The sequence below is a fragment of the Enterobacter sp. CGMCC 5087 genome (genome assembly GCF_003144775.1).
GTDB lineage: Bacteria > Pseudomonadota > Gammaproteobacteria > Enterobacterales > Enterobacteriaceae > Enterobacter > Enterobacter cloacae_M.
In genome coordinates this window covers 1-56,254 of record NZ_QFXN01000206.1, presented here as the reverse complement: position 1 = coordinate 56,254, position 56,254 = coordinate 1, and the positions used below count along the sequence as shown (strand labels likewise).

Annotated in this window: 53 protein-coding genes, 1 tRNA gene, 1 pseudogene and 1 riboswitch (1 of these 56 cut by a window edge); of the genes and pseudogenes, 25 read left to right on the top strand and 30 right to left on the bottom strand. The window is 57.9% G+C overall.

The features are described from left to right. Together DEO48_RS16920 and DEO48_RS16915 are read right to left on the bottom strand one after the other, a co-directional pair. On the bottom strand, positions 1-1,147 hold the 5' portion of the coding sequence (locus DEO48_RS16920) for a DNA repair protein (protein ID WP_109845793.1). It extends 23 nt beyond the left edge of the window; only the first 1,147 of its 1,170 coding nucleotides appear in the window; its start codon is at positions 1,145-1,147; the stop codon falls past the left edge of the window. A 322-nt stretch (positions 1,148-1,469) separates the two neighbouring features. Beyond that, positions 1,470-1,545, bottom strand: a tRNA-Ile gene (locus DEO48_RS16915). Positions 1,546-1,670: 125 nt separating this feature from the next. Between DEO48_RS16915 and mug the strand changes: the two genes are divergently transcribed. Continuing rightward, positions 1,671-2,177, top strand: a complete 507-nt coding sequence (gene mug / locus DEO48_RS16910) for a G/U mismatch-specific DNA glycosylase (protein WP_023333460.1) — start codon at positions 1,671-1,673, stop codon at positions 2,175-2,177. Positions 2,178-2,273: 96 nt separating this feature from the next. On the opposite strand, the gene rpoD is transcribed toward mug, so the two are convergent. From rpoD to rpsU, 3 genes are all read right to left on the bottom strand, one after another. Further along, positions 2,274-4,121 carry an RNA polymerase sigma factor RpoD gene (rpoD, locus tag DEO48_RS16905; RefSeq protein ID WP_023309228.1) on the bottom strand — a complete coding sequence of 616 codons (1,848 nt, stop codon included), beginning with the start codon at positions 4,119-4,121 and terminating at the stop codon, positions 2,274-2,276. A 153-nt stretch (positions 4,122-4,274) separates the two neighbouring features. Then, positions 4,275-6,020: a DNA primase gene (dnaG, locus tag DEO48_RS16895; RefSeq protein WP_109845792.1), complete on the bottom strand. Its 1,746-nt coding sequence runs from the start codon at positions 6,018-6,020 to the stop codon at positions 4,275-4,277. Between the two features lie 115 nt (positions 6,021-6,135). Beyond that, positions 6,136-6,351 (bottom strand): 30S ribosomal protein S21, encoded by a 216-nt coding sequence (gene rpsU, locus DEO48_RS16890; protein ID WP_001144069.1) that lies wholly within the window; start codon positions 6,349-6,351, stop codon positions 6,136-6,138. 236 nt (positions 6,352-6,587) lie between these two features. Between rpsU and tsaD the strand changes: the two genes are divergently transcribed. After that, positions 6,588-7,601: a tRNA (adenosine(37)-N6)-threonylcarbamoyltransferase complex transferase subunit TsaD gene (gene tsaD, locus DEO48_RS16885; protein WP_032650276.1), complete on the top strand. Its 1,014-nt coding sequence runs from the start codon at positions 6,588-6,590 to the stop codon at positions 7,599-7,601. Positions 7,602-7,645: 44 nt separating this feature from the next. Here tsaD and ureG read toward each other — a convergent pair whose 3' ends face one another. The 9 genes from ureG to DEO48_RS16840 form a co-directional block, all read right to left on the bottom strand. Continuing rightward, positions 7,646-8,263: an urease accessory protein UreG gene (ureG, locus tag DEO48_RS16880; RefSeq protein WP_014071813.1), complete on the bottom strand. Its 618-nt coding sequence runs from the start codon at positions 8,261-8,263 to the stop codon at positions 7,646-7,648. Positions 8,264-8,272: 9 nt separating this feature from the next. Then, positions 8,273-8,947, bottom strand: a complete 675-nt coding sequence (locus tag DEO48_RS16875) for an urease accessory protein UreF (RefSeq protein WP_109845791.1) — start codon at positions 8,945-8,947, stop codon at positions 8,273-8,275. Further along, positions 8,947-9,486, bottom strand: a complete 540-nt coding sequence (locus DEO48_RS16870; protein ID WP_109845790.1) for a HupE/UreJ family protein — start codon at positions 9,484-9,486, stop codon at positions 8,947-8,949. The genes DEO48_RS16875 and DEO48_RS16870 overlap by 1 nt, the downstream gene beginning before the upstream one ends. Positions 9,487-9,495: 9 nt before the next feature. Beyond that, positions 9,496-9,960 (bottom strand): urease accessory protein UreE, encoded by a 465-nt coding sequence (ureE, locus tag DEO48_RS16865; RefSeq protein ID WP_039263017.1) that lies wholly within the window; start codon positions 9,958-9,960, stop codon positions 9,496-9,498. A 9-nt stretch (positions 9,961-9,969) separates the two neighbouring features. After that, positions 9,970-11,673 carry an urease subunit alpha gene (gene ureC / locus DEO48_RS16860; RefSeq protein WP_059446130.1) on the bottom strand — a complete coding sequence of 568 codons (1,704 nt, stop codon included), beginning with the start codon at positions 11,671-11,673 and terminating at the stop codon, positions 9,970-9,972. Further along, positions 11,666-11,980 (bottom strand): urease subunit beta, encoded by a 315-nt coding sequence (locus tag DEO48_RS16855; protein WP_045404057.1) that lies wholly within the window; start codon positions 11,978-11,980, stop codon positions 11,666-11,668. Before DEO48_RS16855 ends, ureC begins: the two co-directional genes overlap by 8 nt. 10 nt (positions 11,981-11,990) lie before the next feature. Then, positions 11,991-12,293: an urease subunit gamma gene (locus DEO48_RS16850; protein WP_006811999.1), complete on the bottom strand. Its 303-nt coding sequence runs from the start codon at positions 12,291-12,293 to the stop codon at positions 11,991-11,993. 10 nt (positions 12,294-12,303) lie between these two features. Next, complete coding sequence (locus DEO48_RS16845) at positions 12,304-13,131, bottom strand: urease accessory protein UreD (RefSeq protein WP_109845789.1); 828 nt, start codon at positions 13,129-13,131, stop codon at positions 12,304-12,306. 145 nt (positions 13,132-13,276) lie between these two features. Next, complete coding sequence (locus DEO48_RS16840) at positions 13,277-14,290, bottom strand: alpha/beta hydrolase (protein ID WP_033146672.1); 1,014 nt, start codon at positions 14,288-14,290, stop codon at positions 13,277-13,279. A 147-nt stretch (positions 14,291-14,437) separates the two neighbouring features. Here DEO48_RS16840 and DEO48_RS16835 point away from each other — a divergent pair, with 147 nt between their 5' ends. After that, on the top strand, positions 14,438-14,860 hold the full coding sequence (locus DEO48_RS16835) for a MarR family winged helix-turn-helix transcriptional regulator (RefSeq protein WP_045356087.1): 423 nt from the start codon (positions 14,438-14,440) through the stop codon (positions 14,858-14,860). A 40-nt stretch (positions 14,861-14,900) separates the two neighbouring features. On the opposite strand, the gene DEO48_RS16830 is transcribed toward DEO48_RS16835, so the two are convergent. Together DEO48_RS16830 and plsY are read right to left on the bottom strand one after the other, a co-directional pair. Beyond that, positions 14,901-16,367 carry an MFS transporter gene (locus DEO48_RS16830; protein ID WP_109845788.1) on the bottom strand — a complete coding sequence of 489 codons (1,467 nt, stop codon included), beginning with the start codon at positions 16,365-16,367 and terminating at the stop codon, positions 14,901-14,903. An 84-nt stretch (positions 16,368-16,451) separates the two neighbouring features. Continuing rightward, positions 16,452-17,072: a glycerol-3-phosphate 1-O-acyltransferase PlsY gene (gene plsY / locus DEO48_RS16825; protein WP_023309216.1), complete on the bottom strand. Its 621-nt coding sequence runs from the start codon at positions 17,070-17,072 to the stop codon at positions 16,452-16,454. Positions 17,073-17,179: 107 nt separating this feature from the next. On the opposite strand from plsY, the gene folB reads away from it, so the two are divergent. Further along, complete coding sequence (folB, locus tag DEO48_RS16820; RefSeq protein WP_023309215.1) at positions 17,180-17,548, top strand: bifunctional dihydroneopterin aldolase/7,8-dihydroneopterin epimerase; 369 nt, start codon at positions 17,180-17,182, stop codon at positions 17,546-17,548. 105 nt (positions 17,549-17,653) lie between these two features. Next, a complete protein-coding gene (gene bacA / locus DEO48_RS16815) occupies positions 17,654-18,475 on the top strand; it encodes an undecaprenyl-diphosphate phosphatase (protein ID WP_059446126.1) in 822 nt (273 codons plus the stop codon). Positions 18,476-18,485: 10 nt separating this feature from the next. Here the strand turns inward: bacA and DEO48_RS16810 are convergent, their stop codons facing one another. Both DEO48_RS16810 and DEO48_RS16805 read right to left on the bottom strand, forming a co-directional pair. Then, positions 18,486-19,727 (bottom strand): multifunctional CCA addition/repair protein, encoded by a 1,242-nt coding sequence (locus DEO48_RS16810; protein ID WP_023309213.1) that lies wholly within the window; start codon positions 19,725-19,727, stop codon positions 18,486-18,488. A gap of 60 nt (positions 19,728-19,787) precedes the next feature. Further along, positions 19,788-20,408 (bottom strand): TIGR04211 family SH3 domain-containing protein, encoded by a 621-nt coding sequence (locus tag DEO48_RS16805; RefSeq protein WP_024906484.1) that lies wholly within the window; start codon positions 20,406-20,408, stop codon positions 19,788-19,790. Positions 20,409-20,637: 229 nt separating this feature from the next. On the opposite strand from DEO48_RS16805, the gene DEO48_RS16800 reads away from it, so the two are divergent. From DEO48_RS16800 to hldE, 3 genes are read left to right on the top strand one after another with little or no spacing between them, the layout of a single operon-like run. After that, entirely contained in the window at positions 20,638-21,939 is a 1,302-nt protein-coding gene (locus tag DEO48_RS16800; protein WP_109845787.1) for an inorganic triphosphatase, read from the top strand. Between the two features lie 18 nt (positions 21,940-21,957). Next, positions 21,958-24,816, top strand: a complete 2,859-nt coding sequence (glnE, locus tag DEO48_RS16795; RefSeq protein WP_109845786.1) for a bifunctional [glutamate--ammonia ligase]-adenylyl-L-tyrosine phosphorylase/[glutamate--ammonia-ligase] adenylyltransferase — start codon at positions 21,958-21,960, stop codon at positions 24,814-24,816. A 40-nt stretch (positions 24,817-24,856) separates the two neighbouring features. After that, the gene (hldE, locus tag DEO48_RS16790) at positions 24,857-26,287 is read left to right on the top strand and encodes a bifunctional D-glycero-beta-D-manno-heptose-7-phosphate kinase/D-glycero-beta-D-manno-heptose 1-phosphate adenylyltransferase HldE (RefSeq protein ID WP_109845785.1); all 1,431 of its coding nucleotides are present in this window, start codon (positions 24,857-24,859) and stop codon (positions 26,285-26,287) included. Between the two features lie 116 nt (positions 26,288-26,403). On the opposite strand, the gene ubiK is transcribed toward hldE, so the two are convergent. After that, positions 26,404-26,700: a ubiquinone biosynthesis accessory factor UbiK gene (ubiK, locus tag DEO48_RS16785; RefSeq protein WP_014071796.1), complete on the bottom strand. Its 297-nt coding sequence runs from the start codon at positions 26,698-26,700 to the stop codon at positions 26,404-26,406. Positions 26,701-26,819: 119 nt separating this feature from the next. Next, a riboswitch (FMN riboswitch) is annotated at positions 26,820-26,970 on the top strand. Between the two features lie 106 nt (positions 26,971-27,076). On the opposite strand from ubiK, the gene ribB reads away from it, so the two are divergent. After that, complete coding sequence (ribB, locus tag DEO48_RS16780; protein WP_023309208.1) at positions 27,077-27,730, top strand: 3,4-dihydroxy-2-butanone-4-phosphate synthase; 654 nt, start codon at positions 27,077-27,079, stop codon at positions 27,728-27,730. 32 nt (positions 27,731-27,762) lie between these two features. On the opposite strand, the gene zupT is transcribed toward ribB, so the two are convergent. Then, on the bottom strand, positions 27,763-28,536 hold the full coding sequence (gene zupT / locus DEO48_RS16775) for a zinc transporter ZupT (protein ID WP_033146665.1): 774 nt from the start codon (positions 28,534-28,536) through the stop codon (positions 27,763-27,765). Between the two features lie 196 nt (positions 28,537-28,732). On the opposite strand from zupT, the gene ygiD reads away from it, so the two are divergent. Continuing rightward, the gene (ygiD, locus tag DEO48_RS16770) at positions 28,733-29,521 is read left to right on the top strand and encodes a 4,5-DOPA dioxygenase extradiol (protein WP_109845784.1); all 789 of its coding nucleotides are present in this window, start codon (positions 28,733-28,735) and stop codon (positions 29,519-29,521) included. A 92-nt stretch (positions 29,522-29,613) separates the two neighbouring features. On the opposite strand, the gene DEO48_RS16760 is transcribed toward ygiD, so the two are convergent. The 3 genes from DEO48_RS16760 to tolC all read right to left on the bottom strand — a co-directional run bounded on the left by DEO48_RS16760 (position 29,614) and on the right by tolC (position 33,114). Beyond that, positions 29,614-30,774: a glutathionylspermidine synthase family protein gene (locus tag DEO48_RS16760; protein WP_032659903.1), complete on the bottom strand. Its 1,161-nt coding sequence runs from the start codon at positions 30,772-30,774 to the stop codon at positions 29,614-29,616. Between the two features lie 2 nt (positions 30,775-30,776). Continuing rightward, on the bottom strand, positions 30,777-31,445 hold the full coding sequence (locus DEO48_RS16755) for a DUF1190 family protein (protein WP_109845782.1): 669 nt from the start codon (positions 31,443-31,445) through the stop codon (positions 30,777-30,779). A 190-nt stretch (positions 31,446-31,635) separates the two neighbouring features. Next, positions 31,636-33,114, bottom strand: coding sequence for an outer membrane channel protein TolC (gene tolC / locus DEO48_RS16750; protein WP_032659905.1), 1,479 nt, complete (start codon positions 33,112-33,114; stop codon positions 31,636-31,638). Positions 33,115-33,318: 204 nt separating this feature from the next. Between tolC and nudF the strand changes: the two genes are divergently transcribed. The 5 genes from nudF to parE are packed head-to-tail and all read left to right on the top strand — an operon-like array spanning position 33,319 to position 37,727. Next, positions 33,319-33,951: an ADP-ribose diphosphatase gene (gene nudF, locus DEO48_RS16745; protein WP_109845781.1), complete on the top strand. Its 633-nt coding sequence runs from the start codon at positions 33,319-33,321 to the stop codon at positions 33,949-33,951. Then, positions 33,948-34,370, top strand: a complete 423-nt coding sequence (locus tag DEO48_RS16740) for a DUF1249 family protein (RefSeq protein ID WP_003862516.1) — start codon at positions 33,948-33,950, stop codon at positions 34,368-34,370. The genes nudF and DEO48_RS16740 overlap by 4 nt, the downstream gene beginning before the upstream one ends. 27 nt (positions 34,371-34,397) lie before the next feature. Continuing rightward, complete coding sequence (gene cpdA, locus DEO48_RS16735) at positions 34,398-35,225, top strand: 3',5'-cyclic-AMP phosphodiesterase (protein WP_024906493.1); 828 nt, start codon at positions 34,398-34,400, stop codon at positions 35,223-35,225. Beyond that, positions 35,225-35,806, top strand: coding sequence for an esterase YqiA (gene yqiA / locus DEO48_RS16730; RefSeq protein WP_008502976.1), 582 nt, complete (start codon positions 35,225-35,227; stop codon positions 35,804-35,806). Before cpdA ends, yqiA begins: the two co-directional genes overlap by 1 nt. Before the next feature lie 28 nt (positions 35,807-35,834). After that, complete coding sequence (parE, locus tag DEO48_RS16725) at positions 35,835-37,727, top strand: DNA topoisomerase IV subunit B (RefSeq protein ID WP_029740698.1); 1,893 nt, start codon at positions 35,835-35,837, stop codon at positions 37,725-37,727. A gap of 83 nt (positions 37,728-37,810) precedes the next feature. Here parE and DEO48_RS16720 read toward each other — a convergent pair whose 3' ends face one another. Next, positions 37,811-39,952, bottom strand: coding sequence for a TonB-dependent siderophore receptor (locus tag DEO48_RS16720; RefSeq protein ID WP_109845780.1), 2,142 nt, complete (start codon positions 39,950-39,952; stop codon positions 37,811-37,813). A 386-nt stretch (positions 39,953-40,338) separates the two neighbouring features. Between DEO48_RS16720 and DEO48_RS16715 the strand changes: the two genes are divergently transcribed. The 5 genes from DEO48_RS16715 to DEO48_RS16695 are packed head-to-tail and all read left to right on the top strand — an operon-like array spanning position 40,339 to position 45,012. Continuing rightward, the gene (locus DEO48_RS16715) at positions 40,339-41,151 is read left to right on the top strand and encodes an ABC transporter ATP-binding protein (RefSeq protein WP_109845779.1); all 813 of its coding nucleotides are present in this window, start codon (positions 40,339-40,341) and stop codon (positions 41,149-41,151) included. Continuing rightward, the gene (locus DEO48_RS16710) at positions 41,148-42,131 is read left to right on the top strand and encodes an iron ABC transporter permease (protein ID WP_109845778.1); all 984 of its coding nucleotides are present in this window, start codon (positions 41,148-41,150) and stop codon (positions 42,129-42,131) included. The genes DEO48_RS16715 and DEO48_RS16710 overlap by 4 nt, the downstream gene beginning before the upstream one ends. Beyond that, positions 42,128-43,168, top strand: a complete 1,041-nt coding sequence (locus DEO48_RS16705; protein WP_109845777.1) for an iron ABC transporter permease — start codon at positions 42,128-42,130, stop codon at positions 43,166-43,168. Before DEO48_RS16710 ends, DEO48_RS16705 begins: the two co-directional genes overlap by 4 nt. A 9-nt stretch (positions 43,169-43,177) precedes the next feature. After that, entirely contained in the window at positions 43,178-44,128 is a 951-nt protein-coding gene (locus DEO48_RS16700) for an iron-siderophore ABC transporter substrate-binding protein (RefSeq protein WP_109845776.1), read from the top strand. Next, positions 44,125-45,012, top strand: a complete 888-nt coding sequence (locus tag DEO48_RS16695; protein ID WP_023309195.1) for a MurR/RpiR family transcriptional regulator — start codon at positions 44,125-44,127, stop codon at positions 45,010-45,012. Before DEO48_RS16700 ends, DEO48_RS16695 begins: the two co-directional genes overlap by 4 nt. Before the next feature lie 17 nt (positions 45,013-45,029). Here the strand turns inward: DEO48_RS16695 and lysM are convergent, their stop codons facing one another. From lysM to qseB, 5 genes are all read right to left on the bottom strand, one after another. Beyond that, positions 45,030-45,470 (bottom strand): peptidoglycan-binding protein LysM, encoded by a 441-nt coding sequence (lysM, locus tag DEO48_RS16690; RefSeq protein ID WP_023309194.1) that lies wholly within the window; start codon positions 45,468-45,470, stop codon positions 45,030-45,032. A 141-nt stretch (positions 45,471-45,611) separates the two neighbouring features. After that, positions 45,612-45,926, bottom strand: a complete 315-nt coding sequence (locus tag DEO48_RS16685) for a putative quinol monooxygenase (protein ID WP_023309193.1) — start codon at positions 45,924-45,926, stop codon at positions 45,612-45,614. Positions 45,927-45,957: 31 nt separating this feature from the next. Next, positions 45,958-46,539 carry an NAD(P)H-dependent oxidoreductase gene (locus DEO48_RS16680; RefSeq protein ID WP_109845775.1) on the bottom strand — a complete coding sequence of 194 codons (582 nt, stop codon included), beginning with the start codon at positions 46,537-46,539 and terminating at the stop codon, positions 45,958-45,960. 104 nt (positions 46,540-46,643) lie between these two features. Continuing rightward, a complete protein-coding gene (gene qseC, locus DEO48_RS16675) occupies positions 46,644-47,993 on the bottom strand; it encodes a quorum sensing histidine kinase QseC (protein ID WP_109845774.1) in 1,350 nt (449 codons plus the stop codon). Beyond that, the gene (gene qseB, locus DEO48_RS16670; RefSeq protein WP_109845773.1) at positions 47,990-48,649 is read right to left on the bottom strand and encodes a quorum sensing response regulator transcription factor QseB; all 660 of its coding nucleotides are present in this window, start codon (positions 48,647-48,649) and stop codon (positions 47,990-47,992) included. Before qseB ends, qseC begins: the two co-directional genes overlap by 4 nt. A gap of 139 nt (positions 48,650-48,788) precedes the next feature. On the opposite strand from qseB, the gene DEO48_RS16665 reads away from it, so the two are divergent. The 4 genes from DEO48_RS16665 to ftsP all read left to right on the top strand — a co-directional run bounded on the left by DEO48_RS16665 (position 48,789) and on the right by ftsP (position 53,939). Continuing rightward, positions 48,789-49,190, top strand: a complete 402-nt coding sequence (locus DEO48_RS16665) for a YgiW/YdeI family stress tolerance OB fold protein (RefSeq protein WP_023309189.1) — start codon at positions 48,789-48,791, stop codon at positions 49,188-49,190. Between the two features lie 118 nt (positions 49,191-49,308). Then, on the top strand, positions 49,309-51,567 hold the full coding sequence (gene parC / locus DEO48_RS16660) for a DNA topoisomerase IV subunit A (RefSeq protein ID WP_109845772.1): 2,259 nt from the start codon (positions 49,309-49,311) through the stop codon (positions 51,565-51,567). Positions 51,568-51,730: 163 nt separating this feature from the next. After that, a complete protein-coding gene (plsC, locus tag DEO48_RS16655; protein WP_023309187.1) occupies positions 51,731-52,468 on the top strand; it encodes a 1-acylglycerol-3-phosphate O-acyltransferase in 738 nt (245 codons plus the stop codon). A gap of 58 nt (positions 52,469-52,526) precedes the next feature. Beyond that, positions 52,527-53,939, top strand: a complete 1,413-nt coding sequence (gene ftsP / locus DEO48_RS16650; protein WP_023309186.1) for a cell division protein FtsP — start codon at positions 52,527-52,529, stop codon at positions 53,937-53,939. 30 nt (positions 53,940-53,969) lie between these two features. Here ftsP and DEO48_RS16645 read toward each other — a convergent pair whose 3' ends face one another. Continuing rightward, positions 53,970-55,445, bottom strand: a complete 1,476-nt coding sequence (locus tag DEO48_RS16645; RefSeq protein WP_109845771.1) for a TrkH family potassium uptake protein — start codon at positions 55,443-55,445, stop codon at positions 53,970-53,972. Positions 55,446-55,644: 199 nt separating this feature from the next. Between DEO48_RS16645 and DEO48_RS16640 the strand changes: the two are divergent. Beyond that, positions 55,645-56,254: pseudogene (locus DEO48_RS16640) on the top strand (YgiQ family radical SAM protein); the annotation flags it as partial.

The window sequence follows — 56,254 nt, the reverse complement described above, 5'->3', positions numbered from 1 at the left end:
CTTCGCTCACCTGATGTTCGAGCGAGGCGCGGACCTCATGCAGGGCTTTCTCCTGCTGAGCGAAGTACGCTTCCATATTGTTCAGCGACGAGACCAGAAGCCAGGACTCCTCTTTCTCAAGCTCCGCCAGCTCGTTCACTAAAATGTCTATCTGCTCGCGAACCTGCGCCATTTTTTTGCGGATACGTTCCAGATCGTTCAGCCTGTCGCTTGCCATCAATGGCTCAAAGCCCTGCTGCAGGCGGGCCACCAGTGAGCGAATGGTTTTAACGTCGCCACGCTGCTTCGCCTGGTTGAGCTGAACCATCATCGCGTTAGCTTCCTCTTTCAGATCGTCCGCCACCAGATCCGGATGGCAGAGCTTGCTCGCCTGCCGCCAGAGGCGCTTCAGCTCGTTCCGATCCTCTTCCGAAAGATCCTTACCCTTGCGCAGCCGCACTTCGGCATCGTGATGCTGCTCGCGATATTTTTCGTACTCTTCGTTAGCGTCGTCGCGCGCCTGACGCGCAGGCTCCTCTTCGCGCGTTAAGCCGCTCTCCAGCTCCAGCGCTTCGGCCAGCAGGTTGGCAATCAGATTGCTTTGTTGCTCCAGTTGTTTACGCGCTTCAGCGGCCTGCACGGAGTCGGCCGGGAGATCGCGCCAGCGCTGGGTGAGCGTCGCCAGCACCTCTACCGCCTGCGCCATATAGCGCTGGCAGCGACGGTAATCTTCCTCACGGCGACGCGCTTCCGCCTGCTGACGGCGCAGGTTCAGCTCGGCCAGCGTTTTACGCAGGGCGAGGATCTGCTGCATCAGCGGTCCGAGGCGAGAAAAATAGAGATCGTTGAACTCATCAAGCTGTTGCACCCGAGCGTTGCGGCGGTCAATCAGATCGCGCAGACGTTCTTCCAGCGCCTTCAGCTCCAGCTTGCTGGCGGCCACCTGCGGATCGCGCCACTGGGTCACGGCGCGCTGGCCCTGAAGCCAGGCGGTAATTGCCGCCATCGCAGCGGTGTAGTTCTTCTTTTCAAGCGCCACGACGATTGCCTGTAGCTCATCGTCAAACGCTTCATTTTTCAGCCGTGTCAGCTGGCTCTGGATGATGTCGTCATCTTCCAGTTCAATGGCATTTTTAATGATTTCTAGCCGTTTGATCGGTGTGCTCATGATGCCTTTCGCTTTGGCGCTTAAGTATTTGAGTTAAGGTTAGTTGTTGTAAAAGCTACAGGAAATAATACACACGGATGATGATCGGCGCGATGGGGGATTTCTTTAGTTTTTAGGGTTTGTGAGGGTGAGCGGCAGGCCGGGCTACGTGTGATTGATTCCGAATGTGCTCGCATAGGGTGCAACAAAAATCAGAGGCGGGATACAGCCTGGCGAATGCCTGGGGAAAAGTCAGGGGACAACAAGGGGGCATCCATCATTCGCCCAACAAAAAAAGCCACTCAATCGAGTGGTTTAATCTTATGATTCTAAAACTAAAGTTTGGTGGCCCCTGCTGGACTTGAACCAGCGACCAAGCGATTATGAGTCGCCTGCTCTAACCACTGAGCTAAGGGGCCGTGGCGGTGAATTATAAAGTAACTCCCCGCAGCAATCCAGCCATTCACACCTGCCTGCTGTTTTTATAAACAACGCATAATCAATCCTTTATACTTCCCTGACGATGTATCGAGCGGGAGTAAAGATGATCAACGATATTCTGGCCCCAGGCCTGCGGGTGGTGTTCTGCGGAATCAACCCGGGCAAGTCCTCGGCGCACACCGGCTTTCACTTCGCCCATCCGGGGAATCGCTTCTGGAAGGTGATCTACCAGGCCGGGTTCACTGACAGATTACTCAAGCCGGAAGAGGAGCAGCACCTGCTGGATACGCGCTGCGGGATCACCATGCTGGTCGAGCGGCCAACCGTGCAGGCGAGCGAGGTCAACCTGCATGAACTGCGCAGCGGCGGGCGAGAGCTGGTCAAGAAGATCGAAGACTACCAGCCGGCTGCGCTGGCGATCCTCGGCAAGCAGGCCTACGAGCAGGCGTTCAGCCAGCGCGGGGCTAAGTGGGGTAAGCAGAGCATCACTATCGGCGTGACGCAGGTGTGGGTGCTGCCAAATCCGAGTGGGCTCAACAGAGCAACGCTGGATAAGCTGGTGGAGGCGTATCGGGAGCTGGATGAGGCGCTGATGGTGCGGGGGCTTTAGGGCCTCTGCGGCCTGATGCCCTCACCCTCTCCCACAGGGAGAGAAAATAAACAAAAAAAAGCTCCCGATTGGGAGCTTTTTCACTGTCAGGATCGATTAATCGTCCAGGAAGCTACGCAGTACTTCAGAGCGGCTTGGATGACGCAGCTTGCGCAGCGCCTTCGCTTCGATCTGACGGATACGTTCGCGGGTAACGTCGAACTGTTTACCCACTTCTTCCAGCGTGTGGTCGGTGTTCATATCAATACCGAAACGCATACGCAGGACTTTCGCTTCACGGGCGGTCAGGCCGGCCAGAACGTCGTGCGTCGCAGCGCGCAGGCTCTCGGTGGTGGCAGAGTCCAGCGGCAGCTCGAGGGTGGTATCCTCGATGAAATCACCCAGATGCGAATCTTCATCATCACCGATTGGTGTTTCCATGGAGATTGGCTCTTTGGCGATCTTCAGCACTTTACGGATCTTGTCTTCCGGCATCAGCATGCGCTCGGCAAGCTCTTCCGGTGTCGGCTCGCGGCCCATCTCCTGCAGCATCTGGCGGGAAATACGGTTGAGCTTGTTGATGGTCTCAATCATATGCACCGGAATACGGATGGTGCGCGCCTGATCCGCGATAGAGCGGGTGATAGCCTGACGGATCCACCAGGTTGCGTAGGTGGAGAACTTGTAACCACGACGGTATTCAAACTTATCTACCGCTTTCATCAGACCGATGTTGCCTTCCTGAATCAGATCCAGGAACTGCAGACCACGGTTGGTGTATTTCTTGGCGATAGAGATAACCAGACGCAAGTTCGCTTCAACCATCTCTTTCTTCGCACGGCGGGCTTTCGCTTCACCGATGGACATACGACGGTTGATGTCTTTAACCTGCTCGATGGTCAGGCCGGTCTCTTCTTCAATCTGATGCAGTTTCTGCAGGCCGCGATGCACATCGTCCTTCACGTCGTGCAGTTTTTCAGACCACGGCTTGTTCATCGCGATAGCCGCGTTGAACCAGGTTTCGCTGGTTTCGTTGCCGGTGAAGAGGGTGATGAAGTTCTTCTTCGGCATTTTGCACTGCTCAACGCACAGCTTCATGATGATGCGTTCCTGGGTACGTACGCGATCCATCATCACGCGCATGCTGTTTACCAGGTAGTCGAACTGTTTTGGCACCAGGCGGAACTGTTTGAATACTTCAGACAGCTTGAGAATCTCTTCCTGTGCGGCGGCATGGCTGCGGCCTTTCGCTTTGATGGTGTCACGCGTCACTTCGTACTGGGTACGCAGCTCGGCAAACTTCTCACGCGCCAGCTCCGGATCGATGCTGTTGTCATCGTCCGCGGTGTCGTCGTCGCTCTCTTCCTCATCTTCGTCTTCGTCATCATCCATCTCTTCCTGAGACAGTTCAGAACCGACGTGAGTGGCGGTAGGCGCCATATCTTCTTCAGCGTTCGGGTCGACAAAACCGGTGATCAGGTCAGACAGGCGCGCTTCTTCCGCTTCAACGCGATCGTACTGCTCCAGCAGATAGGTGATCGCTTCCGGGTACTCGGCAACAGAGCACTGAACCTGGTTGATCCCGTCTTCGATGCGTTTTGCGATGTCAATTTCGCCTTCGCGGGTCAACAGTTCAACGGTACCCATTTCGCGCATGTACATGCGGACCGGGTCAGTGGTACGCCCGATTTCAGATTCCACGCTGGACAGTACCTGTGCAGCAGCTTCTTCCGCATCTTCGTCAGTGTTGTTGGAGGTTTCAGCCAGCAACAGATCATCGGCATCCGGTGCTTCTTCCATCACCTGAATGCCCATGTCATTGATCATTTGGATGATATCTTCGATTTGATCTGAATCGACGATATCTTCCGGCAGATGGTCATTGACCTCGGCATAGGTCAGATAGCCTTGCTCCTTACCACGTTGGACAAGAAGTTTCAGCTGTGACTGCGGGTTTTGCTCCATAAGACGGTATCCACACTTAATTCGTTTGATTGGTGTCGGCGATGGGGCTGCCAACCTTTAAAGCGAGGGCGTACTTATATTTTTGCCGCTGCCTCTCAGTGCGGCTGCCGGGGGCTTCCCGATCGATATTCGGCACTTAAGCCGTTAAATTTTTTATTTCTTCGCCAGTTCCTGGTTAATCATCCAGAGCTCCCGGCGTTCTTCGCTGCTTAAACCGTGTGTGCGCTCGCGAGCTATCAACTCTTCCTGGCGCAGCTCAAGCATCGAATCAAACATATGGTTGAGTGAGTCGGTGAACGTTTTTTCTGCAATGTCCTTATCTGCTATATCGTCCCACATCGACAATTTTTCAAGGGTAGCGGCCTCTTTTGTGCCGCGATAATGCTCTAAAAGTTGTCCGGTGGTCAGACCTGGCTGAGACAAACACGTGTTGACCAGTTCTGAAAATAAGCCAAGTCCGGGCAATTTTTCGTGGTTTAAACCCGCCAGCGACGGCACCTGCGGCGCAAGCTCGGGGTTTTGGACCAGCAACCCTATCAGTATACGCATGGTTGTGCGTTTTAGCTGAGGCGCGGGCCGAACCGCACCGTTTTCAGCCTGTTTTGGCATTAAACGTTCAAGCTGGCTGTCATCCAGAATGCCGAGCTTGTTGCCTAACTCCTGACGCAGATAGATGCGCAGCGTTTCGCCGGGCACCTGGCTGATTAACGGCAGCGCCAGCGTGCTGAGCTGCGCGCGCCCGTCAGGGGTACTCAAATCGACCTGCGGCATCAGGCTGTTAAACAAAAACGTAGAGAGCGGCTGAGCCTGCTCCATCCGCGCTTCAAACGCCGCTTTGCCCTCTTTACGCACCAGCGTATCCGGGTCTTCACCGTCGGGCAGGAACATAAAGCGTAGCTGACGCCCGTCGGTCATATAGGGTAGCGCGGTTTCCAGCGCTCGCCAGGCGGCGTCGCGTCCTGCACGGTCACCGTCGTAACAGCAGATGACGTTATTGGTCACCCTGAACAGCAGTTGAATATGATCGGCGGTGGTGGATGTACCTAACGACGCAACCGCGTAGTTGATGTCGTACTGCGCCAGTGCAACGACGTCCATATAGCCTTCGACGACCAGCAGACGCGGAGGTTCCGCGTTATCCTGCTGCGCCTCATAAAGACCGTAAAGCTGGCGGCCCTTATGGAAAATATCGGTTTCCGGGGAGTTAAGGTATTTCGGCAGGGCATCACCCAGCACGCGACCACCAAAACCAATTACCCGGCCACGCTTGTCGCGGATCGGGAACATCACCCGTTCGCGGAAGCGGTCGTAGCTTCGTCCCTGGTCGTTGGTGACCAGCATGCCTGCATCGATAAGAGACTTACGATCTTCGCTATTGCCGCCAAAACGCTTTAACACGTTGTCCCAGCCGGGCGGGGCGTAACCAATAGCGAAACGCGCAATGACATCGTTGCTCAGGCCGCGCTTGTTCAGATACTGACGCGCAGGCTCAGCCGCAGATTGCTTAAGAGACTGTTGGTAAAACGAATTCAGGCCATCCATCAGTTGATACAGCGTTTGCCGTTGATGGCGCTCGATCTGACTTGGCCCACTGCCTGCTTCATACGGCACTTCAAGGTTATGCATCGCCGCCAGCTCTTCGACGGTTTCAACGAACTCGAGCTTGTCGTAATTCATCAAAAAATCGACGGCATTACCGTGTGCGCCACAGCCGAAGCAATGGTAGAACTGCTTTTCACCGTTTACGGTGAAGGAGGGGGTTTTTTCGTTATGGAACGGACAGCACGCATGGTAGTTCTTGCCCTGCTTTTTTAGCTTTACCCGCGCGTCGATGAGATCGACGATGTCGGTTCTGGCAAGCAGGTCATTGATGAAAACGCGTGGGATTCTTCCGGCCATATGCCCCAAAATTTTAAGCGACTTATAAACGAAAACAAGCCGCGCATTCCTTCCGGAAGCACGGCCTTACGACTATTACTCTGTCTGTCAATTGAGGGCTGAGGCCCTCAACCAATTAGTACAGACGAGTACGGCGTGCGTTTTCGCGAGCCAGTTTCTTCGCGTGACGTTTCACAGCGGAAGCTTTAGCGCGCTTACGTTCGGTCGTTGGTTTTTCATAAAACTCACGACGACGAACTTCAGCCAGAACACCTGCTTTCTCGCATGAACGTTTGAAGCGACGCAGTGCTACGTCGAACGGCTCGTTTTCACGTACTTTAATTACCGGCATGTAACTCTCACCTTTAATAAATTCGGTTTGCCGCTGGCATCAACGCCAGCTTATTTCAAAATGGTGCGGAATTTTACTGCAAATGCTGCTGCTTTGTAAAGCACCGATGCGATTTTGAAAGGGACTTTAATAAGGGTGAGGAGTATACACGAGCCTTCTTCCTGGGGCGAACAAAGTTTTACATCAACCCGCCCAGGCTCTACACTGCGCGGTATTGAAACGAGGTAAAACAAGTCATGCGTGTACTGGGTATTGAAACATCCTGCGATGAAACCGGCATCGCCATTTACGACGACGAAAAAGGGCTTCTGGCCAACCAGCTGTATAGTCAGGTGAAATTGCACGCTGACTACGGCGGCGTCGTGCCGGAACTGGCCTCTCGTGACCACGTGCGTAAAACGGTTCCCCTGATTCAGGCGGCGCTGAAAGAAGCGGGATTAACGGCAAAAGAGATTGATGCAGTGGCGTATACCGCAGGCCCGGGGCTGGTCGGCGCGCTGCTGGTTGGCGCGACGGTTGGTCGTTCGCTGGCGTTTGCGTGGGATGTTCCGGCCATTCCGGTTCACCATATGGAAGGGCATCTTCTGGCGCCGATGCTGGAAGAGAATCCGCCTGAATTCCCGTTTGTGGCGCTGCTGGTCTCCGGCGGCCATACGCAGCTGATTAGCGTAACGGGCATTGGCAAGTACGAGCTGCTGGGCGAATCGATCGACGACGCCGCCGGTGAAGCGTTCGATAAAACCGCCAAGCTGCTGGGTCTGGATTATCCGGGCGGCCCGATGCTGTCAAAAATGGCGTCGCAGGGAACGGAAGGGCGCTTTGTCTTCCCGCGTCCGATGACCGACCGTCCAGGGTTGGATTTCAGCTTCTCCGGGCTGAAAACCTTCGCGGCGAATACGATCCGTAATAACGATGACAGCGAGCAGACCCGCGCGGATATTGCGCGCGCATTTGAAGATGCGGTGGTGGACACGCTGATGATCAAGTGTAAGCGCGCGCTGGATCAGACCGGCTTTAAGCGTCTGGTGATGGCGGGTGGCGTCAGCGCTAACCGCACGCTGCGCGCGAAGCTCGCCGAGATGATGCAAAAGCGTCGCGGGGAAGTGTTCTATGCTCGTCCGGAATTCTGCACCGACAACGGCGCGATGATCGCTTACGCGGGAATGGTGCGCCTGAACGCGGGTGCAACGTCCGACCTCAGCGTGTCCGTGCGTCCGCGCTGGCCGCTGGCGGAACTGCCGGAGGCGTAATCCCTCACCCTAACCCTCTCCCACAGGGAGAGGGTATTATGGCCCTACACCCGCAGCATCCCTTTCTCTTCCAGAAACGCAATAATCGTCGCTAACCCGTCACCCGCCTTCAGGTTGGTAAAGGTCCAGGGACGCTCGCCGCGCATGCGGTTAGTGTCGCGCTCCATCACCTCCAGCGACGCGCCGACGTACGGCGCGAGATCGGTTTTGTTGATCACCAGAAAATCGGATTTGGTGATCCCCGGCCCGCCCTTGCGCGGAATTTTTTCCCCTTCGGCCACGTCGATCACGTAGATGGTCAGATCCGCCAGCTCCGGGCTGAACGTCGCGCTCAGGTTGTCCCCGCCGCTTTCCACGAAGATCAGGTCCAGATTGCCGAACTTCTCGCTTAACGCCTCCACCGCCGCCAGGTTCATCGACGCATCTTCACGAATGGCGGTATGCGGGCAGCCGCCCGTCTCCACGCCCACGATGCGCTCCGGCTCCAGCGCGCCTGCCTCGGTAAGGATGCGCTGATCCTCTTTGGTGTAGATATCGTTGGTCACCACCGCAAGATGGTAGGTGTCGCGCATCGCCTTGCAGAGCGCTTCCAGCAGCGCGGTTTTGCCCGACCCTACCGGGCCGCCGACGCCCACGCGCAGGGGATGTTTGTAATCAGCCATGTTGACTCCTCAGGAACGGAATAGTCGTGAATATTGGGTTTCGTGGCGCGCGGAGGCGATGGCGGACAGCGGCGTTGCTGCCCCCAGCGCGCCGTCGCTACGTAAAAATGCCTGTTCAAAACCAGCGGCGTAATGGTCGCCCAGTTCGATAATCAGCTGCTGCGCAGCCTGTTGCCCAAACGGCACCAGCTTGACGCCCGCCATCACCGCGCTCTCCATCCAGCTGTAGCCGAGGCTCAGCGCCAGTTCGCGTGCGCTAATGCCCCAGCGCACGCCGAGCCAGGCCATGCCGCAGAGCTGGCTTTGCATAAACAGCGGCAGCCATTCGGGCGGACAGTCAGGTTCCCAGCTTTTAATCAGCCGCGTAAACGCCGCTCCACGGTTGCGCTCCTCTTCGCGCAGCTCGCGCGTTTCCCGGCAGGCGAGAAGGTATGCCGTCCAGCGTTTGGCATTTGTAAGAGAGCGTTGCTCACAGGCCTGATAAAGACGGATAAACAGCGGCAGATCGACGCAGAAAAAGCTCTGCTCCATCTGCTGAATTTGCCAGCGTTTGAACGCGTCGGCGTCGGTGACCCAGCCTGCCTCAACGGCCCACTCCAGCCCCTGCGACCAGGTAAACGACCCGACCGGCAGGCTGCTGCTGGAGAGCTGCATCAGGCGCAGCCTCTGGCGGGCGTGCTCCATCAGCTCATCAGCGCCAGCAGGGCAGAGACGATCAGCCCGCCGCCCAAGGTTTTACGCAGGCCGTCGTGACGGCGCAGCAGCAGCCCTGCGGCAAAGCTGGCGCACAGCACCGTGGCGCTGGCGAGCATAAAGCCGCTGGTGAAGAGCCAGAAGCTGTGGCCGGACATCTCCACGCCGTGCGCCCAGCCGTGGAACATCGCCAGGGCAGGTACCGCCAGCAGCAGACGGTTTTCAGTTTTAAACATCATCACGCCGGATACCGCCAGCGAGGCGATAATCAGCATCTCCATGCCGCTGAAGCCGCCGAGCAGGCTGCCCGCAATGGCGCCGACAAGCATCATCCCGAGGGTGGCAAACGGCAGCAGGAGTTTGCGACCGCTCAGCGCCGAGAGCACGCCCGCACCGGTGAGCATCAGCAGGTGATCGAGTCCTGTCAGCGGGTGGAGAAAACCGGCCTGAAAGCTGTCGGTGCCGTGGCCGGGATGCGCGAGCGCGGGAACGGAAAAAGCCAGCAGTAACAGCGGTAAATACTTGCGCATGATGGATCCTTAATGTGAATGAGCGTGAGAATGGCTGTGGCTGTGGGCATCGCTGGCGTACGCGCCCGCTTCCGGTTCAAACGGCAGGCTGGCGTAGGTCACGTCCAGCCCGAACTGGCGCAGCATGTCGTCGAGAACGTGGTCGTGGTGATAGCGCAGCTCGCCGGGCATGATCTGCAGCGGCACGTGGCGGTTGCCCAGGTGGTAGCAGGCGCGGGCGAGCAGGAACGGATCGGCGCAGCGCACCACGGAAACTGACTCTGGGGCGGCGATCACTTCGATTACCTCGCTGCCGTCGTCGGTAGTCAGCAGGTCGCCCCCGCGCAGCAGCAGGCCGCGCGGCAGCATCAGCCCGGCTTCGCGGCCGTCGTTCAGCGCTACGCGGGCGCGGCTTTTCACCCGCACGTCAATCGGCAGCGTGACGCTGGCGGTAATCGGATGCGCATGGTCCAGGCGTTGGGTTAAATAGATCATCATCACTCCTCAGAACAGGAAATAGCGTTGCGCCATCGGCAGAACGTCGGCCGGTTCGCTGGTTATCAGTTCGCCGTCGACGCGCACCTCGTAGGTTTGCGAGTCGACGGTGATATTCGGCTGCAGGCCGTTGTGGATCATGTCCGCTTTTTTCACCGTCCGGCAGCCTTTCACCACCGCGGTAGCGCTCTGCAGGTTGAGCTGCTGCGGGATGCCGTTCGCACTGGCGGCCTGCGAGATAAACGTCAGTCGGGTAGCGTGGCGCGCGGCGCCCAGCGCGCCAAACATCGGGCGGTAATGCACCGGCTGCGGCGTAGGGATCGAGGCGTTGATATCGCCCATTGGCGCGCAGGCGATCATCCCGCCCTTGACGATGGTGGCGGGTTTGACGCCGAAGAACGCCGGGGACCAGACCACCAGATCCGCCAGCTTGCCCGCCTCAATCGAACCGACTTCATGGGCGATGCCGTGGGTGAGCGCCGGGTTAATGGTGTATTTGGCGACGTAGCGCTTCACGCGGAAGTTGTCGTTCTCGCCGGTCTCTTCCGGCAGCGCGCCGCGCTGGACCTTCATGCGGTGCGCCACCTGCCAGGTGCGGATAATCACTTCTCCGACGCGGCCCATGGCCTGTGAATCTGACGACGTAAGCGAGAACGCGCCGATGTCGTGCAGCACGTCTTCCGCGGCGATGGTTTCACGACGAATGCGGGATTCGGCAAACGCCACGTCCTCGGCGATATCCGGATCGAGGTGATGGCAGACCATCAGCATGTCGAGATGCTCATCGATGGTGTTCACCGTATAGGGCAGCGTCGGGTTGGTGGAGGAGGGCAGAATATTCGGGTGCGCGCAGGCGGTGATAATATCCGGCGCGTGGCCGCCGCCCGCGCCTTCGGTGTGGAAGGTGTGGATGGTGCGCCCGGCAATGGCCGCCAGCGTGTCTTCGACAAACCCGGACTCGTTCAGCGTGTCGCTGTGCAGCGCCACCTGAATATCCATCTCGTCAGCCACCTCCAGCGAGCAATTGATGGCGGCGGGCGTCGCGCCCCAGTCTTCGTGGATCTTCAGCCCGATGGCGCCTGCGGCAATCTGCTCGCGCAGGGCGTCCGGGTTGGAGCCGTTACCTTTGCCGAGCAGGCCAATATTCACCGGCAGCGTATCGGCAGCCTGCAGCATGCGGGCGATATACCACGGCCCCGGCGTGCAGGTGGTAGCGTTGGTGCCCGCCGCCGGTCCGGTGCCGCCGCCGATCATGGTGGTGACGCCGGAGACCAGCGCCTCTTCCGCCTGCTGCGGGCAGATCCAGTGGATGTGGGTGTCGATCCCGCCGGCGGTGACGATCTTCCCCTCGGCGGCAATCACTTCCGTTGCCGCGCCAATCGGGATCGTCACGCCGGGCTGAATGTCCGGGTTCCCGGCTTTGCCGACGGCGAAGATCCGTCCGTTCTTGACGCCGATATCGGCTTTTACGATCCCCCAGTGATCGACGATCAGCGCGTTGGTAAGAACCAGATCCACGCAGCCATCTGCGGTCATCTGCCCCTGGCCCATACCGTCGCGGATCACCTTTCCGCCGCCGAACTTGACCTCTTCACCGTAGACCGTGAGATCGTCCTCCACTTCGATCCACAGCTCGCTGTCGGCCAGCCGCACTTTATCCCCGGTGGTGGGGCCGAACATATCGGCATACGCCCGGCGTGAAATGTCAGCCATGTTTCACCTCGCCCATTACCTCGCCGCGAAAGCCGAAAATGCGCTGCGCCCCCGTGACCTGAACCAGCGTCACTTCCCGCTTCTGGCCGGGCTCGAAGCGCACGGCGGTGCCCGCCGGGATGTTCAGTCTGAAGCCTTTGGTGGCTTCCCGATCGAACTTCAGCGCCGGGTTGACCTCGTAAAAGTGATAGTGCGATCCAACCTGAATCGGCCTGTCGCCGTGATTTTCGACAACCACGCGTTGGGTTTCACGCCCGACGTTGAGGGCAATCGTTCCGGGCTGGATCTGGTATTCACCTGGGATCATCACGCGCTCCTTAGACGATCGGGTTGTGGACGGTGACGAGCTTCGATCCGTCCGGGAAGGTGGCTTCGACCTGAATATCCGGGATCATTTCCGGGACGCCCTCCATGACCTGGTCTCGCCTCAGGACGTGGCGGCCCGCCTCCATCAGCGAGGCGACGGTTTCGCCATCGCGCGCGCCTTCCATAATGAAGGCGCTGATAAGCGCGACCGATTCCGGGTAATTGAGCTTTACCCCGCGCGCAAGGCGGCGTTCGGCAACCAGCGCGGCGGTGAAAAGCAACAGCTTGTCTTTTTCTCTGGGGGTCAGTTCCATAACGTTTCTCTTATGTCTGCCAGATACGCGGCGAACAGGCGGTTTTGGTGGTGAGAAGCGGGCGAAGCGACTGCCAGATGTCGCGCATCACCCGCTGGCAAATCAGGTTGTCGTCGGAGAGAAAACGCACCGACAGCAGATCGTCAACGAGCGTTGCACCTGCATAATTTTCCAGCGGTGAGAGCCGTTCGCGCACCGCGTCGAGATGTTCTTCTTTGGCCGGATAGAACAGCAGCGTGCCGAGCCACGGATGTCCGGCGACGGGCGTGAGATCGCCGTCGCTAAGATGCTGACGCTCAATCAGGCGCGGCTCGTCTTCAACCCAGATTTCAAGGCGGCTTTCCAGCGTGCCGTGGCTAAAGATCTCACCGATCACCGGACGCCCCAGGCAGTACAGCTCCCACGCCAGCAGCGTGCTGGAGGCCTTCAGATGGAAGACGGAGCGCAGCGCGGCATTCGCGCCGGGGAAGATAATGGTGTCCTGCGGCAGCCACTCCAGCGTGGAATCTTCAGCGAGGTAAAAATGCTGGTTCAGACGGGCCTGCGGGCCGCTGCTGCGATAGAACTTGCTGGCCCCGGGCATGGTGATGAGCGCGTGGCTTTTGGCGTCCAGCCGAACGGAAATGTCCAGCGTATCGCCGCCCACAATCCCGCCGGGCGGGTGCAGCAGGTAAAGGTGGCAGGTTTCGCCTTCGGGGTAAAACGGACGTTGAACGGTGAGCGGCCCGACGTGGTGGGCGGAGTACAGGAGGGTTTTCTCAGGGGTGTGACAAAACTGCAGGGCAAGCGACGCCTGCCAGCCTTTATACGTATTATCAGTGACCTGAGCTGCTAACATGCTGCATCCATTTCCACACCATCGGGATACGTTTCAGTATGCCCTGGCGGAAATGAAGCCTGTCATATGAGTCGCTTATGGATGGGCGGGCAGGAGAAATACAAAAGCACGGCCTGGGCCGTGCTCTGTATAAGCAATGACGAGACTATTTCAGGTGCTCATGCAACGCTGCACCTGCCTGCTCAAGCGCAACTTTCACCGTTGGCTCCTGGCTCAGCGGGTTAAGCAGGCCGTAGTCGTGGATCATGCCGTTATAGCGCGTGACGGTCACCGGGACGCCAGCCGCATCCAGCTTACGTCCGAATGCTTCACCTTCATCCCGCAGAACGTCCAGCTCAGCCGTCTGGATCAGCGTCTCGGGGAAGCCTTTCAACTGCGCGGTGCTGGCGCGAAGCGGAGAAGCAAGGATATTGTTGCGATCGGCAGCGCTGGTGGTGTAGTTATCCCAGAACCATTTCATCATGTTTTTCGACAGGAAATAGCCATTTTCGAACTGGTTATACGAGGCAGTATCAAAGTTCGCATCGGTAACTGGCCAGAGCATGACGTTGTAGCGAATCTTCGGCCCATTGAACTGTTTGGCCTGCAGCGCCACCGAAGCCACCATGTTGCCGCCGACGCTGTTACCCACCAGACCCAGACGGCTACCGTCCACGCCAATTTCCTGACCGTGCCCGGCTACCCATTTTGTCGCTTCATAGGCCTGATTAATTGCTACCGGGAAATGGGCCTCAGGTGACGGGGTGTAATCGACGTAAACCGCAGCGGCACCCGAAGCGCGAACAAGGTCGCGGATTAAGCGTTCGTGGGTAGGGAAGTCACCGAGCACCCAACCGCCGCCGTGAAAGAACATAAAGGCGGGGAGCGTGCCGCTGGCGTTTTCAGGTTTCACTATTTTCAATTTGATCGCCTGGCCATTTACCTGGATCGTTTTTTCAGAAACCTGAGCGGGCGGCAGTTTTGCGCCTTGCTGCGCGCCAATCAGTACCTGGCGGGCCTCCTGCGGGGTCATCTGTTCCATTGGCTTACCCTTGCCGGAATTCAAAACATTAAGAAATGCCTGTACGCCTGCGGTCGGGGTTGGGGTATTGGTGGTTTGAGCGGATGCCGCGGCTGACGCGAAGACGGAAGAAACCAGGATGGCGGTTAGTGTTTTCATGGTAGTGCCTCTTTAAGCGTATTTGATCGGATGAGATAACTAAATAGTGCGCTACTTAGTTGTTGGTGTAATACTTGCGCGCAAGATACTTTTAGTCAAACATTATTTATAATTTTTTTAGGCAACCGATTTGGAGTTGATAGAAAAATGAAAGAAAACAAAACGCTAGACGATTTACTTTGCTTCTCGCTGTACTCGGTCACCAACGCGTTTGTTCGCCAGTATCGCCCCTTACTGCAAGAGATGGACCTGACCTATCCGCAATTCGTTGTTTTGATGGCGCTTTATGAGAAAGACAACATCCCACTTCGCGATCTCAGCGATAAGACGTTTTTTGATTCGGGCACATTGACCCCGCTTGTACAAAAGCTTGAGGCAAAAGGATTCCTCAACCGTATCGCGGTTGTGGGTGATGAAAGGATGAAAAATGTTGTACTGACCGACAAGGCCAAAGACCTGAAGAAACGGGTGATGGCATTGCCGGATCAGATTCGCTGCAGCATGAGGATGAATGACGATGAGCTTGAGACGCTAAAAAAACTCTCCCGAACGCTGCTCGACGATTTGTAATAACCCTTCGGTGGGTTGAACCCACCGAAGTAATGTGTCGTTACCGATAGTCCTCTGCATCCACATCATATCCGGACGGTTCCCAGCGGATCGCCAGCAGCGACGCCAGGCCGATAAACGGCGCCAGCGCAATCACCCAGAACACGGCGGTATCCAGCGAGGCGACCAGCAGCGGGAACAGGAACAGTGAGAGCGTCGAACTGCTGCGCATCAGCGTCTGGTTGAGACCCACGCCCACGCCGCGCAGCGAGGTTGGGTAGCTCAGGGAGGCGAACGTCATGGTATGCGCGCCCGGGCCGAAGCCCTGACCGAACAGGAATAGCGCCAGCATGGCTACGGCAAGCACGCCTTCAGAGGCACCTTCCGGTCGGCCAATCAGCGCCAGGCCAAGCAATGCGACAAGCTGGCAGGCATAACCCGCCAGCGACATCCGCCAGGCGCCGAAGCGCGGCACGTAGCGTACCGCCAGTAGTCCGCCGACGAAGGCAAACAGCAGGTTAAGCGCCAGAGAAATGAGAATGGTGGTGAGCATCGACTGGACGAAGAAGCTGGAGATGATCACCGGCAGGCCAAACGCCACGGCGTTATAGGCAAACGACGAGACCACGGAAAGCAGCGTGGCGAGCGTCGTGCGGCGCAAATAGATGCCGCGAAACAGGTTCAGATAGTTTGACCATTTCGCTTTATTCACGACGGGTGCGGGCTGGCCGAGCGCGTCCTGCGGTACGTGGGCGTTGATGTTGTACGACTGCCGCAAAATGGACGCTGCCTCTTTCAGGTTGCCCTGATTCGCCGCCCAGACCGGAGATTCGCTCATATAGCGGCTGCGGATGGCGATAATCACCAGCGCGGGCACCGCGCCAAAGCCGAGAATCAAACGCCACAGCCAGTCGCTGTGGCTCTCCGGCAGCACGGCGTAGAAGAAAAGCACCAGCAGGTAGGAGATACTGATGGCGGCATACCAGGTGGGGCACCACATCGCGACGCTGGAGGCCTTATTTCCGGGTCCTTTTAGCCTGGCGAACTCGCTTAAAAACGCCATCGCCACGGGAAGGTCGATCCCAACCCCCAGCCCCATCACAAAGCGGGCGCCCGCGAGCGCATATTCGTTCGGGGCCAGCGCACAGGCGATCGCTGCCACCACGAAGAACACCATATCAGCCATAAAAACGCGGTAGCGCCCGATTTTATCCGTGAGATAGCCGCCGAGCAGCGCCCCGACGATAGCGCCAAAGGTAATCGCCGAGGCCACCATGCCGGTACCGGCGGGCGTCAGGCTAAATTCGCGGGTGATGTCTTTAATGCCAAACGCCAGCGCGCCCAGATCGTAGGCATCAAGGAAAATGCCGCCCAAAGCGATACCGACCACGATACGGGCATTTGCCCGGCCCTGAGAACCGTCATTAACGAGGCGTGATACATCCGATGCGCTGCGCACCCACTGGATGTCGCCATCAGGAGGATTACCTGTCGTTGAAAGGGGAGTTGATTCTGTGATTTCAGCCATTTTCTTCTTATGTGGTTGTGTTGTGTCCCTAACAGTTACCACAGGCAGAAGGTGACCAAAATCACATTTGGCTATAAGGCATAACTAACCCTTCGGAGCGTCTTTTTTCTTTCTCTTGAGCTTCGTCCAGATTTTGGTCTCCTGACGACGCCACAGGCGCTGGATATTGTCGTGATGGCGCAGCAGGATAAGACAGGAGAGCATCGACACCGGGAAGGTGAACTGGGGTTTGAACCACCACACGTAGAACGGGGCGATCAGCGCGCTGACGATAGCGCCCAGCGACGAATAGCCGCTCAGAAGAATGGTCAGAAGCCAGGTCCCGGCCATGACGCCGGTTAAGTCCCAGCCGATAGGTGCAATCGCACCGAAGGCCGTCGCAACGCCTTTTCCGCCTTTGAAGCCGAAGAATACGGGCCAGATGTGACCGACGCAGGCGGCAATAGCAATGAGCCCCAGCCAGAACGGCGTGACGCCCAGCGCATAGGCGCCCCAGACGGGCAGCATCCCTTTCAGTACATCAAAAATCAAAACCGCTACGGCTGCTCCCTTGCCGCCAATTCGTAGTACGTTGGTCGCCCCCGGATTCCCGGAACCATTTTCACGCGGGTCAGGTAACCCGGCAATGCGGCAGACCAGAATGGCGCTGGAGATTGAGCCGCAAAGATAGGCGAGGAGGATCATTCCAGGCGCGATTGCACTCATAACGCTGTTCCGTTTTGAAAATGTATCTGTATTCTCAACATCTGTGGATAATACGCATAATTCGCCGGAAGTGGTATCCGGTTTAGCCAAAAAGCAGGCAGGTCGTGATGGATATTGTATTTATAGAGCAACTTTCGGTAATCACCACAATTGGTGTTTACGACTGGGAACAGACCATCGAGCAGAAACTGGTGTTCGATATCGAAATGGGATGGGATAACCGCAAATCGGCAAAAAGCGATGACGTGAACGACTGTCTGAGCTATGCCGATATCAGTGAAACGGTCATCGCCCACGTTGAAGGGCAACGTTTTGCGCTGGTCGAACGGGTGGCGGAAGAAGTCGCAGAATTGCTGTTGAAAAAATTCAACTCACCTTGGGTGCGCATCAAGCTGAGCAAGCCGGGAGCGGTGGCGCGCGCCGCCAACGTTGGCGTCATCATTGAGCGTGGCACAAATCTGAAAGGAAAGATTTAACGTCATAATTGCTAAACCATTTTAGGTTATACCGGTCTCAAGACTGTATCTTATCGGTTGTCCATATGGGACACCGTTTTTTTATATCTTTTTAGGGGTTTATAGATGAGCGATATGCACTCGCTGCTGGTGGCGGCAATACTGGGTGTGGTCGAAGGATTGACGGAGTTTTTGCCGGTCTCCAGTACGGGCCATATGATTATCGTTGGCCATCTGCTGGGCTTTGAAGGCGATACCGCAAAAACGTTTGAAGTGGTGATCCAGCTGGGGTCTATTCTGGCGGTGGTCGTGATGTTCTGGCGTCGCCTGTTTGGCCTGATCGGCATCCATTTTGGCCGTCCGCCTCAGCACGAGGGGGCCGGTAAAGGTCGCCTGTCGCTGATCCATATTCTGCTCGGGATGATCCCTGCGGTGGTGCTGGGCCTGGTGTTCCACGACGCCATCAAATCTCTGTTTAACCCGATTAACGTAATGTACGCGCTGGTGGTAGGGGGCTTACTGCTGATCGCCGCGGAAGTGCTGAAGCCAAAAACGCCGCGCGCGGAAGGTCTGGACGATATGACGTATCGTCAGGCGTTTATCATTGGCTGCTTCCAGTGTCTGGCGCTGTGGCCGGGCTTCTCGCGTTCAGGCGCTACCATCTCCGGCGGGATGCTGATGGGCGTAAGCCGTTACGCCGCGTCAGAGTTCTCGTTCCTGCTGGCGGTGCCGATGATGATGGGCGCCACCGCGCTTGACCTCTATAAAAGCATTGGTTTTCTTACCACGGGCGACATTCCGATGTTCGCCGTTGGCTTCATCACCGCGTTTATCGTGGCGCTGATTGCCATTAAAACCTTCCTGCAGCTGATTAAGCGTATCTCGTTTATTCCGTTCGCGATCTATCGCTTTATCGTGGCGGCTGCGGTGTACGTGGTCTTCTTCTGACCGATGGCCCTCAGTCTTTCGGCTGAGGGCAATGCTTTTCCTTCCAGTCCGACACCGCCTGAATTCGCCGTTTCGTGAGCTCTTCGCGAATTTCCGGTCCTTTGAATCCTGCTTCGACAACGTCCTTCGTGGGCACCGCTTTCGCTACATCCCAGGCTTTACGCAGTAAACGTCCCTGCGGGTAATCGCACGCTTCAAACCCGGTTCGACCGCGCACGTCAGCTTCGCTGGTCAGCGCGATTTGCTCTACGCGCTGGGGTTTGCGCCAGGCGTCGATGTTATCGAAAAGCTTAACGATGGTGGCCGGCTTCAGGATCGGGAAGGTGTGGATCAGATCGTGGAACTCGGCCACCAGTTTCGCCAGATCGCGGATCTCGTTCGGCACGCGCAGACGCTGGCACAGCCCTTCGACCAGCTTCACCCCTGCCGGGCCGTGCCCGTGGTGGCGAGGCCAGAATTCTTTTGGCGTTAGGCCTTTGCCGAGATCGTGGCACAGGGTGGAAAAGCGCACGTCCACGTCAGGGCTGAGCATGGCGGCCATGCTCAGGGTCATCAGCGTGTGTACGCCGGTATCAATTTCCGGGTGCCATTTTGCCGGGGCAGGTACGCCAAACAGCGCGTCTATTTCCGGGAACAGCACCTTCAGCGCGCCGCAGTCGCGCAGAACCTGGAAAAAGACCTGCGGGTTGCGCGTGGTGAGGGCATTTTCCGTCTCTTTCCAGACGCGCTCTGGCGTCAGGTGTTCAAGCTCGCCCGCCTCGGTCATGGCGGTCATCAGCGCCATTGTCTCATCGGCAATACGGAAGCTGAGATGGGCGTAACGCGCGGCAAAGCGCGCTACGCGAAGCACGCGGAGCGGATCTTCAGAAAACGCCGGGGAAACGTGACGTAAAAGGCGGTTGCGCAGATCGTCCTGACCGCCATAGGCGTCAACGATCTGCCCGTCCTCGTCCTGCGCCAGCGCGTTGATGGTGAGATCGCGGCGCAGGAGATCTTGCTCCAGCGTCACGTCCGGCGCGGCATAGCAGGTAAAGCCCGTATAGCCCGAGCCCGATTTCCGCTCAGTACGCGCCAGGGCATACTCTTCACGGCTTTTCGGGTGCAGGAACACGGGAAAATCGCGGCCTACCTGCTGGTAGCCCGCGTCGAGCATCTCTTCAGGGGTGGCGCCAACCACCACCCAGTCTTTATCTTTGACCGGCAGACCTAACAACGCATCACGTACCGCACCACCGACAAGATAACTCTTCACGCCCAACTCTCCCGTTTTCTCTTTTCCAGAATGATACGTAAGTCTGGCAGAGAAGACGAATTAGTTCATCCAGCGGTCTTTACGCTTGCGGCTTGGGATCAGATGCGGCAGCACCAGACCCAGCACCAGACCCACGCCCAGCACGCCGCCGCCATACATAAACCACTGCATGATGATGGTGCGCTGTTTGTCGTCGAGCTGCAGATTGGCGGCATTCACCTTTTTCTGCGCGACAATCAGCTCGTTTTTCAGTTTCTGGTTCTCTTCTTTCAGACCGTTAATCACACCGTCGCTTTGCGCCACTTTCTGCTGCATTTCAGCGGTGCGCTGGTTCCAGGTGCCGTCGATGTTGTTCAGCTTATCGGTCAGGGTCTTCACCTGGTTTTCCAGATCGGGAACGCGCGTGCGCAGGCTTGGCACGGTGCTCAGCTCTTTCAGCGGGATCCAGGACGTACGGCCGGTACTGTCGCGAACCTGACCGTAATTGGTGTCCGCGTTGGTCTGTAACAGGGTGACTTCCTCGCCGGCATTCACCGTGCCCACGAGGCGATAATTATCTCCGGGGCCACTGCGTACCCAGGTGTTCAGTTCGTCAGAAACGTAACGCTTCTCTTCAGCGTGCACTGCGGTTGCGGCGCTAAAAGCGAGTAAAGTAAGTCCAATCAGGCGTAATTTAAGCATCATTAGTCGTTATTTTCATAAATAGTGGAACGATAGTAGTGGCAACAGTGTCTCTACGCAAAGCATTCGTCAGCAATCAGAATCATCTGTGTCACGACTCTATACATTTACGCCCGCCAAATTGCTCATTGCATGGCAATTTGGCGCAAAATACTATGTACTGACAAACAAATGGCGAGGAAGTTCGCCCTCATTGACGCGTCTGTGACGCCCGCAAAAGTACAAGGCTATGGCACAAGAAATCGAATTAAAGTTTATCGTCGAAAAAGACAGCGTTGACGCACTCCGCCAGCATCTGCATACGCTTTCCGGCGAACACCATGCACCGGTACAACTGCTTAATATCTATTATGAAACGCCAGACAGCTGGCTGCGCCGCCATGATATGGGGCTGCGCATCCGCGGCGCGAGCGGGCGCTACGAGATGACGATGAAAATTGCCGGCCGCGTGGTCGGCGGTTTACATCAGCGCCCGGAATACAATATCGACATCAGCAAGCCGGAACTTGAGCTGGAACGTTTCCCGGCGGAAGTCTGGCCGGATGGCGAGCTGCCTTCCACGCTGGCGGAACAGGTGCAGCCGCTGTTCAGCACCGATTTCTGGCGCGAAAAATGGCTGGTGACGGAAGGCAAAAGCCGCATCGAAATCGCCCTCGATCTGGGGGACGTGAAGGCGGGTGAGTTCCAGGAGCCGATTTGCGAACTCGAGCTTGAGCTGCTGGAAGGGGACGCAAATGACGTGCTGAAGCTGGCGCGCAGGCTGGTGAACCAGTCCGGACTGCGTCAGGGAAGCCTGAGTAAAGCCGCGCGGGGTTACCATCTGGCCGCCGGAAATGCGCCGCGCGTGCTGAGAGAGACGACCATCCTGCACGTTGCGCCGAAAGCCAGCGTTGAGCAGGGTCTGGAAGCCGCGCTGGAGCTGGCGCTTTCTCAGTGGCAATACCATGAAGAATTGTGGGTGCGAAATGTGAAAAACGCGAAATCCCACGTGCTGGCGGCGATTGCCCTGGTGCGCCATACCCTGGCGCTGTTCGGCGGTATCGTTCCTCGCAAAGCGAGCGCTCACTTACGCGATCTGCTGACGCAAACCGAAACGCTAATGCTCTCGGACGTCTCGGCGCAAACGGCGATTTACAGCCCGCAGGCCGCTTCGGCAAAACTGGCGCTGACCGAGTTTCTGGTGACGCGCGGCTGGCGCGCCTTCCTGGATGCGAAAGCCGAGGCCAAAATCGCGGAAAACTTTAAGCGTTTCGCAGATATTCATCTTTCCCGTCATGCGGCCGAACTGAAGAGCACCTTTGCGTATCCGCTCGGCGATAAGTATGGCGATCAGCTTCCCCGTCTTTCGCGCAACATCGACAGCATGCTGCTCCTTTCCGGTGCCTACGATGGTCCAAAGGCGCAGGCGTGGCTGGAAAACTGGCAGGGGCTGAAGCATGCCATTGAAACCCGTCAGCATATCGAGATAGAGCATTTCCGTAACGAGGCCATTTCGCAGGAGCCGTTCTGGCTGCACAGCGGAAAACGTTAACTCTGGCAAGGAACCCCTATAATGCCGCTTTCTTCACCGTTACAGCAGCAGTGGCAGACCGTTTGCGAACGTCTGCCTGAGTCATTACCGGCGTCATCGTTAAGCGAGCAGGCGAAGAGCGTGCTCGCCTTCAGTGATTTTGTGCAGGAAAGCATCACCGCCAACCCGGGCTGGCTGGCGGAGCTTGAGAACGCACCGCCGCAGGCGGACGAGTGGCGGCAGTATGCCGGCTGGCTGCAAACCGCACTCGAAGACGTTGCGGATGAAGCCACGCTGATGCGCGTCCTGCGCCAGTTCCGCCGTCGGGTGATGGTGCGCATTGCCTGGGCTCAGGCGCTGGAGCAGGTGAGTGAAGAGAGCACGCTGCAGCAGTTAAGCGAGCTGGCGCAAACGCTGATTGTCGCCGCGCGCGACTGGCTCTACGCCGCCTGCTGTAAAGAGTGGGGCACGCCGTGCAGCGAGGAAGGGGCTCCTCAGCCGCTGCTGATTCTGGGGATGGGCAAGCTGGGCGGCTGCGAGCTGAACTTCTCCTCCGACATCGACCTGATTTTTGCCTGGCCCGAGAACGGCTCCACGCGCGGCGGCCGTCGCGAGCTCGACAACGCCCAGTTCTTTACCCGCCTCGGCCAGCGTCTGATTAAGGCGCTGGATCAGCCGACGCAGGACGGTTTTGTTTACCGCGTGGATATGCGCCTGCGCCCGTTTGGCGACAGCGGACCGCTGGTGCTGAGCTTTGCCGCGCTGGAGGATTACTACCAGGAGCAGGGGCGCGACTGGGAGCGCTATGCGATGGTTAAAGCGCGGATCATGGGCGACAGCGACGACGCTTACGCCAACGAGCTGCGCGCCATGCTGCGCCCGTTCGTATTCCGTCGCTATATCGACTTCAGCGTGATCCAGTCCCTGCGTAACATGAAAGGGATGATCGCCCGTGAGGTGCGCCGTCGCGGGCTGAAGGACAACATCAAGCTCGGCGCGGGCGGCATTCGCGAAATCGAATTTATCGTCCAGGTCTTCCAGCTTATTCGCGGCGGGCGTGAGCCGTCGCTGCAGTCCCGCTCGCTGCTGCCGACCCTGAGCGCCATCGAGCAGCTGCACCTGCTGCCGGACGGTGACGCGCAAACCCTGCGCGAGGCCTACCTGTTCCTGCGTCGTCTGGAAAACCTGCTGCAAAGCATCAACGACGAACAGACCCAGACCCTGCCGGGGGATGACCTTAACCGGGCGCGTCTGGCCTGGGGGATGCGCGTGGATGACTGGTCAACGCTGACCGAACGGCTGGATGCCCATATGGCAGGCGTGCGCCGCATCTTTAACGAGCTGATCGGTGATGACGAAAGCGAATCGCAGGACGATGCGCTTTCCGAGCACTGGCGCGAGCTGTGGCAGGACGCGCTCCAGGAAGATGACACCACGCCGGTGCTGACGCACTTAACCGACGACGCGCGACATCGCGTGGTGGCGCTGATCGCTGATTTCCGTCTTGAGCTGAACAAACGCGCCATCGGCCCGCGCGGCCGTCAGGTGCTGGATCACCTGATGCCGCACCTTCTGAACGAGGTCTGCTCGCGGGCGGATGCGCCGGTGCCGCTGTCGCGCATGATGCCGCTGCTGAGCGGGATTATCACGCGTACCACCTATCTGGAGCTCCTGAGCGAGTTTCCGGGGGCACTCAAGCACCTGATTACGCTCTGCGCCGCCTCGCCGATGGTGGCCAACAAGCTGGCGCGTTACCCGCTGCTGCTGGACGAGCTGCTCGATCCGAACACGCTGTATCAGCCCACGGCGACGGATGCCTACCGGGACGAGCTGCGTCAGTATCTGCTGCGCGTGCCGGAAGAGGACGAAGAGCAACAGCTGGAGGCGCTGCGCCAGTTTAAGCAGGCTCAGATGCTGCGCGTGGCGGCGGCGGACATCGCCGGAACGCTGCCGGTGATGAAAGTGAGCGATCACTTAACCTGGCTCGCGGAGGCGATCATCGACGCGGTGGTCCAACAGGCGTGGGTGCAGATGGTGGCGCGCTACGGCCAGCCGAAACACCTGGCCGAACGTGAAGGACGCGGATTCGCGGTTGTGGGGTACGGCAAGCTTGGCGGCTGGGAGCTGGGCTATAGCTCCGATCTGGATTTAATCTTCCTGCACGACTGCCCGGTTGACGTAATGACCGACGGCGAGCGTGAGATTGACGGGCGCCAGTTCTATCTGCGCCTGGCGCAGCGCATCATGCACCTGTTCAGCACCCGCACCTCGTCGGGCATTTTGTATGAAGTGGATGCCCGTCTGCGTCCGTCCGGCGCGGCGGGCATGCTGGTGACCTCGACGGAGTCCTTCGCCGATTACCAGAAGAATGAAGCCTGGACGTGGGAGCATCAGGCGCTGGTGCGCGCTCGCGTGGTGTATGGCGATCCGCAGCTCAAAACGCAGTTTGACGTCATCCGTAAGGAGGTTATGACCACCGTGCGTGATGGCAGCACGCTGCAAACGGAAGTGCGCGAAATGCGCGAGAAAATGCGCGCGCATCTCGGCAATAAACACCGCGATCGCTTTGATATTAAAGCCGACGAGGGCGGGATTACCGATATTGAGTTCATTACCCAGTATCTGGTGCTGCTGCACGCCCACGACAAGCCGAAGCTGACGCGCTGGTCCGATAACGTGCGCATTCTGGAGCTGCTGGCGCAAAACGACATCATGGACGAGCAGGAGGCGCAGGCCTTAACCCGCGCCTACACGACGCTTCGCGATGAGCTTCATCACCTGGCGTTGCAGGAGCAGCCGGGGCACGTGGCGCTGGACTGTTTTGCTCATGAACGTGCTCAGGTAACGGCCAGCTGGCAGAAGTGGCTGGTGGAACCGTGCGTAACAAATCAAGTGTGATATTATCGCGCGCAAATTGTGAATCTTTCTGGAGTCAGGAATGAAAGTAACACTGCCAGAGTTTGAACGTGCTGGGGTAATGGTTGTTGGGGATGTGATGCTGGATCGCTACTGGTATGGGCCTACCAGCCGCATCTCTCCGGAAGCACCGGTACCGGTGGTTAAGGTCGACACCATTGAAGAGCGTCCCGGCGGCGCGGCAAACGTGGCGATGAACATTGCCTCTCTGGGCGCGCAGTCGCGTCTGGTGGGCCTGACCGGCATCGACGATGCGGCGCGTGCGTTGAGCAAGTCGCTGGCGGACGTGAACGTGAAGTGCGACTTCGTCTCTGTTCCGACCCACCCGACCATTACCAAGCTGCGCGTGCTGTCGCGCAATCAGCAGCTGATCCGCCTCGACTTTGAAGAAGGGTTCGAAGGCGTTGATCCCGAGCCGCTGCACGAGCGTATCAACCAGGCGCTGAGCAATATTGGCGCGCTGGTGCTGTCCGACTATGCCAAAGGCGCGCTGGCGAGCGTGCAGACGATGGTTCAACTGGCGCGTAAAGCCAACGTGCCGGTGCTGATCGACCCGAAAGGGACCGATTTTGAGCGCTATCGCGGCGCAACCCTGCTAACGCCAAACCTCTCCGAGTTTGAAGCGGTGGCGGGCAAGTGCAAAACCGAGGAAGAACTGGTTGAGCGCGGCATGAAGATCATTGCTGACTTTGAGCTGTCCGCGCTGCTGGTCACCCGCTCCGAGCAGGGGATGACGCTGCTGCAGCCGGGCAAAGCGCCGCTGCATATGCCAACCCAGGCGCAGGAAGTGTACGACGTGACCGGTGCCGGTGATACGGTGATCGGCGTGCTGGCGGCGACGCTGGCAGCAGGAAACTCGCTGGAAGAGGCGTGCTACTTCGCTAACGCCGCGGCGGGCGTGGTTGTCGGTAAGCTCGGGACCTCAACCGTTTCGCCAATCGAGCTGGAAAACGCGGTGCGCGGTCGTGCGGATACCGGTTTTGGCGTCATGACCGAAGACGAGCTGAAGGTGGCCGTCGCCGCCGCGCGCAAGCGTGGTGAAAAAGTGGTGATGACTAACGGCGTGTTCGACATTCTGCACGCGGGCCACGTTTCGTATCTGGCGAACGCGCGCAAGCTGGGCGATCGCCTGATTGTGGCGGTTAACAGCGATGCATCGACGAAACGCCTGAAGGGCGAAACGCGTCCGGTGAACCCGCTCGAGCAGCGCATGATTGTGCTCGGCGCGCTGGAAGCGGTGGACTGGGTGGTGTCGTTTGAAGAAGATACCCCGCAGCGCCTGATTGCCGGTATTCTGCCGGACCTGCTGGTAAAAGGTGGGGATTACAAGCCGGAGCAAATCGCGGGTAGCGAAGAGGTCTGGGCGAACGGCGGCGAGGTGATGGTGCTCAACTTTGAGGACGGGTGCTCAACCACCAACATCATCAAGAAGATCCAGAAGGACAGTCAGTAAAAAAACGGGCCAGTTGGCCCGTTTTTTATGTCGGGTGGCGGCTGCGCCTTACCCGACCTACGCGTAGTATATGTAGGCCCGGTAAGCGAAGCACCACCGGGCGATACAACCCGCACTTACTCCTGGTCGTCCACCGGTGGAATAGCCGGTGCCGGCTTCACTTCTTCCGGCGCATTGCGGTTTTCCAGCTCGGTCAGACGCTGTTCCAGCAGCGCCAGCTTCTCGCGGGTGCGCAGCAGAACCTGGGTCTGCACGTCAAACTCTTCGCGGCTGACTAAATCAAGGCGAACCAACTGCGCCTGCAGCGTCTGGCGGATTTTCTTTTCTACGTCATCACCAAATTCACGAATGCCTTTTGGCATAGATTCATGAACCTGACGCGCGATCTGCTCAATTTTTTTCGGGTCAATCATTGGCGTTTCCCTTGATGGAAAAGTGTTAGTGTCCATTGTAGCGCGTCATGCCCGGGGTAAACAAAATTGTTTGATGCTTATGCATTGCCCAGGATAATCAATAGCGTTATAGTTATCTCGCTTATTCTCAGGGCGGGGCGAAATTCCCCACCGGCGGTAAATCAGCGTGACGCTGAAAGCCCGCGAGCGCTTTGGGTGAATACTCAAAGGTCAGCAGATCCGGTGTAATTCCGGGGCCGACGGTTAGAGTCCGGATGGGAGAGAGTAACGATCAAGTCGGGCATGGGCCCGCTCACGTTATCTTTTTGCCGCTTATACGGCGCTCCTAAGACTGCCCTGATTCTGGTAACCATAATGTTAATGAGGTTTTTTTACCATGAATCAGACGCTACTTTCCTCTTTTGGCACTTCAACTCAACGTGTTGAACATGCACTGGATGCACTGCGCGAAGGCCGCGGTGTGATGGTGCTTGACGATGAAAACCGTGAAAACGAAGGCGACATGATTTTCGCCGCCGAAAACATGACCGTTGAACAGATGGCGCTGACCATCCGTCACGGCAGCGGCATCGTATGCCTGTGTATTAATGAAGATCGTCGTAAGCAGCTCGATCTGCCGATGATGGTCGAAAACAACACCAGCGCCTTTGGTACCGGTTTTACCGTGACCATTGAAGCAGCGCATGGTGTGACCACCGGTGTGTCTGCGGCTGACCGTCTGACCACCGTACGTGCAGCGATTGCTGATGGTGCGAAACCATCCGATCTGCACCGTCCTGGCCACGTCTTCCCACTGCGTGCGCAGGCGGGCGGCGTGTTGACCCGCGGTGGTCATACCGAAGCGACGATCGACCTGGTGACTCTGGCTGGCTTCAAACCTGCTGGCGTGCTATGCGAACTGACCAACGATGATGGCACCATGGCGCGCGCGCCGGAGTGCATCACCTTTGCCCGCCTGCACAACATGCCGGTGGTCACGATTGAAGATCTGGTTGAGTATCGCCAGGCGCACGAGCGCAAAGCCAGCTGAAAATAAAAACGCCGGGAAGTCCCGGCGTTTTTTTACCCGATTCCTGCGGTCTGCAGCAGAACCAGACTTAATCCCATCACCGACATTCCGCACAGCACGCCATAGCTGGGGTTGTTGTTAGGATCGATCTCCTTCGCCAGCGGCATCAGTTCATCCACCGAAAGCGCAACCATGATCCCGGCTACCGCGGCCATAATCGCCGCCATGACTACCGGAGAGACCAGGCTACCAAGGATCAGCCAGGCCAGTACGCCGCCAAGGATTTCGGCCATCCCGGAAATGCCCGCCCAGAACACCGCTGTGCGTTTCGATCCCGTTGCGGCATACACGGGTCCGGCGACGGCCAGTCCTTCAGGAATATTGTGTAAGGCGACTGCCAGCGCGATGCCAAAGCCCATCTCAAGATTGCTGCTGGCCGTCACGTAGGTAGCGACCCCTTCCGGGAAGTTGTGCAGGCTGATGCCAAGCGTTAACAGCACGGCGGTACGCTTGATATTGCGCGGCATGGGCGTCACGTTTTTCTGCATTAAATCCTGCGGATGCGCGTGCGGTAGCATCCGATCGAGGGCAAAGTATCCCAGCAGGCCAAAGACAAACATGCCGTAGCCCAGCAGCGGAGACATGCCCTCTGTGCCCAGCGCGGCAGGCAGCATCTCCATCAGGGAGATGAGCAGCATGATCCCGGCAGCAAAGCCCAGTGAGAAGGCCAGTACGCGGTTAGAGGGCTTTTGGCCGAGTACGCCGAGGAGCGCACCGATGAAGGTCGCGGCGCCCGCCAGTATGGTCAGGATCAGGGGGACTGACATGCATTGCTCCTTTTGATAATGATTCTCATTAATATAAATGATTCATTTCTGGCAAAGCGAGGTTTAAAACCCGGCTTTACACATTCCTTACATTCAAATTTCCTGATGATGATCTTCACGCTTATCTGCGTTCATCTTTGCCGGATTGCGCGTAATGTAGCACCATTAAATTGACACCTTCTGTAAGGATATCACCATGACTTCTTCCCGTATGCCAGCCCTGTTTTTAGGCCACGGTAGCCCAATGAACGTTCTGGAAGACAACGTCTATACCCGCGCCTGGCATCATCTGGGCGAGACGTTGCCGCGTCCGAAAGCGATCGTGGTGGTGTCTGCGCACTGGTTTACCCGTGGGACGGGCGTGACCGCCATGGAAGCGCCAAAAACCATTCATGATTTTGGCGGCTTCCCGCAGGCGCTGTACGACACGCATTATCCGGCCCCCGGCTCGCCTGAGCTGGCGCAAAAGCTGGTAGAGTTGCTGGCACCTGTCCCTGTGACGCTGGATAAAGAAGCCTGGGGCTTTGACCATGGTTCCTGGGGCGTGCTGATTAAAATGTATCCTGACGCGGATATCCCGATGGTGCAGTTGAGTATCGACAGCACTAAACCTGCGGCCTGGCATCTTGAGATGGGGCGTAAGCTGGCAACCCTGCGTGATGAAGGCATCATGCTGGTGGCGAGCGGCAACGTGGTGCATAACCTGCGTACCGCACGCTGGCACGGTGAGAACACGCCGTACCCGTGGGCAACCTCTTTTAACGACTACGTTAAAGCGAACCTGACCTGGCAAGGCCCGGCTGAGGAGCATCCGCTGGTGAATTATCTGGATCATGATGGCGGTTCGCTCTCTAACCCGACGCCGGAACACTTCCTGCCGCTGCTGTACGTTCTTGGCGCGTGGGATGGTCAGGAACCGGTGACGATCCCGGTCGACGATATCGAGATGGGGAGTCTGAGTATGCTGTCGGTGCAGGTGGGATAATAAAAGCAAAACGGCAACCTCAGGTTGCCGTTTTTAGTTTTTGCACCCTCTCCCTGTGGGAGAGGGGCGGGGTGAGGGCATCAGGCTGCGGCCTATTCGACAAAAATGTGCGGATAAAACCGTGACAGATCCTGCGTGATCAGCGCGCGATCTTCGCGAATGCCAATCCCGGCCGGCAGATCGTTAATGAGCCAGCTGCCAATCAGGGTATAGCTGTCGCCAAATTTCGGCAGTTGATAGAACTCCTGGACGATCATCCCTTCTTCGCCGTATGGCCCTTCAACCGCTTCCAGCGTCTTGCCGTTTTCGATAATCGAGACGTTTGCCCCTTCGCGGGAGAAGATCGGCTTAACGACGTATTTCTCCATTTGCGGGTAATCATCTTCCGCAAAATAGGCTGGCAGCAGGTTCGGGTGGTTGGGGAACATCTCCCAGAGCATCGGCAGCAGGGCTTTGTTAGAGATGATGCTCTTCCATGCCGGCTCCAGCCAGCGCACGCCAGCATCTTCCAGCTTGGTGGAAAACATCTCGCGCAGCATGTATTCCCACGGGTAGAGCTTGAACAGGTTGCTGATCACCTGGTCCTGCATATCCGTAAACTGACCTTTTTCACCCAGGCCGATATCCTCGATATAGAGGAACTCGGTCGCCACTTCCGCTTCGGCGGCGCAGTCCTGCAGATACTGAACCGTGCCACGGTCTTCTTCCGTGTCGCGGCAGCAGGCGAGATGGAGCAGGTTAAAGCCATGCTGTTCGCGCAGTTCGGCAAAACGCTCAATCAGCTTTTCCTGCAGGCTGTTAAACTGGTCGCTGCCTTCCGGCAGGTTTCCGGCATTGGCCTGGTCTTCCAGCCAGATCCACTGGAAGAACGCCGCTTCATACAGAGAGGTTGGCGTATCGGCGTTGTTTTCCAGCAGCTTAGGCTCGCCTTTGCCGTCCCACGCCAGATCCAGGCGAGAGTAAAGCGAAGGTTGATTCGTTTTCCACGACTGGCGCACAAAGCCCCAGGTGTGCTTCGGAATGCGGAACTTTGCCATCAGCTCGTCGCTGTCGATGACCTTTTCCACGACCTTCAGGCACATCTGGTGCAGCTCGGCCGTCACCTCTTCCAGTTTTTCCACCTGGGCCAGCGTGAGCTTGTAATAGGCGTCTTCACACCAGTACGGCTCGCCGTACATGGTGTGGAAGTTAAAACCGTACTCTGTGGCTTTTTCGCGCCAGTCCGGGCGCTCGGTGATACTGACTCGTTCCATGATCAGCCGCCCATTGAGCGAGTAGAGGAGGTGCCTGTCGCACTACGCTGCATGCTGGTCTGCTTCGCCACAGATTCACCAAACCCGCCGCGGGTGATGGTGCTGGTCGTCGCAGGCTTCGGCGCCATCGCCGTTTTCGGTACGGTCACGGTGCGGCCAGGGGTCGCTGCGCCGTAGCCTTTGCCGCTGGCATCGGTATATTGACCGTAAGCCGGGCTGGCCGGGTTTTTCGAGCTAAACAGCGGCTGCTGCTGGTAGCCAGCACCGCCGCCCATCAGGCGACCCATCATGTAGCCTGCCATCAGCGGCATCCAGAAGCTGCCGCTGGACTGCGCCTGAGCCTGATTTTCAGGTGCGGTGCCGGCCTGAGCCGGTGCCTGCTGGCACTGACCTTCACCAAACTCCGCCACGCAGTCTTCGCGTGAGGCATATTTCGGCGCGGTACGTTCCGCTTCTTTCAGCGCGTTGGTGTAGGCCGTTTTACATTCGGCAGCTTTACCGGTGGCGGCAGAGCAGTCGTCCGCGTTTTGATACAGCGAAACCGTTTCGTCATTTTTCTCACAGCCTGCCAGCATAAAGACAGCCGTGACCGCCAGCGCAACAGGGGTGAGATGACGCGCGTTCCAGCTCTTACGGAACGAAGCGTGATTTATGGATTTTGTCCGTTTCATGTTTGTCTTCCAGGACCCAGTGGTAATAACGCTCAGGATAGAGGATGAGTGGTTGAAAATGAAGCGAAGAGGGGCGGAATCAGGGGGATCTTTACGTTGGCTTACGTTCGGATGTGATTCAGATGCGCCCTCTCCCTGTGGGAGAGGGGCGGGGTGATGGCATCAGGCCGCAGTGGACCTGATGACACTCTTAGTTACGGAACGGATTATTGCCTTTGCTGGCGGATGTAGTGGTACGCGCAGCGGCCGGCTGTGCCGCAGGGGTGTTGCTGTTAGCGTTGAAGTTATCAACCGCGGCAACCTGCTCCGGATTCTCCGGTGCAACGCTGTCCGGAGAGGTGGAGACCGGTTTGCCCAGCGCGCTGTTCAGCATCTGCAGATCTTGCTCGTTCAGCGTACCCAGAGCCTGTTTGATGTTCAGCTGGTTAATCAGGTACTGGTAACGCGCGCTGGAGAGCTGCTGTTTCGCGTTGTACAGCGTGGTGGTCGCGTCGAGCACGTCCACGATAGTACGTGTACCGACCGAGTAGCCCGCTTCCATCGCATCCAGAGAGCTCTGTGCAGACACAACGGCCTGTTTATAGGCGTTGATGCTGCTGATCGAGGCGTTCACGTTGTTGAAGGAGGAACGCACGGTCTGCACCACGTTGCGGTGGGCGCTTTCCAGCTGCTCGCTCGCGCCAACAAAGTTGTACTGCGCCTGTTTCACCTGAGAGTTGACCTGGCCGCCCTGGTACAGCGGCAGGGAGAAGCTCAGACCCACTTTGTTCTGACCCATATTGCTGTCGTCATACTGGGACGTATTGGTTTTAGAGCCGCTGTAGGTCGTATCAGAAACACCGGTAGAGGCGCTCAGGCTCAGAGTTGGCAGATGGCCGTCCTGCGCCTGACGAATTTGTTCGCGGGCCAGATCCTGGCTCAGACGCGCCTGCAGCAAACTCAGGTTGCGGTTTTCTGCCTCTTTCAGCAGGGCGTTAACGGCCTGCGGTTTATCCGTTTTGAAGCTGTCCACGTTCAGCGACGCCAGCTCAGGATAGTAATTCCCGGTGACCTGACGCAGGGATTCCAGCGCGTTGTCGAGGTTGTTACGCGCGGTCACTTCGTTAGCCAGCACGGTATCGTACTGTGAACGGGCGTTCTGCACGTCGGTGATCGCCACCAGGCCCACGTTGAAACGCTGGGTGGTTTGATCTAACTGGCGGTAAATCGCCTGTTTCTGCGCTTCGGTGTAGGAGAGTGCGTCAATCGCGCTCAGCACGTTGAAGTACGCCGTGGCAGTATTCAGGATCAGCGTCTGCTGGTCAGTCTGATAGGTCACATCCTGAATACCCGCACTCTTTTCCTGCAGGGTCAGGGCGCGCCATTTGGACATATCAAACAGCGTCTGTGTCAATTGCAGTGAGGCGCTGGTAGCATTGGAGTTTACGCCGTTAGCGTCGCGGAAACCGTTGCTGTAGGTATAATCTGCACCTAAACCTAACTGTGGCAGCAAGGGGCTACGCGCTTCGTTAATCTTTTCAAACGCAGCATCACGATCGGCCGCTGATTTACGTAAATCAGGGTTGCCCAGACGTGCCTGCTGGTAGACCTGTAACAGGTTTTCCGCCTGGCTCATTGCACTGAAGCCCGTCAGGCTCAGGCCGATAAGGATGGGGAGCAATTTCTTCATTTGCATTCCTTGTTGTGAAGCAGTATTAGCGCTGATCTAATTAAAAAATAATTGCCGATTCTAACAGAATCTTCCATACCAAAAGGTTGGCGTAACGTGCCATCTGGCGGTAATTTGCACCAATCTACCATATAGCCTTACAAACGGCAGCCAAACAGCCTTGAAATTCACAATTTCATCACCATTGCTACCAGGACTCGACTCATGCAAAAACCAGAAAAGTTGCCCGTGACATTCGCCAAAAACGATGTAGAAATTATTGCACGAGAAACGCTTTATAGCGGTTTTTTTTCAATGGATCTTTACCGTTTCAGGCATCGCCTGTTTAACGGGGAAATGAGCGGCGAAATCAGACGCGAAATTTTTGAGCGCGGGCATGCGGCAGTCTTGCTACCCTTTGACCCAGTGCGTGACGAAGTTGTGCTGGTGGAGCAGATCCGCATCGCCGCTTATGACGTCAGTGAGAGCCCGTGGCTGCTGGAGATGGTGGCCGGGATGATCGAAGAAGGTGAAACGGTTGAAGACGTCGCCCGGCGTGAGGCGCTGGAAGAGGCCGGACTGGTGGTGGGTCGCACCAAGCCGGTGCTGAGCTATCTGGCAAGCCCGGGCGGTACCAGCGAGCGCTTGTCCATAATGGTGGGCGAAGTGGACGCCACGATGGCGGAAGGGATCCACGGTCTGGCAGATGAAAACGAAGATATTCGGGTTCATGTGGTGAGCCGGGAACAGGCTTATCAGTGGGTAGAAGAGGGGAAAATCGACAACGCAGCGTCTGTCATCGCCCTGCAATGGCTGCAGCTGCATTATCAGACATTACGAAACGAGTGGAAAAAATGAAGCGCTATACGCCTGACTTCCCAGAAATGATGCGCCTGTGCGAAACCAATTTCGCACAGCTGCGCCGCCTGCTGCCGCGAAACGACGCACCCGGCGAAACGGTAAGCTATCAGGTGAGCAACGCGCAGTATCGGTTAACGATAACAGAATCAACGCGCTACACTACGCTGGTGGAGATTGAGCAAACGGCACCCAGCATTAGCTACTGGAGCCTGCCGTCGATGACGGTGCGCCTCTATCACGACGCGATGGTCGCTGAAGTGTGTTCAAGCCAGCAGATCTTTCGCTTCAAGGCGCGGTATGATTACCCGAATAAAAAGTTGCATCAACGCGACGAAAAGCATCAAATTAACCAGTTTTTAGCCGACTGGCTAAGATATTGTTTAGCACATGGAGCAATGGCGATTCCGGTTTGTTAGCGTCATAAACCTACCTAAGGACACCATTTGGAAAGCCTGTTGAACCTGACTGTTGCTGGTGGGGCGCCAGTCAGGATATTACAAATCACCGATACCCACCTTTTTGCCGAAAAGCATGAGACGCTACTGGGGGTCAACACCTGGGAGAGTTATCAGGCGGTGCTTAGCGCCATTCACGCTGAAAACCGTGCATGCGATCTGATTGTCGCAACGGGCGATCTGGCGCAGGATCAGTCCTCCGCGGCCTACCAGCATTTTGCTGAAGGCATCGCGAGCTTTAGCGTGCCTTGCGTCTGGCTGCCAGGAAACCATGACTTCCAGCCCGCCATGTACAGTTCTCTCCAGGATGCGGGGATTTCTCCGGCGAAATGTGTTTTTGCGGGTGAACAGTGGCAGATCCTGCTGCTGGACAGCCAGGTGTTTGGCGTCCCGCACGGTGAGTTAAGCGAGTTTCAGCTCGACTGGCTTGAGACCAAACTGGCTGCTGAACCTGAACGCCATACGCTGCTGTTGCTGCATCATCATCCTCTTCCGGCGGGCTGCAGCTGGCTCGATCAGCACAGCCTGCGCAACTCCGCAGCGCTGGATCGCGTGCTGGCGAAGTTCCCGCGGGTAAAAAATCTGCTGTGTGGGCATATTCACCAGGAACAGGATCTCGACTGGAATGGACGCCGCATGCTGGCGACGCCATCGACCTGCGTTCAGTTTAAGCCGCACTGCGCCAACTTTACGCTGGACACCATCGCGCCAGGCTGGCGCTGGCTGGAACTGCATGCCGACGGCACGCTGACCACGGAAGTCTGCCGTTTGACCGGTGCAAAATTCCGCCCGGATACCGCTTCAGAAGGCTATTGATGTCTACGCTCCTTTACCTGCACGGATTCAACAGCTCGCCGCGCTCCGCAAAAGCGACACAGTTTCGCCAGTGGCTGAGCGAGCATCACCCCGACGTTGAGATGATTATCCCGCAGCTGCCGCCTTACCCGGCAGAGGCCGCGGAGATGCTGGAATCTATTGTGCTTGCGCACGGCGGCGAAACCTTCGGTGTGGTCGGTTCATCCCTGGGCGGGTACTACGCCACCTGGCTCTCACAATGCTTCATGCTGCCCGCCGTTGTGGTTAATCCGGCGGTTCGGCCATTTGAGCTGCTGAGGGACTTTCTTGGCGAAAACGAGAACCCCTACACCGGGCAGCAATATGTGCTAGAGTCACGCCATATTTACGATCTCAAAGTTATGCAGGTCGACCCGCTTGAGGCGCCGGATCTCATCTGGCTGCTGCAACAGACGGGTGATGAAGTGCTGGATTACCGCCAGGCAGTGGCGTATTACGCCTCCTGCCGCCAGACTATAGAAGAGGGCGGAAACCATGCTTTCACGGGCTTTGAGAATCATTTCACCCAGATTGTCGATTTTCTTGGACTGCACAGCCACTGACAATCAATGCGAATTGCTAGTTTAAATCATGACGCAAACCTATAACGCTGATGCCATTGAGGTCCTCACCGGGCTTGAGCCGGTTCGCCGCCGCCCGGGGATGTACACCGATACGACGCGCCCAAACCATCTGGGCCAGGAAGTTATTGATAACAGTGTGGACGAAGCGCTGGCGGGCCATGCCAAACGCGTCGACGTTATCCTGCACGCCGATCAGTCGCTGGAAGTCATCGACGACGGGCGCGGCATGCCGGTGGATATCCACCCGGAAGAGGGCGTGCCTGCCGTTGAGCTGATCCTCTGTCGTCTGCACGCGGGCGGTAAGTTCTCCAACAAGAACTACCAGTTCTCCGGTGGTCTGCACGGCGTGGGCATTTCCGTCGTGAACGCCCTGTCCAAACGCGTGGAAGTGAACGTCCGCCGCGACGGCCAGGTCTATAACATCGCGTTTGAAAACGGCGATAAGGTGCAGGATCTGCAGGTTGTCGGCACGTGCGGCAAACGCAACACCGGCACCAGCGTCCACTTCTGGCCTGACGAAAGCTTCTTCGACAGCCCGCGTTTTTCCGTTTCTCGCCTGACGCACCTGCTGAAAGCCAAAGCGGTGCTGTGTCCGGGCGTGGAAATCACCTTTACCGATCACGTTAACAATACCGCACAAACCTGGTGCTACGCCGACGGTCTGAACGACTACCTGTGCGAAGCGGTAAACGGCCTGCCGACGCTGCCGGAAAAACCGTTTGTCGGTAACTTTAGCGGCGATACCGAAGCGGTGGACTGGGCGCTGCTGTGGCTGCCGGAAGGCGGCGAGCTGCTGACGGAAAGCTACGTCAACCTGATCCCGACCATGCTCGGCGGTACGCACGTCAACGGCCTGCGTCAGGGGCTGCTGGACGCGATGCGTGAGTTCTGCGAATACCGCAATATCCTGCCGCGCGGCGTGAAGCTATCGGCGGAAGATATCTGGGATCGCTGCGCCTACGTGCTCTCCGTGAAGATGCAGGATCCGCAGTTTGCCGGTCAGACCAAAGAGCGCCTGTCGTCACGTCAGTGCGCGGCATTCGTCTCCGGCGTGGTGAAAGATGCGTTTACCCTGTGGCTGAACCAGAACGTGCAGGCGGCAGAGATGCTGGCCGAAATGGCGATTTCCAGCGCCCAGCGTCGTCTGCGTGCCGCGAAGAAAGTGGTGCGTAAAAAGCTGACCAGCGGCCCTGCGCTGCCGGGCAAGCTGGCGGACTGTACCGCGCAGGATCTCAACCGTACCGAGCTGTTCCTCGTGGAAGGGGACTCGGCGGGCGGATCGGCCAAGCAGGCGCGCGATCGTGAATATCAGGCGATCATGCCGCTCAAGGGTAAGATCCTGAATACCTGGGAGGTCTCTTCTGATGAAGTGCTGGCCTCGCAGGAAGTGCACGATATCTCGGTAGCGATCGGCATCGATCCGGACAGCGACGATCTGAGCCAGCTGCGCTACGGCAAGATCTGTATCCTCGCGGATGCGGACTCCGATGGTCTGCACATCGCCACGCTGCTGTGCGCGCTGTTCGTGAAGCATTTCAAAACGCTGGTGAAAAACGGTCACGTCCACGTGGCGCTGCCGCCGCTGTACCGTATCGACCTCGGCAAAGAGGTTTACTACGCGCTGACGGAAGAAGAGAAAGCGGGCGTGCTGGAACAGCTGAAGCGCAAGAAGGGCAAACCGAACGTGCAGCGATTTAAAGGGCTGGGCGAGATGAACCCGATGCAGCTACGCGAAACGACGCTGGATCCGAACACGCGCCGTCTGGTGCAGCTGACGATCAGCGACGAAGACGAACAGCAAACCAACGCCATGATGGATATGCTCCTTGCCAAGAAACGTTCGGAAGACCGACGCAACTGGCTGCAGGAGAAAGGCGATATGGCGGATATTGAGGCCTGATGCCCTCACCCTAACCCTCTCCCACAGGGAGAGGGAATGGATCGTAGGCCCGGTAAGCGTTAGCGCCACCGGGCTTTTTTACGTCAAAACTCCATCTTCACCGTAAACTGCACTTCGCGCGGATCGCCAATCTGGTTGCCCAGGTTGTTGGTCGCAATGGACGACGTGTAGTAGGTCTTATCAAACAGATTTTTCACGTTCACCTGCAGCGTCACCGGATACTGTAGCTTCATTTTGTACGCCGCAAACGCATCCGCCACGAAATAGCCCGGCAGATAATAATCCGCGCCGTTGGTTGCGGAACGACGGCTTACGCCGTGCCCGCCGCCGCCCAGCGTCAGGGTATTCCCGGCAAACGCATTGTGAATATCGTAGGTCAGGAACAGGGAGCCGGTATGGCGCGGCACGTTTGGCAGCGGTTTGCCCGCATAGTCCGGGTCTTCCAGCACCTTCGCGTCGGTATAGCCGTAGCTGGCGATAATGTTGGTGTTCTCGGTCAGCGAGCCGGCAAGATCCACCTCCACGCCCTGGGAGCGCACGCGGCCCGCGGTTTTGGCGACGGTTTCTTCACCAATGCTTTCGGTGTACAGCACGTTGCGCTTGTGGATATCAAACAGCGCGATATTGGCAGTAATGCCGTCGAACAGGTCAAACTTAGCGCCGATTTCATACGCGTTAGACGTTTCCGGCGGCAGGTCGCCGATGTAGCTCGCAATGGACGACTGCGGCATAAACGTCTGGGAATAGTTGGCAAACAGCGAGACTGCTGGGGTGAGCTTATAAACAAGACCCAGCTTCGGCGTCCACTGGTCGTCGCGGCTGTCGGTGTTCACGTTAAACGGACGGCCTTTCCCCGCATACTGGGTGTAATACTGATAGCGCATTCCGGCGACGGCGATCCACTTATCGGTCAGGTACAGCGCGTCCTGCGCGTAGGCGGAGTAGCTCTCCTGCTTGATGGTTTGATCGCTGTCGGCTGCCGAGACGGTGGTGCACTTGCCGAGGCTGCCGTAGCTCGGGTTGTAAATATTGAAATCCTTAACGTTCTTACAGCGGATCATGTCCGTACGCAGCAGATCGTAATTCTCATACGACACGCCGGTCAGGATCTCATTGTAAAAGCCCGCGATGTCCACGTTTCCCTGCAGATCCGCGCGCGTCGTGTGCATACGCTGGGTCGAACCCTGGGTCGCATCCACGCGGCGGGTCAGGTTGCCGGTTTTTGAATCGTAGGCCATCACGCGGGCCTGGTTATCGCTGTATTTATCCTGGCTGTAGCTGTAGTCGAACTTCGCGGTCCACTGGCTGTTGAGGCGATACTCCGCGTTGAGCTGAGCGAGATCGGACTGGCCGTCGGTCACGTTAAACGGTTCGTCGAAGCGGGTTTTACGATCGACGTCGACGGCTTTTTTAGTGTTGAGATCGAAGATCGTTCCGCGATCGAACGGCGTTTTATAGTCGCGATGCGAATAGAGCACGGTCACAGTGGCATCGTCGCCGAACCAGGTCAGCGACGGGGCGATAAAGGTGCTGCGTTCGTTGCCGAAATTACGCCAGTAATCCTCGTCCTGATATTCGCCCGTCAGGCGATACGCCAGACGCGTGCCGTCAATCGGGCCGGTAACATCAACCTGTCCGGTGCCGCCGCCAAAGCTGGACGAGGTAGCGGAAAGTGAGCCGCCGAAGGTCTTCTCCGGGCGTTTGGTGACGACGTTGATCAGGCCGCCGGGGTCGAGAATACCGTATAGGGTCGAGGCCGGGCCTTTCAGCACCTCCACGCGCTCGGTTGCGGCATTAAAGCTGCGCGGCAGCACGGTGCGCAGGCCGTTGGTCATGATCGAGCCGTCGCGGTTCGCGCCAAATCCGCGGCGCACGAAGGCATCCTGCGTACCGCCCAGGGTGTTGGTCTGCACCACGTTGCTGACGTTATAGAGCGCTTCATCCAGCGTGGTGGCATGCTGATCCTCCAGCACTTTATCGCTGACGGTATTGACCACCTGCGGGATGTCCAGCATCGGCATGTTGGTTAACGTCGCGGTGGAGGTATTCAACGGCTGATAGCCAATCGTGGCCTCCGCCGTCGTATTTGGATCGGCGGTGACGGTAAGCGTTTCGCCGTCTTTAGTCGCGGTGTTATCTGCTGCCTGCACCAGCGGCGCTATGAACAGCAGTGAAAAGAGCGCGCGCCCTTTTACCCCAGAGAGTGAAGGTGTGAACGTAGCCATTACATCTGTTATCCCGAAATATCCCGCGAATGACGTTTCGCGGAAAAATGTGTGAGTCATTGCCCTTTACGGTCTGTCCGTTAGCCACGGCGGACATCGGACATGTAATTGAGAATCATTCAATCATGCGCGAATGTAGTAGTAAATGGAAAAAAGCAAAAATCGGCTACAACGTTTAGCCGGGCGTATAAGCGCAGCGGGATAATTATTAACTTATTGAATTAAATGCTTTTGAAAGTCCTTTTTTGTTCATTTCCCTTCAGGCTTATCCCTGGTTTTATCAGGGTGTTTCTTCTCTTGACTACTACATGGCGCAGCGTCAAACTCTCAAAAGAGAATGATTTTTATTTATATTTGTTGCGCTTTTTTATTACGTTGGCATTCACGTGGCTCACAACACAAGAAAACCGGGACTGGTTCTGGAGAACCTCTCTGCGGGCTATCAGAAAAAAATCATCGTTGATGATATCTCCCTTGCGATCCCACAGCAGAAAATGACGGTGCTGGCAGGGGCGAACGGCTGCGGAAAATCCACGCTGCTGAGCACCATTGCGCGTTTGCTTCAGCCGCTTGGCGGCGCGGCAGTTCTCGACGGCAAGGCGATCCACGAGCAGCCGACCAAAGCCGTCGCCCGCGAGCTGGGTATCCTGCCGCAGTCTCCGCTGCTGCCGGAAGGGTTAACCGTCTTTGAACTGGTCTCGCGCGGGCGTTTTCCCTGGCAAAACTTTATGCGCCAGTGGAGCGACGAGGACGAGCTGGCGGTGGAAGAGGCCCTGCGTCTGACCGGAACGGCGGAGTTTGCCCATATGCCGGTGGAAAGCTTATCCGGCGGCCAGCGTCAGCGCTGCTGGATCGCCATGGCGCTGGCGCAGCAAACGCCGTATATCCTGCTTGACGAGCCCACGACGTACCTCGATCTTCGCTATCAGGTGGAGATCCTGGAACTGCTGCACACCCTGACCCGCCAGCACGGACGTACCGTCGTGGTGGTGCTGCACGATCTCAACTTCGCCGTGAACTACGGCGATTCGCTGGTCTTTTTACGCCAGGGGAAAGTTGAAGGCGTATTGCATGAGGGCGATGCCTGCACGCCGGAGCTGATCAAAGCGGTGTTTGATGTCGACGTGCATATGTCCATAAATCCGTTGACCGGCAAGCCGTTCTTTATGCCGTTTCGCCAGAGCACCGTTCAGCCATGATGCGCTCCTCTCTGGCCTTTCCGATCTTCGCACTGCTGCTGGCGCTGGGCGCGATTATGCACCTGGGCAACGGCGCACGCTTCATCGCCCCGCAGACGGTGGTGGAGGCATTCTTCCATTTCGATCCGCGCAATTTCGACCATAACGTCATTATCAAATTAAGACTGCTGCGCCTCTGCGCCGCGATGGTGACGGGCGCCTCGCTCGGCGTGGCGGGCGTGCTGCTGCAGTCCGTGATCCGCAACCCGCTCGGCGAGCCGCATATTCTGGGGCTCAACGCCGGGGCCGCACTGGCGGTCGTGATTACCAGCGCGCTTGGGCTGTCGCTGCCGTTTGGTCGCCCGCTCGTTGCCGCCGCCGGTGCCGCCGCGCTGTTTTTGCTGGTGCTGATGTTCTCCTCGTCCGGTCGCACCGGGCTTACGCCGATGAAGGTCACGCTGTGCGGCGTGGCGATGTCGGCGTTTGCCTCGTCGGTTACCGCCGCGGTGTTAATCCTCGATGAACAGATGCTGCTCGCCATGCGCACCTGGCTGGCAGGGGACCTGGCCGGGATCAACGTGCAGACGCTCCGGAGCGCCCTTTGGGCCGCAGCAGCCGGTTTTGTTCTCGCCATCGGTCTGTCGCCCTCGCTCAACATGCTTGCGCTGGGAGACCGAATGGCGCAGGGGCTTGGCGTGTCGCTGCTGAAAACCCGCCTGCTCGCCCTGCTGGCCATCGCGCTGCTCTGCGGTGCGGCCGTCTCAATTGCTGGGCCGATTGGCTTTATCGGCCTGGTCGTGCCGCAGCTCATTCGCCGTCTGGTGTCGGTCGATTTACGCGTGATGGTGCCGCTGTCAGCCCTGTGCGGCGCGCTGGTTCTGCTGCTGGCGGATATCGCCGCCCGCACGCTGTTTACGCCCTGGGAGCTGGCAACCGGCATCATGACGGCCCTGGTCGGCGCACCCGTATTCATCTTTATGGCGTCGAGGATGTTCAAATGAACCGGGCCGGATTCCGCGCGATCCGTATTGGCCGTGTATCGGCGCTGGTTCGCCCGCGGGCGCTGGCGTGCCTGACGCTTTTGGCGCTGGTGGCGTTAAGCCTGCTGGGCTTTGGCCTGACGCACGGATCTCTTCCTGTTCCCACCTCCGCCATCGGGCGCGCGCTGTTTTCTCCTGAGAGTCTGACGGCAGAGACGCGCTACATCGTGATGGATATCCGCCTGCCGCGCCTGCTGATGGCGGTGCTGTGCGGCGCGATGCTCGGCATGGCGGGGGCGGCAATGCAGTCCATCACCCGCAATGGTCTGGCCGATCCCGGGCTTATCGGCGTGAAGGAGGGCTGTAGCGCGGCGGTACTGCTGCTGATTTTTCAGTTCCCGGCGCTGGGCCTGGCCTGGCGTCCGCTGGTCGGCATGGCCGGAGGGCTGCTTACCGCGCTGCTGGTTATCGGCCTGGCGCGCGATATCTCGCGCCCGCGGTTCATCCTGATCGGCATCGGCGTGTCGTGGGCGTTTGCCGCCGCAATGGGCGTCTTTATCACCACCGCCGACGTGCGGGACGTGCAGACGGCGATGCTGTGGCTGGCGGGAAGCCTGCATGCGGCAAACTGGACGCTGGTGGGGTTAGCCGCGCTCTGGGCTGCCCCCGCGTTTGCGCTGCTGCTGTTTACCGCACGGGCTGCGGACGTGGCGTTGCTCGGCAATCAGTCCGCAGCGGGCCTTGGCGTGCGCATAACCCGGCTGGCGCTGCTGCGGGTTCTCGCCCCGGTGGTGCTGACGGCGGCCTGCGTCTCGTGCGTGGGCGGTATTGGTTTCGTGGGGCTGATTGCCCCGCATATGGCGCGCCTGCTGCTGCGCGGTGGGCAAACCGCGCTCCTGACTGGAAGCGCCGTGCTGGGCGCGCTGCTGGTGCTGCTGGCGGATAACGTCGGACGTCTGGCATTCCTCCCGCTGCAGCTGCCGGCGGGAATTGTGATTTCATTGATTGGCGGACCGTTTTTCCTGCTGCTGCTCTGGCAGCGTCGGGACAGATTTTAGGGGACTAGGATGCGCGTAGTATTTTCGATGCTGTTGCTGGTGGGGTTCGCGGTGGGTGCGGCGGAGCCGACGCAGACGTTTACTGACGATCTGAACCGAAAAGTGGTGGTGCCGGTTCATCCGAAACGGATTGTCTCTTTACACGATCTGGATATCACCATTCCGCTGATTGAGCTTGGCGTACCGCCGGTGGCAAGCCATGGCCGCACGCGGCCGGACGGCAGCCACTTTCTGCGCTCCAGCGGCATGTTGACCGGCGTCGACTTCGATAATTCCGACATTAAATTTATCGGCACGGCCGATATCGACATTGAAGCCATCGCTGCCGCAAAGCCTGACCTGATCGTTACCGAGCCGACCCGCAACACCCCGGTGGAACAGCTGGCGAAAATTGCCCCGACGGTGAGCATCGATCATCTCGACGGCGGCGCGCCGGAGATCTACCGCAAGCTGGCTCAGCTGACGGGAACGCAGGCGCGGCTTAAGGTTCTGGAGCGGCGCTATCAGGAGCAGATTAAGGCGCTGAAGGCGACTATTGATACCCGCAAGGTGACCGTGTCCGTGATTCAGGCGAGTCAGGGAAAGATTAACGCCATGCACAGCTACCACTCGCTGGGCCGCGTGCTGCGCGACGCCGGGTTCACCTTCCCGCCGCTGATTGAGAGCATCCCGGAAGGAGGGCGCATCGACGTCAGCGCCGAGCGTCTGCCGGAGCTGGATGCCGATTTCGTCTTCGCCACCTGGCGCGGGGATACGGGCGGTAAACCGCAGGACGAGCTGACGGCGATGGATGCGGTCATGCCGGGCTGGTGTCAGTTCCTGAATGCCTGCCGAACCGGGCATTACGTACTGATCTCGCGTGAAGAGGCCATCTCGAATTCGTACGCCTCGTTGGGGCTGATGGCCGCGCAGGTACAGTCGCAGATTGCCGGACGTCCGCTGCCGGAGGCGACACGGTGATCCGCAAAGAGAAAGGGCGCGTGGATGTCTATGGCGACCGCTTTCGCGCGCGCGCGCATCAGCTGACGCCGCGTCTGCTGCAGGTTGCACGCTATATTCATGACAACCGAGAAGCGGTGATGGAACAGACCGCAATGGAGATCGCGACGCTGTTGAAAACCTCAGACGCCACGGTGGTCCGCGCCATTCAGGCGCTGGGTTTCGCCGGGCTGCGCGATCTCAAGCAAACGCTGGAGCAGTGGTTTGGTCCGGTGGTCACCTCCAGCGAAAAGATGTCCACCACAGTGAATACGCTCGCCAGCGACGTCAACGCGAGCATTGATTTCGTGCTGGAGGGGCATCAACACACCTGCGAAGTGTTATCCGAACCCCACAACCGCTACGCGATGGCCCAGGCCGTCTCGCTGCTGGCGCAGGCGAGGCAGGTCGCCATATTTGGCATTGGCGCCTCCGGCATTCTGGCCGAGTACACCGCCAGGCTGTTCAGCCGCATGGGGTTACCCGCCACGCCGCTTAACCGTACCGGCATAGGGCTTGCCGAGCAGCTTATTGCGCTTCAGCGCGGCGACGTGCTGGTGATGATGGCGCAGAAATCCGCGCACCGGGAGGGGCAAACCACGCTGCGTGAAGCAAAACGGCTGGGCATTCCAACCATCCTGCTGACCAATGCCCTCGATTCGCGCTTCAGCAAGGAGGCCAGCGTGGTGATCCACGTTCCGCGCGGCGGCGAAAAAGGCAAAATCCCGCTCCACGGCACGGTGCTGCTGTGTCTGGAGATGATTATTTTATCCGTGGCTTCCACCGAGCCGCAGCGCACCATCAAGTCGATGAAGCGCATCAACGAGTTACATCGTGGGTTAAAACCGGGGAAGAAAAGCAGCTGATTTCCCCGGCTCGCGGATCACGCCTTAGGAATACGCAGCGTCTGGCCAGGATAGATTTTATCCGGGCTGGAGAGCATCGGGCGGTTAGCCTCAAAAATCTTATTGTACTTGTTGGCATCGCCGTAGACGGTTTTGGAGATAGCGCTCAGGGTATCGCCGGATTTCACCGTGTAGTAGGTGGCTTCATCTTTGGCATCGGTCGCGGTGATGTTGTTCTCCACCTCGCTGACGCCGGCGATGTTCCCGACGGCGACCTGGATTTTTTCTTTCTGCTCCTGGGTCAGCCCGTCACCCGTCACGCTGGCTTTGCCGTCGGTAACGTTGACCTGAACCTTATCTGAACCGGGAATATTGAGTTTTTTGAGATGCTCGGTGATTTTGTCGCTCTGGCCTTTATGATCGGTCAGGTTATCCCATAGCTTTTCGCCTGCTTCTTTCACGAAGTTAAAAAGACCCATTCCATCCTCCTGTTAATCATGAAGTCAGAATAAGCATAGCAGTTGAGTTTTAAGCTGATAAAAAACCCGGTAGCGCTGACGCTCACCGGGCCTGGATCTGTTCTCCCTCTCCCGGTGGGAGAGGGCGGGGTGGGGGGAAACTTAAACCCCTTGCTCCAGAATGCGGATGTGGGTTTCCAGCACGTCACCCTTCACCGCGTCACTCCACGCTTTCATGTGAGGGGTCTGCAGGTGCGCTTCAAGATGCGCGACGGTTTCCCACTGCTCAACCATAATGATTGAGTCTGGCGCGGTCGCCTGGAAGCTGGCGTCAGTGGCGGCATCCACCATCGGCGCGTAGCCGTGGCAGCCTTCTTCTTTCAGTACGGTCGGGATAATTTTCACGAACTGATCCAGCACCGCCTGACGGTGATGTTGACCTGGACGAGTACGGATTTCTGCGATTACGGTAAGCATGTTTACTACTCCTTTAATTCCAGGCTACCAGTTAAGCAAAAATTTTCGCGAGATGCTTGCGATATTCTGCGATATAGCTCGGGACGTCAGGCATTTTAATCACGTCGTTGACGATAAAGGTCGGCAGCGGATCCATGCCCAGGAACTGGTTAGCCTTGTGGAACGGCAGGTACGCGCCGTCGACGCCCACGCCTTCGAAGAACTGATCTTTATCGGTGAAGGCTTCCAGCGGGGCGTTCCAGGTCAGCGAGAGCATATATTTTTTGCCCTGAATCAGGCCGCCCGAGCCGTATTTTTTGGAGGCTTCAGAGCGGGTGCGGCCATCGCTGGCATACAGCGAACCGTGACCTTCGGTGAACACGTCGTCCATGTATTTTTTTACGGTCCACGGCGCGCCCATCCACCAGCCTGGCATCTGCCAGATCACCACGTCAGCCCAAAGGAAGTTCTGCACTTCGGCCTTCACGTCATAATTGCTGTCTGCACGCACGACCTTAACATCATGCCCGGCGTCGCGCAGGAAACCGTCCGCGACCTCGGTCAGGGTGTCATTCAGCTGGCCTTTAGAATGCGCAAATTCTTTTGCACCGTTGATAATCAGGATATTGCTCATTATTTGTCCTCGATGATGAGATTATGGCCAGTATTCTACGCGCGAGGACGGTGCGGTAAAATGAGCAAAATGTGCAAAGTCTTTTGCGTTAAACGCAATAATCACTACCAGCTGACCTTCACTTCAAAACCGCCTTCAGGCGCATTGCTCAGCGAAACGCGCATCCCGTGCAGGGCGGCGATGCGTTTTACTATGGATAACCCCAGCCCGCTGCCCGTGGCATCCTGACCCGGCGGACGATAAAAGCGCTCGCCGATGCGCGCCAGCGCGTCAGGTGAAATGCCTGGGCCGTTGTCGCGCACGGTAAAGCTACGCGCGTCCAGCGTCACGTCCACCACGCTGCCGCGCGGACTGTAGCGAATCGCGTTATCCAGCAGGTTGCGCACCAGCAGGCTCATGAGGAGCTGCTGGCCCGTGCGTGTAACCTCTGGTGCATGGATGTTCAGGCGAATATCAATGCCCGCCTGCTGAGCCGGATGCCAGATATCCAGCACGGCTGACTGCAGCAAGTCGGCCAGGGGAATCGGTTCGACATCGTCAAGGTTATCCAGCGAGTCCAGACGCGACAGCGTGAGGAGTTGATCCACCAGCCGGGAAGCGCGGTCGATGCCAGCATGTAGCTGCGAAAGGGCTTTGGACTGCGCCTCTGGATCGTCCTGATACAGCTGCGCCACGTCAGTTTGCACCTTCAGGGCCGCCAGCGGGCTGCGTAGCTCGTGGGCGGCATCGGACGTAAAGCGGCGCTCGCGGGTCATCATCTCCTGGGTGCGCTCGAAGAGATGATTCAGCGCGTCGAGCAGGGGACGCACTTCCGTAGGAAGGCCCTCCGTCGGCAGTTTATCGGTGGCATCCGGCGAGCGGGAGCGCAGGGTCTGCGCCAGCTTTTTCAGCGGCTTCAGCTCCCGACTCAGGAGGACGATCAACAGCAGCAACATCACGGGCAGCGCCACCAGCCAGGGGGTCAGCTGCGAGCTGACCACGTCCAGCGCCATCTCCTGGCGGTACTCCCACTCCTGGCCGACCACCACGCGGTATTTTCCGTCAGGTGAGGTTAGCCATAAAAAACGCCACTCGTCGTTGTCGCCCTGCAGCTGCCCGTTATCGAACCCGTCGCGGCGATAGTGGTACGGAATATCGCGTCCGTTTTCACCGTCGTTGAGGAGCATTTTGCCGTCGACGGCGTAAATGGCGAAAGCCAGCGCGTCGTCGTCCAGACGACCGTGCTTCACTTTTTTCGGGATCTCGCGCATGCGTTCGGGGGCGCGGATCTCGTCCAGATCCATCGTCAGCAGTCGTTTAGCAAACAGCATCTGCTGGGTATCGAACAGCTTGTCGAGCTTGTGGGTCGTCTGCTGCCAGGCGACCAGGCTGGCGGCAAACCAGGCCGTCAGAGAGAGCAGCAGGAAGAGAAGCGTCAGGCGCAGCTTCAGGCTCAGGCGTTGCGTCAGTTTCATGCTTTACCCAGGGTGTAGCCGATGCCGTGCACGGTGCGGATAAACTCGCTCCCGAGCTTGCGGCGCAAATGATGGACGTGAACCTCGATGGCGTTGCTGGAGACGTCGTCGTCCCAGGTATAGAGTTTTTCCTCGATCAGCTTTCGCGGCAGCACCCGACCGGCGTTACGCATTAACAGCTCCAGCAGCGCGAACTCTTTCGGCTTGAGCGTCAGCGGCTCACCGTCCAGCGTGGCGATGAGACGGGTCGGATCGAGCGTGACCTTCCCGTGACGCAGCTCGCTACGCGCCTGGCCGTGGCTGCGGCGGACCAGCGCTTCGAGGCGGGCACCCACTTCGATCAGCGCGAACGGCTTACAGAGATAATCATCCGCCCCAAGACGCAGCCCTTCGACGCGCTGGTTAAGCGCATCCCGCGCCGTCAGAATTAATACCGGCTCGCTGCGCCCGCTTTCGCGCCACGCGCGCAGAATGTCCAGACCGTCAATTTCCGGCAGCGTCAGATCCAGCACCACGGCATCATAGGGTGCTGAGGAGAGCGCGGCCTGGCCGGTTTTACCGTCGGTAAACCAGTCCACGCTAAAGCCCATTTTGCTTAGCCCCGCCTTGATACCGTCGCCGATTAACCTGTCGTCTTCTACCAGTAAAATGCGCATGTTCCCTCCTTGATGCCGTCAGTAAACCCTCTGTAAGCGCCTGCTGTACAGCAATAATAAATAAATTTTTCCCTTAAGAAGTTGTTAAGGATTACCCTGTTAAATGGATTGCGAAACGACATTAAAGGGAGAGATGAAAATGAAAAAATTCGCTGCAATTGCTGCCATCATGATGATGACCACCGCGCCGGTCTTTGCTGCTCAGGGCGGTTTTACTGGCCCATCGGCCACACAGACCCAGACGCAAACTCAGCAGGGCGGTTTTGTCGATAACAACGCTAACCTCACCACCGCGGCAAAAGTGAAAGACCTGAAGGACGATGCCTGGGTGAAGCTGCGCGGGAACATTACCGAGCGCCTGTCCGATGACCGCTACACCTTCCGCGATGAGTCCGGCACGGTCGTAGTTGAGATTGACCACAAGCGCTGGAACGGCGTGACCGTCACTCCGCAGGATAAAGTTGAACTGCAGGGTAAAGTCGATAAAGACTGGAACGAGTTTGAAATCGACGTGAAGCAGGTTATTAAGCTGAACAAATAACCCGAAAAGGGCCGCCTGTGCGGCCCTTTTTCTTTGTGACTCAATTCATCAGATGAGGTAGTATCTGCGGCAATATTGCCTGAAACCCTTCGGTTTCTGAGTTGAGGAATCACACGTAATGAGCGATATGGCAGAGCGCCTCGCGCTACATGAATTCACGGAAAACGCCTACCTGAACTACTCCATGTACGTCATCATGGACAGGGCGTTGCCGTTTATCGGGGATGGCCTGAAGCCCGTTCAGCGCCGCATCGTCTATGCGATGTCCGAACTGGGGCTGAACGCCACCGCCAAGTTCAAGAAATCCGCCCGTACCGTCGGTGACGTACTGGGTAAATACCATCCGCACGGTGACAGCGCCTGTTATGAAGCGATGGTGCTGATGGCGCAGCCGTTCTCTTACCGCTACCCGCTGGTGGACGGGCAGGGGAACTGGGGTGCGCCGGACGATCCGAAATCCTTCGCGGCGATGCGTTATACCGAATCCCGTCTCTCTAAATATGCCGAAGTGCTGCTGGGCGAGCTGGGTCAGGGAACCGTTGACTGGGTGCCAAACTTCGACGGTACGATGCAGGAGCCGAAGATGCTGCCTGCGCGTCTGCCGAACATCCTGCTGAACGGTACCACCGGTATCGCGGTCGGTATGGCGACGGACATTCCGCCGCACAACCTGCGTGAAGTGGCGAAAGCCGCTATTACCCTCATCGAGCAGCCGAAAGCGACGCTCGACGAGCTGCTGGATATCGTGCAGGGGCCAGATTTCCCGACCGAAGCTGAGATCATCACCTCACGCGCGGAAATCCGCAAAATCTACCAGAACGGTCGCGGCTCCGTGCGCATGCGCGCGGTGTGGAATAAAGAGGACGGCGCCGTGGTGATCACCGCGCTGCCGCATCAGGTTTCCGGTGCCAAAGTGCTGGAGCAGATCGCCTCCCAGATGCGCAATAAAAAGCTGCCGATGGTGGACGACCTGCGCGACGAATCGGATCATGAGAACCCAACCCGTCTGGTGATCGTGCCGCGCTCCAACCGCGTGGACATGGAGCAGGTGATGAACCACCTGTTCGCCACCACCGATCTGGAAAAAAGCTACCGCATCAACCTGAACATGATTGGCCTCGACGGACGCCCGGCGGTGAAAAACCTGCTGGAGATCCTCACCGAATGGCTGACCTTCCGCCGCGATACTGTCCGTCGTCGTCTGAACCATCGTCTGGAGAAAGTGCTTAAGCGCCTGCATATCCTCGAAGGTTTGCTGGTGGCGTTCCTCAATATCGATGAAGTGATTGAGATCATCCGTACCGAGGACGAGCCGAAGCCGGCGCTGATGTCGCGCTTTGGCATCAGCGAAACCCAGGCCGAAGCGATCCTCGAACTGAAGCTGCGCCATCTCGCCAAACTGGAAGAGATGAAAATCCGCGGCGAGCAGAACGAGCTGGAGAAAGAGCGCGATCAGCTGCAGGCGATCCTCGCGTCCGAGCGCAAGATGAACACCCTGCTGAAGAAAGAGCTGCAGGCCGATGCAGACGCCTTCGGCGACGACCGTCGTTCTCCGCTGCACGAGCGCGAAGAAGCGAAGGCGATGAACGAGCATGACATGCAGCCGTCCGAGCCGGTCACCATTGTTCTGTCGCAGAGCGGCTGGGTGCGCAGCGCCAAAGGCCACGATATTGACGCGCCGGGGCTGAGCTACAAAGCGGGCGACAGCTTCAAAGCGGCGGTGAAAGGCAAGAGCAACCAGCCGGTGGTGTTTATCGACTCCACCGGCCGCAGCTACGCCATCGACCCGATTACGCTGCCTTCCGCGCGCGGGCAGGGCGAGCCGCTCACCGGCAAGCTGACGCTGCCGCCGGGTGCGACGGTTGACCATATGCTGATGGAAGCCGATGACCAGAAGCTGCTGCTGGCGTCCGATGCGGGCTACGGCTTTATCTGTACCTTCAACGATCTGGTCTCCCGTAACCGTGCCGGTAAGGCGCTGATAAGCCTGCCGGACAACGCCCACGTGATGGCGCCGCTGGTGATTGAGAATGAAAGCGACATGCTGCTGGCGATCACCACCGCCGGACGTATGCTGATGTTCCCGGTCAGCGATCTGCCGGAGCTGTCGAAAGGCAAGGGCAATAAGATCATCAACATCCCGTCGGCGGAAGCCGCGAAAGGCGAAGATGGCCTGGCGCACCTCTTCCTCCTGCCGCCGCAGAGTACGCTGACCATTCACGTCGGCAAGCGTAAGATCAAGCTGCGTCCGGAAGAGCTGCAGAAAGTGGTGGGTGAGCGCGGTCGCCGCGGCTCGCTGATGCGCGGCCTGCAGCGCATCGACCGCGTGGAGATTGACTCTCCTGCACGCAGCGCTGCGGGTGACAGCGAAGAGTAATGTCGTGATATCCCCCTCTGCCCGGAGGGGGAGTTTCAATAAAATTTCCCGTAAAATCGTTGTTAATTCGTGCGTTGCGATTAACAATACGCGCTCGTAATAAAGTCCTTACCTGGCCACAGGTGAAGTATAATTGTCAGCTGTTGGGGCTTCAGAGGTCGCTATGCTATATATTGTTCGTCTTATTCTTACCGTTATCTACTGCATTCTGGTCTGTATTTTCGGCTCTATTTATTGCCTTTTCAGCCCGCGTAATCCGAAGCATGTTGCCACCTTTGGCCATATGTTCGGTCGTCTTGCGCCGCTGTTTGGTCTGAAGGTTGAAAAACGTCTGCCTGAAGGGGCGGAGAATTTCGGTAACGCCATCTATATCGCCAACCATCAGAACAATTACGATATGGTGACCGCCGCAAATATCGTGCTTCCACCGACCGTGACGGTGGGAAAAAAAAGCCTGCTGTGGATCCCGTTTTTTGGCCAGCTGTACTGGCTGACCGGTAACCTGCTGATCGACCGTAACAACCGTGCGAAAGCGCACAGCACCATTGCGGAAGTGGTGAATCATTTTAAAAAGCGCAAAATCTCAATCTGGATGTTCCCGGAAGGAACGCGCAGCCGCGGCCGCGGCCTGCTGCCGTTTAAAACCGGGGCGTTTCATGCCGCAATTGCGGCAGGTGTTCCAATTATTCCCGTGTGCGTTTCCAATACTTCGAATAAGATTAATCTTAACCGCCTGAATAACGGGCTGGTGATTGTCGAAATGCTGCCACCCGTCGATACCAGCAAATACGGTAAAGACCAGGTGCGCGAGCTGGCAGCGCACTGCCGTGAGCTGATGGCTCAGCATATTGCGCAGCTCGACAAAGAAGTCGCAGAGAGAGAAGCCGCCGGTAAGATTTAATCCGGCGTTGAAGGGAAAACGAATTCCCGCGTTGTTAGTCGTTTCAGATGGAGCTTATATGTCACTCAGTCGGCGTCAGTTTATTCAGGCTTCCGGGATCGCCCTTTGTGCGGGTGCGATGCCGCTGACAGCCAGCGCCGCCGGGCAGCAACAGCCGCTGCCTATTCCGCCATTAATTGAATCTCGTCGCGGTCAGCCGCTTTTCCTGACGCTGCAGCGCAGCCACTGGTCCTTCACCCAGGGGACGCGCGCGCCGGTCTGGGGCATTAACGGACGTTACCTTGGGCCGACCATACGCGTGTGGAATGGCGATGACGTAAAGCTCATCTACAGTAACCGCACCCCTGAAAATGTCGCCATGACCATCAGTGGCCTACAGGTGCCCGGCCCGTTGATTGGCGGCGCGGCGCGAATGATGTCACCCAGCGCCGACTGGGCGCCGGTTCTGCCGATTCGCCAGAGCGCGGCCACCCTGTGGTATCACGCCAACACGCCTAACCGTACGGCGCAGCAGGTTTATAACGGCCTGGCAGGAATGTGGCTGGTGGAAGATGAGGTCAGCAAATCCCTGCCGATCCCGAACCACTACGGCGTGGATGACTTCCCGATTATCATCCAGGACAAGCGTCTGGATAATTTCGGTACGCCGGAATACAGCGAGCCGGGCAGCGGTGGTTTCGTCGGCGATACGCTGTTGGTCAACGGCGCGCAAAGCCCGTATGTCGAGGTCTCGCGCGGCTGGGTGCGCCTGCGCCTGCTCAACGCGTCCAACTCGCGCCGCTATCAGCTGCAAATGAGCGATGGCCGTCCGCTGCACGTGATCTCCGGCGACCAGGGCTTTTTACCGGCCCCGGTGTCCGTCAAACAGCTGGCGCTCTCGCCGGGAGAACGTCGCGAAGTTCTCATTGATATGACCAATGGGGATGAAGTGTCTGTCACCTGCGGTGAAGCGGCCAGCATTGTGGACCGCATTCGCGGGTTCTTTGAACCGTCGAGCATTCTTGTCTCGACCCTGGTGCTGACCCTGCGCCCGACCGGTCTGCTGCCGCTGGTGACCGATAGCCTGCCAATGCGCCTGCTGCCGCAGGAGATCATGAGCGGCTCGCCGGTGCGCAGCCGTGATATCAGCCTGGGCGACGATCCGGGCATCAACGGCGCGCTGTGGGACGTCAACCGCATCGACATTACCGCGCAGCAGGGCACCTGGGAGCGCTGGACGGTCCGTTCAGATATGCCGCAGTCGTTCCATATTGAAGGGGTGGCATTCCTGATCCGCAACGTCAACGGTGCGATGCCGTTCCCGGAAGACCGCGGCTGGAAAGATACTGTCTGGGTGGACGGTCAGGTTGAACTGCTTGTCTACTATGGTCAGCCTTCGTGGCCGCACTTCCCGTTCCTGTTCCACAGCCAGACGCTGGAGATGATGGACAGGGGCTCCGTGGGGCAGATGCTGATCAACCCTGCGCCATAATCCTGACATTCCCGGTTCGCCGGGAATGGTTTATGCCCGCCAGAAAAAGCGCGAGAACAGAATCAGCACCGGGTAAATTTCCAGACGCCCCAGGATCATCGCCGCGCACATCAGTAGTTTTGCCCCCTCTGTTAACGTGCCAAACGTCGACGCCGTCTCCCCAAACCCCAGCCCCATGTTGTTGATGCAGGCGGCGACCGTTGCGAATGCGGTGAACAGGTCGTAGCCCATCAGATTGAGCGACCAGACAAAAAAGCCCGTGATCATGACGTAGAGAAAAAAGAAGCTCCATACCGAGCGCAGGACGCGTTCATTCACCACGCTTTTGCCCACCTTAATGCTCAGCAGCGCTCTCGGATGCGCCAGCTGGTTCATCTCCTGAATACTCTGCTTGAACATAATGAGAAAACGCAGGGCTTTGATCCCGCCGCAGGTCGAGCCTACGCAGCCGCCAAAAAAGCTGGCGCTCAACAGCAGGAAAATGGTGTGTGCGGGCCATTGGGCATAGTCGGCGGTCGAAAGGCCGTTATCGGTCATCATCGAACTGGCAAGGAAGAAGGCGTGCACCAGGCTATCCGTAGCGTTGTACATCCCGGCATGCCAGACCTGCCAGGCGGTGATGGCAATAATCACCGCGGCGGCGCTCAGAAAGAATTTAACCTCCGGGCTGCGGCGAATCGGTTTTAGGGTGCGTCTGACAATGGCGACGTACCAGAGGGTGAAGTTGAACGCGGAGAGCAGTGAAAACGCCCCGGCGACCAGCTCAATCGCGTGGCTGTCATAAAACCCAATGCTTTCGCTGCGGGTGGAGAACCCGCCCAGCGACACGGTCGACAGCCCGTGACAGAGGGCGTCAAAAAATGACATTCCCGCCAGCCAGTAGGCCAGGGTGCAGGCCACGCCCAGCGCGAAGTAGGTCACCCACAGCGTGCGCGCGGTATCGGCAAGGCGGGGAGTCAGACGCTCCTCCTTGAACGGCCCCGGCATCTCTGACTGATAGAGCTTCATGCCACCAATGCCCAGCAGCGGCAGGACCGCGACGGCCAGCACGATGACGCCTAACCCGCCAATGAAATTCAGCTGTGCGCGGTAATAAAGGTACGACTTAGGCAGGGCGCTGACGTCCCCGATCACCGTTGCCCCGGTGGTGGTGATCCCGGAAACCCCTTCAAAGAGCGCGTCGGCAAAGGAGAGCCGTAGCCCGTCATCCATCCAGAGCGGCATGGCGCTAATGAATGAAAACAGCAGCCAGAACAGCACGATAATCACAAACCCGTCGCGGGTGTGCAGCTGTATGCCGGCGTGACGGGTTGCCCGCCAGGTTAACCCTCCGAGAGTAAAAAAGGTTAAAAAGGTGGTCAGAAAGGCAAAGTAGGTCCGCTCTTTATTCAGCAGGGCGATAACCATCGGCGGCAGCATGGAAAGGCTGTACAGCAGAACCAGAAAACCGCAGAGGTGAAGGACAACCCGCAGCTGGGATACATGTAACGAATCGTTGGGCTTCACGACAGAGCTCCGCGCAATAACACGTTCCGGGGCAAATCACCGGAAAATATAGTGAATATTATGATTCAAAATTATCAGGGCGCCGTATTTTAACGACTTCCCCGAATATCTGCCTGCTTCATGCAACCTTTTCTTCAAATCTGGCGGATGAACAGCGTATAATCCCGCTCCTTTTGTCTATTTTTTCTTCGGAAGCATTATGAGCGCAATCTCCCTGATCCAGCCGGATCGTGACCTCTTCTCCTGGCCTCAATACTGGGCGGCCTGCTTTGGACCGGCGCCGTTCCTGCCGATGTCCCGGGAAGAGATGGACCAACTGGGCTGGGATAGCTGCGACATCATTCTGGTCACGGGCGATGCCTACGTTGACCACCCGAGCTTTGGTATGGCGATTTGTGGCCGTATGCTCGAAGCGCAGGGCTTCCGCGTGGGGATCATCTCCCAGCCTGACTGGAACAGCAAAGACGACTTTATGCGTCTGGGTAAACCGAACCTGTTCTTCGGCGTGACCGCAGGCAACATGGATTCGATGATCAACCGCTACACCGCCGACCGTAAGCTGCGCCATGACGATGCCTACACGCCGGATAACGTGGCGGGCAAACGCCCCGACCGCGCAACCCTGGTCTATACCCAGCGCTGTAAAGAAGCCTGGAAAGACGTGCCGGTGATCCTGGGCGGCATCGAGGCGAGCCTGCGCCGCACCGCGCACTACGATTACTGGTCTGATACCGTACGCCGCTCGGTGCTGGTGGATTCCAAAGCCGATATGCTGATTTACGGTAACGGCGAGCGTCCGCTGGTGGAAG

Excerpts from the sequence above, each read along its gene's own strand:
- qseC (WP_109845774.1), bottom strand. The coding sequence starts at position 47,993 with ATGAAACTGACGCAACGCCTGAGCCTGAAGCTGCGCCTGACGCTTCTC.
- DEO48_RS16705 (WP_109845777.1), top strand. The coding sequence starts at position 42,128 with ATGAACCGGGCCGGATTCCGCGCGATCCGTATTGGCCGTGTATCGGCG.
- DEO48_RS16835 (WP_045356087.1), top strand. The coding sequence starts at position 14,438 with ATGAAAGAAAACAAAACGCTAGACGATTTACTTTGCTTCTCGCTGTAC.
- DEO48_RS16680 (WP_109845775.1), bottom strand. The coding sequence starts at position 46,539 with ATGAGCAATATCCTGATTATCAACGGTGCAAAAGAATTTGCGCATTCT.
- rpoD (WP_023309228.1), bottom strand. The coding sequence starts at position 4,121 with ATGGAGCAAAACCCGCAGTCACAGCTGAAACTTCTTGTCCAACGTGGT.
- plsY (WP_023309216.1), bottom strand. The coding sequence starts at position 17,072 with ATGAGTGCAATCGCGCCTGGAATGATCCTCCTCGCCTATCTTTGCGGC.
- folB (WP_023309215.1), top strand. The coding sequence starts at position 17,180 with ATGGATATTGTATTTATAGAGCAACTTTCGGTAATCACCACAATTGGT.
- DEO48_RS16870 (WP_109845790.1), bottom strand. The coding sequence starts at position 9,486 with ATGCGCAAGTATTTACCGCTGTTACTGCTGGCTTTTTCCGTTCCCGCG.
- DEO48_RS16700 (WP_109845776.1), top strand. The coding sequence starts at position 43,178 with ATGCGCGTAGTATTTTCGATGCTGTTGCTGGTGGGGTTCGCGGTGGGT.
- ygiD (WP_109845784.1), top strand. The coding sequence starts at position 28,733 with ATGACTTCTTCCCGTATGCCAGCCCTGTTTTTAGGCCACGGTAGCCCA.
- DEO48_RS16740 (WP_003862516.1), top strand. The coding sequence starts at position 33,948 with ATGAAGCGCTATACGCCTGACTTCCCAGAAATGATGCGCCTGTGCGAA.
- DEO48_RS16710 (WP_109845778.1), top strand. The coding sequence starts at position 41,148 with ATGATGCGCTCCTCTCTGGCCTTTCCGATCTTCGCACTGCTGCTGGCG.
- tsaD (WP_032650276.1), top strand. The coding sequence starts at position 6,588 with ATGCGTGTACTGGGTATTGAAACATCCTGCGATGAAACCGGCATCGCC.
- DEO48_RS16850 (WP_006811999.1), bottom strand. The coding sequence starts at position 12,293 with ATGGAACTGACCCCCAGAGAAAAAGACAAGCTGTTGCTTTTCACCGCC.
- dnaG (WP_109845792.1), bottom strand. The coding sequence starts at position 6,020 with ATGGCCGGAAGAATCCCACGCGTTTTCATCAATGACCTGCTTGCCAGA.
- hldE (WP_109845785.1), top strand. The coding sequence starts at position 24,857 with ATGAAAGTAACACTGCCAGAGTTTGAACGTGCTGGGGTAATGGTTGTT.
- mug (WP_023333460.1), top strand. The coding sequence starts at position 1,671 with ATGATCAACGATATTCTGGCCCCAGGCCTGCGGGTGGTGTTCTGCGGA.
- zupT (WP_033146665.1), bottom strand. The coding sequence starts at position 28,536 with ATGTCAGTCCCCCTGATCCTGACCATACTGGCGGGCGCCGCGACCTTC.
- DEO48_RS16755 (WP_109845782.1), bottom strand. The coding sequence starts at position 31,445 with ATGAAACGGACAAAATCCATAAATCACGCTTCGTTCCGTAAGAGCTGG.
- plsC (WP_023309187.1), top strand. The coding sequence starts at position 51,731 with ATGCTATATATTGTTCGTCTTATTCTTACCGTTATCTACTGCATTCTG.
- yqiA (WP_008502976.1), top strand. The coding sequence starts at position 35,225 with ATGTCTACGCTCCTTTACCTGCACGGATTCAACAGCTCGCCGCGCTCC.
- DEO48_RS16720 (WP_109845780.1), bottom strand. The coding sequence starts at position 39,952 with ATGGCTACGTTCACACCTTCACTCTCTGGGGTAAAAGGGCGCGCGCTC.
- DEO48_RS16665 (WP_023309189.1), top strand. The coding sequence starts at position 48,789 with ATGAAAAAATTCGCTGCAATTGCTGCCATCATGATGATGACCACCGCG.
- ftsP (WP_023309186.1), top strand. The coding sequence starts at position 52,527 with ATGTCACTCAGTCGGCGTCAGTTTATTCAGGCTTCCGGGATCGCCCTT.
- lysM (WP_023309194.1), bottom strand. The coding sequence starts at position 45,470 with ATGGGTCTTTTTAACTTCGTGAAAGAAGCAGGCGAAAAGCTATGGGAT.
- parC (WP_109845772.1), top strand. The coding sequence starts at position 49,309 with ATGAGCGATATGGCAGAGCGCCTCGCGCTACATGAATTCACGGAAAAC.
- DEO48_RS16685 (WP_023309193.1), bottom strand. The coding sequence starts at position 45,926 with ATGCTTACCGTAATCGCAGAAATCCGTACTCGTCCAGGTCAACATCAC.
- rpsU (WP_001144069.1), bottom strand. The coding sequence starts at position 6,351 with ATGCCGGTAATTAAAGTACGTGAAAACGAGCCGTTCGACGTAGCACTG.
- DEO48_RS16805 (WP_024906484.1), bottom strand. The coding sequence starts at position 20,408 with ATGCTTAAATTACGCCTGATTGGACTTACTTTACTCGCTTTTAGCGCC.
- ureE (WP_039263017.1), bottom strand. The coding sequence starts at position 9,960 with ATGATCTATTTAACCCAACGCCTGGACCATGCGCATCCGATTACCGCC.
- DEO48_RS16830 (WP_109845788.1), bottom strand. The coding sequence starts at position 16,367 with ATGGCTGAAATCACAGAATCAACTCCCCTTTCAACGACAGGTAATCCT.
- DEO48_RS16845 (WP_109845789.1), bottom strand. The coding sequence starts at position 13,131 with ATGTTAGCAGCTCAGGTCACTGATAATACGTATAAAGGCTGGCAGGCG.
- DEO48_RS16855 (WP_045404057.1), bottom strand. The coding sequence starts at position 11,980 with ATGATCCCAGGTGAATACCAGATCCAGCCCGGAACGATTGCCCTCAAC.
- DEO48_RS16760 (WP_032659903.1), bottom strand. The coding sequence starts at position 30,774 with ATGGAACGAGTCAGTATCACCGAGCGCCCGGACTGGCGCGAAAAAGCC.
- ureG (WP_014071813.1), bottom strand. The coding sequence starts at position 8,263 with ATGGCTGATTACAAACATCCCCTGCGCGTGGGCGTCGGCGGCCCGGTA.
- tolC (WP_032659905.1), bottom strand. The coding sequence starts at position 33,114 with ATGAAGAAATTGCTCCCCATCCTTATCGGCCTGAGCCTGACGGGCTTC.
- ureC (WP_059446130.1), bottom strand. The coding sequence starts at position 11,673 with ATGGCTGACATTTCACGCCGGGCGTATGCCGATATGTTCGGCCCCACC.
- qseB (WP_109845773.1), bottom strand. The coding sequence starts at position 48,649 with ATGCGCATTTTACTGGTAGAAGACGACAGGTTAATCGGCGACGGTATC.
- DEO48_RS16840 (WP_033146672.1), bottom strand. The coding sequence starts at position 14,290 with ATGAAAACACTAACCGCCATCCTGGTTTCTTCCGTCTTCGCGTCAGCC.
- DEO48_RS16800 (WP_109845787.1), top strand. The coding sequence starts at position 20,638 with ATGGCACAAGAAATCGAATTAAAGTTTATCGTCGAAAAAGACAGCGTT.
- ribB (WP_023309208.1), top strand. The coding sequence starts at position 27,077 with ATGAATCAGACGCTACTTTCCTCTTTTGGCACTTCAACTCAACGTGTT.
- ubiK (WP_014071796.1), bottom strand. The coding sequence starts at position 26,700 with ATGATTGACCCGAAAAAAATTGAGCAGATCGCGCGTCAGGTTCATGAA.
- bacA (WP_059446126.1), top strand. The coding sequence starts at position 17,654 with ATGAGCGATATGCACTCGCTGCTGGTGGCGGCAATACTGGGTGTGGTC.
- DEO48_RS16875 (WP_109845791.1), bottom strand. The coding sequence starts at position 8,947 with ATGGAGCACGCCCGCCAGAGGCTGCGCCTGATGCAGCTCTCCAGCAGC.
- parE (WP_029740698.1), top strand. The coding sequence starts at position 35,835 with ATGACGCAAACCTATAACGCTGATGCCATTGAGGTCCTCACCGGGCTT.
- nudF (WP_109845781.1), top strand. The coding sequence starts at position 33,319 with ATGCAAAAACCAGAAAAGTTGCCCGTGACATTCGCCAAAAACGATGTA.